Genomic DNA, 57,671 nt, shown 5'->3' on the forward strand with positions numbered 1-57,671 from the left:
CCAGAGACTCTGATAGTCGCTCGTAGCGGTAGTCCCCTGGTAATCGGTTGCGGTATTGGCGAGAATTTCGTGGCATCGGATCCACTGGCTCTAGGCCAGGTGACTGACAGATTCATCTATCTGGAAGAACACGATGTCGCTGAAATCAAACGCGACAGCATTAGAATATTCAGTGGGGACAAACCGATTGATCGAAAGGTCACCCGTATCAGAAGTGAAATCGATGAAATAGAAAAAGGTGAGTTCGGACATTTCATGCTCAAAGAAATTTACGAGCAACCGGCAGTCATCAAAAATACGCTGAGTGGCCGTATCAGTGACCGGCATGTGCTGGAGGAAGCCTTCGGCGTCAAGGCGCGGGAAATATTCGACCAGGTAGATAACGTTCAGATAGTTGCCTGTGGTACCAGCTCTCATGCCGGTCTAATTACAAAGTACTGGCTGGAAGAGATTGCCAAACTGCCCTGTCAGGTGGATATCGCCAGTGATTATCGCTATCGGCCTATAGTGGTTCGACCAGGAACGCTGTTTGTTACCATTTCGCAGTCAGGTGAAACAGCGGACACATTGGCCGCGCTGCGTTATGCCAAAGAGCTTCCTTACGTCGCCAGACTGGCCATTTGCAACGTTGCGACCAGTTCGCTGGTGCGCGAGTCCGATTTCTCATTGCTGACCATGGCTGGTCGAGAGATTGGGGTGGCATCAACAAAAGCCTTTACGACGCAGCTTGTGGCATTGTTCCTGCTTTCATTGGTGCTGGGTCGTCGTAATGGCCTAAGTGAGGCTGAAGAAGCCGACTATGTCAAAGATCTGAAAGAGCTGCCAGAGCTCATTAAAAATGTGTTGAAACAAGATAAAGCCATTCAGCAGCTTTCCATCAATTTTGCAGACAAACATCATGCTCTGTTCCTAGGACGCGGCGCGCAATACCCGGTTGCGAAAGAAGGGGCACTTAAACTGAAAGAAATCTCCTACATTCACGCCGAAGCCTACCCGGCAGGTGAGCTAAAACATGGACCACTGGCGTTGGTTGACGACAAGATGCCAGTGGTTGCCGTCGCCCCGAATGACGAGTTGCTCGGCAAACTTAAAGGCAACCTGGCAGAGGTCAGCGCGCGCGGCGGCAAGCTGTTTGTAATTGCGGATGAGTCCGCTGGCTTTGACGATGAACGCGAGTACAAGTTGATCAGATTGCCGGCCGTGCCTGATGCACTTGCTCCCATCGTATACACCGTCCCGCTGCAGCTGTTGTCCTATCATGTGGCCATCCTTAAAGGCACAGATGTGGATCACCCCCGAAATCTCGCCAAATCGGTGACAGTTGAATAATACATCTTTGCCTTCCTAGCCATTTGGCTAATTGTTTTTGTTTCGCTCTGAGACATCTCGGTATCTGGTGACAGTACTGGTAGAGCGAAACAAAAACATACCTTCCGAGGCATGGCTTTTGTGACGATCGTATCGTAACATCGGGAGTTCCTACCTGCTTTAACCAATTGTTATTGTTTGGATAAAGTAGGCTGATGGCCATAGCCATTGTACAACCACCTGGTGGACCGATACGTGCAATCTAACCGAGATAGCGCTGAAGAAATAGCCACGGCCATTAGCCGAGGAGACAGCCAGGCAGAAGCTCTGCTGGTTGAGCGGTATTATCGGATAGTGTTGTATATACTGAAAAAACGGGTTCAGGATGAAAACCAGGCGCGCGACCTTTGTCAGGAGACGTTTCGCATTACGCTTGAACGCTTGCGGGCAGAACCACTAGCGGAGCCTGATAAATTACCCGCATTTCTGCACAGTGTAGCTATAAAGCTATGCATCGCCGACGGACGAAAGGCGGCCAGAAGACAGACTTATGCGGACAGCGACTTTATTGACCAGTTTGCTGACCAGAATTCGGACCAGTTTGCACAGCTAGACCGTGAGAGAGCAGCGGCTGCCGTCAGGGCACTTCTCGACGAACTGGAAAACGAGCGCGATCAGAGGATACTGAAGCGCTATTACATAGATGAACTGGACAAACAGATTATCTGCGACGAACTGTCGTTGAGTCACCGTCACTTCGACAAGGTGATATCAAGGGCAAGAACTCGTTTCAAAGAGCTGATTGAGACCAGAGGCCAGATTAGTTAGCCGGCGTCAGTCAGTCCAGGAGGGTAGCGAGCATGCTTGATGAAAAAAGCAATGTTCGAGATGAGATGATTGACTCGTACCTGCGTGACACACTGCCCGATGAGGAGCGTGCAAAGGTAGAACTGTGGATGCTGGAAGATCCGCAGTTCCACGAGCAGGTCCGTCAGGCAGAGCTCATGCTGACCTCATTCAGTCAGCTGGAAAATTCCGCATCAGCATCAATTCACCCGATAAAATCCGAAACTCCGCATGAAACACGCACATCTTTTAAACAATGGATAGCGCAACCAATGTCGATGGCGGCAACGGTGCTACTCGCTGTAGCAACTACCCTGCTGATCCGCGGAGAGAGTCAGCTAACCGACGGCGTATCGCTATCCAATGGGCTCGCCTTGAACGCAGTAACCACACTGCAGTCAACCCGCAGCGCGGGTACTGAAATTCAACTAAGTGGCGACACGCAATTACTTCAGATTGATGTTGGCATTAGCCTTGACGATGCGCCGTACCAGGTAGTGCTTACTCATGAAGACGGCAATCCACGCTTTGAGTTTCAGCTGCATGCAGATGCCAACGGAATGGTCCGGCTCCTGACGCCCGCAGAGCTTGAAGGTCGTTATCTGCTGAGCGTGCAGCAATCAGGCAGTAGTGGCCAATCGGAACAAGCTTACCTGCTCGAATTCAACGGATAGTCCTAACTAACTCTCCCTACGGGCCAGGAGTGCTGCCATGGAACTAGTGCGAGGTCTTAATGAAAAAGGGCAATTCAAGACCTTACCTGATGGCGTAAAACTCTACACGCTGTTTAACAACAAAGTTCCGCAGGCAGACTTTGACGTCACTGATTTGCGCAAACTGGGTGCCGCGATGCGGGACCTGCAGGCCTCCAATGTGTCAGCAATGGCTGGCTATACCTATCTTGGACAGTTTCTGGCTCATGACCTGAGTCGACTACGAATTGAGGGCCACAATAAGACGGTCAAATCGTTCACCACCGACATCCTGCGCAGCGATGTCAGTTCCGTACTGGATCTCAGCAGTGTTTACGATGGTGCTATAGCTGGCAGTTTGATGAGGAAAACCGGCAGCGCCTTTATGGCCCTGGGCGATGCGCAGGTTTCTGATGGGCCCGACCTTATAGGTTACGACCTGCCTCGCAACGGCTTGCGTGCCTGTATCGGCGATGACCGTAATGACGAAAATCTAATCGTTTCCCAGCTGCACGTTCAGTTCCTGAAACTTCATAATTTCTTTGTCAGGGAAATCAGCCACGATAGCCCGGAGCTTGGTACTGAATTGCTTTTCGAGGCAGCCAGAGAACAGGTCATACTCCACTATCAAGAGGTTATTCTTCATGATTTCCTGTATGAAATTCTCCACCCGGCAGTTTGGAAAGCCATAATCCTTGAGAACAAACATATACTGTGGGACCCGGACCCTTCAGAGCCAGCAGTATTGCCGGTTGAATACAGCGCTGCTGCCGGCAGGTTTGGGCACGCCATGGTACAGAACAACTATAACCTTAATGCAGTGACCAGTGTCAGTGTGTCAGAACTTTTTGAGATGACCGGTGAGGGCCGCTTTGGTGGCAAGTACCAGCGGATGCCGGCAACCCACTTAGTAGACTGGCGGCTGTTCTTTGACTTCCCAAAACACAATACGCGGGGCTTGCCAACGAGAAACAAGGCATTACGAATCTCGCCACGAGTTCGCGTCGATCTGATCAATACACAGTCGTTGCCTGTACCAGAGGAGAGCAACCTGGCTACCCGAAATCTGCTCCGGGGATTGCAGATGCGACTCAGCTCTGGCCAGGCGACAGTTAATCACCTACTCAATAACTATCAAGCCCGGTTACTTGAGCTGGAAATTCCGATCTGTTTGCTTAATAGAGATCAACTTAACCTTAATAAGCCAGGTTTTTCGCAACATGTTCTGGATAGCTGCAGTCCGGCACTGAGTACTCATACACCACTTTGGTACTACGTGTTGGCCGAAGCGTGTGTGGAAACATTTGAAGGGATCGGCAAGCTGGGGCCGCTAGGAAGTCTGATTGTAGCAGAATCTATCCGTGGGCTACTGCAGCTGGACCGAGATTCAATAATGTATAAAACGCGCCGGCAAGAAATCACCCCCAGCAAAAATATTGCAAATCTCCCAGGGAGAAAGTTTTTGCAAATGAGTGATCTGTTACTTGCAGCCAACAACAGTATCTCAGATCCGACTAGTTTCATAACAAGGCAGTAGCTCCGTTTCAACGTAAAGAGGAATAAAAAATGTCAGCTAATGATTTCTGGATGGACATTCAAAATAGTGAGTGGCACTCGGTTGGAGGAAGCACTGTAAGAAACAAACAGTTCAACCCTTTTCCTGATGACGATTGGCGCGCGGGTCTGGTACGAGACAACGAACCTTATTACCCACCGAGTGGGGTACACATAAAAATAAAAAGCCAGGAAGAGACTCGCGGCGAATACTCCGTCGACCACCACGGTAAACCGGAGCAGGTACCGGCAACAAAGCTTAGAACCTTTACGCTGGAAATTTCCGGGGACGACTTTCTGGGGAAAGAAGCACTGAGTGCTGCGAGGTTTCTGGTTGTTGGTGATCATGCCATCTCCTCGCCGCTGACACTTAGCAGCACCAAGTCAGTTGTGGTGCTTGTGCGTTTGTATACTGCTTCAGACGGAAAGCAGGTCATGGTCAATGAGCTGATCTGGTCGGTGCAATACGATAAGACACCCGGAAGCACCAAGACTTTCTACGACATCCAGAAGTGGTTTTGCTGCAGGTATCCATGAAATCTGGTGCAATAAAATGCGCAGTTTGCGCACTGCTGTTCTTCAGTAGTCAGGCACAAGCACAGTGCCGATCTGAAGATGACAGATTTCGCGCGGAGCATCTGGTCGAGGTACCTGCAGGTGGATTGCTGCTCGGCATTGAGCCCGGCGCTGAATCACTATTGATAGAGCTGCAGGGGCCACAGCAGTCACTCAATTATGCAAGCCCTGCGGGACCTGCGTTAGAGCACTTTATTGTCCTGGGCAGTGAACTTCAAAACGAGTCTTATACGGTTTGTGTGTATGCGCGTTATCCTCACTCCAGCCCGAGTACACTGCACCTGTATGACATGCCCCTGCGCAGCATCCCTGCCAGTGAAATTGAGTTGCGCACAAGTATGTCCGAGGCCTATGGTTTTTGGGCAGATGATACCTTCCAGTCACGGGACGAAGCCGTGCAGATATTTGCCAATGTTGCAGCGGCAGCCAGGTCAGTCTCTGAAGATCTGATGAGAGATGCTTTGTTGATGATGGCAAAAGCGCAACTACGTCAGGCAGACTTTATAAATGCACTGGACACGCTGTCGGAAATCATCGCCGTACCTGGTGACCCAATAGAAGACTATAAAACCACGTGGGCAACGGGTGAGGCCAGGCTGCGCCTGAATGATCTGGCTGGCGCCATTGAATCGCTGCAAAGTGCTGCGGACAGTATCGTAAAGATCCCCGCAGAATTCTCAGACAGGTCGTCGCGCGATCTGGTTGATATTCGCATACTGCTTGCGGAGGCTCTGTTGGCAGCCAGACAAATCGAACTGGCGGAAGAGCAGATTAGCCTGGCGGCAGAGATGGCCGGCGAGGAGTCGCGCCTGATCGGACGCCTGCATGACGTTATGGGCTTCCTGGCAATCCGACGGAGTGAACAGCCCGGGTTGGCATTGGCTGAGCAGCGCCAACATCTGTCGGAGGCAATCGACATTATGCTGGCCGGTAGAATCTATTCTGGAGAAGCTGCTGATCCTGTGCCGATGGCAGCATTCGAAAACAATCTGGGATTCGTCTACGACCGGTTGGGGGAGTATCGCCGCGCGCTTATACACTATCGCAATATACTGGATACGGTTGATCCCGCCGAACATCCTCTCGTGTATCGTTTCGCGTATTCAAACCTGGGTCGGCTGTACCAGGTCACAGCCGACTACGATCGATCTGAAAGTTACTATCGTCAATCGATCGCTTTCTCCGAGAGCTCCAGCGGAGCTATTTCCACCACACGTTGTGCACTTGGTGCAACACTTCGATTGAGCGGCGATATAGATAGCGCATTGATCGAGCAGACTATGTGTCAGCGTCAGGCGGAGGCAACGGGAAATCAGAGAGCCATGATTCTCGCGCGGTATGAGCTCGCTGAAAGTTACCTGGCCCAGGGCGATCATGAGCGGGCCTGGCAAAATGTAGAATGGGCCTGGCAGCAACGGCAGACTGACATCAGCCCGGCTCTGCGCGCCCGCATAATGAGACTCTACGCCTGGTTATTACAGCGCAGAGGTAGTGGCGCTCAGGCATGGGCTACGATTAACGAGTTACTTGTCGAACAGGATGATGATCAGACACGTCTCGATATGGCTGACAGAATCGAAAACCTGGCCATGGCCATGAACCTCAGCCTGGAACAGGGAGACATGGCACGGGCTGAACCTTATGGATTAATGGCAATTGATCTGATCGAATCCCAATATGAGCAATTTGAGTCCGAACGACTCGGTCCTGCCTGGGGAGCGCGGACGCACAGGATATTTGTTCAGTTGGCAGAAGCGTATTTAAAGCAGTACCTTGAAAACGGTGAAGCGCAACTGCTGGAGAAAGCGTTCGCAATCACAGAGCGCTCACGGGCCGCGACCCTGCGTCAGCAGTTTGCAGGACATCAGCTACAGGGCAACAAGACTGGATCTGGCAGCAGCCAAGGGGATGATCCAATCAGTCGATCCGCAGAGAAAGCACAGATAAATGCCATTAGCCGAATTGCCAATGAGATTGCCAATACAAATGCGGCAGCCAGGATCGATAGCTCAAACATAAGTCTACCCGCCAACTACTATCATCATCAGGACGTGCTGAGTTTGCATCGATTGCAGGGAGTAATGGGCATGCCCCTGCCTCCTGCAATGACGCTTGCGGAGATACAGTCCAGAATCGAACCCAATCAGGCAGCTCTGTACTACCTGATAACCGACTCAGACAACTACGTATTCACGCTGACTGATGAAACACTGACAGTCACTCAATTGGAAAATCTTGAGTCGATCGGGCTGCTGGATACTGTGCGGGAACAACTGGCACATCCTGACGCGTCGCCCTACAGGGCGCTGGCAGACCTCTCCGGGCATTTGCTTGGAGGTATCTCACAACTGCAAGATAAAACAGAGCTGTTGATAGTGCCGCACGGTGCTTTACACCGAATGCCATTTGCTGCACTGCCGATACCAGGCAAGCCAGGGTACACGCCATTGATTTCCCAATACACGGTTCAAATTCTGCCATCATTAACCGCCTTCCTGATGGACAAGCCGCTTAACGCCAGCAACACGCAGCTTGATGTTGCTGTGTTTGCCGATCCGGTATTCGACAGGGATCAATTGACACAACTTGTCGCGACGCTCGATACCGCAGAGCCATCCGAACTGAGGGGTTGGTCTGACAGTCTGCAGAGGCTTCCGAACACGGCAACTGAGGCAAATAATCTCACAGCGCTTTTTGGCGATGACAGGACTCAGCTTTTTACTGGTCAACGTGCCTCGCGAGGCAACCTGGCACGTGACGATGTCCGGAATGCCAAAGTCCTGCACATAGCGACACATGGCTACTTTAATGCTGACAATGAGGACAATGTCGGTCTGGGGCTGTCAGTCATCGATGAGAACGGCAACCCGGACACTGGCTTTGTTACATTACCAGAACTGTTTTCATACAGGTTCAACAACGAACTTATTGTTGTCAGCGGTTGTGATACGGCCATGGGCCGGGAGCTGGCAGGCGAAGGCATGATGGGTCTGACACGTGGTTTTATCGCGCAGGGCGCCAGACACGTGATTTCGACCTTATGGCCAGTGTCAGACCGGGCGTCGGCGGAATTCATGGCCATTTTTTACCGCCATCTTCACCAGACTGGACATGTGGCCGATGCGCTAAAATCGGCACAATTGGGGCTTCAGCAGAATCCGAATTACCGCGCTCCATTCTACTGGGCTGCCTATGTTCTTACGTCAACACATCAAGACCCGCAGCTTCGATTTACGCCCACCACGCAATAAGTGCCAAGCCCCTCCTTTGGGTACCAGTGACACCCCAGAAATATCACGCAAAAAAGCAATTTCTTTTCGTTTTGACTGAGACATTTACTGCTGTCACGACAGAGACCTCCTGAGCAGACCCACAAAGTCTGCACGCAGCTTTTTGGACCCATCCACCGGGTCAATCCAAACACTGGATCGAATCAGATAAGTCGCCATTCAGAATCAGGAATCTGTGTCATGACAATAACAGCAGCCCTTCAATCAGCACAATTGCAGTCAGTTTCTGGTGAGGTCACGAACGACCGGCGCCGAAGTGATGACAAACGCATCTCTGCAATGGCGGTCCTGGCAATCAGCCTTTTTCTGGGCTTGGGCCAAATTGGTAACGCGGCTGCACAGTCTGACACACGGGCCGTCCTTGAGGCACTGTACAACGCCACCGGCGGCACCAACTGGACCAACAGCACGGGTTGGCTGGGGGAAGCAGGTACCGAGTGTGACTGGTTCGGTGTGCAGTGTGACCAGCAAGATGCCCTGACAGGTCTGAATCTGGCCAACAACAACCTGACCGGTGAGTTGCCGGCAGCGCTGTGGAGCGCCTCAACGCTGCAGTTCCTGAGCCTGCACAGCAACAATCTCTCCGGCGCACTGCCCGATGCGCAGACCTTTGCAGCCCTGACCCAACTGGGCAGCCTGGATCTGGGGGGCAATGATTACACTGGTTCTCTGCCGACCGGTGTCGGCAGTGCCAGCAACCTGCGTAATCTGTTCCTGTGGGGTAACCAGTTCAGCGGATCGATTCCGGCAGAGTGGGCCAACCTGACATTGTTGGAGAACCTGTCGGTGGGTGGCAACAACACCCTCAGTGGGTCAATCCCGACCTTCCTGGGCAGCCTGAGCAATCTGGTACAACTGGACCTGGCCTACAACGCCTTCACTGGCGCGGTCCCGGCCGAGCTGGCAAATCTGGGCAATGCGACCTCGATCAATCTTCGCAGTAACCAGCTCAGCGGCGCGGTGCCCCAGGCCATCCTGGATAAACTGGATGTGATCAATCTGTGGGCCAACCCTCAGCTGACCGGCCTGACGCTGGGCAGTGAGGCCGCCTGTGATAACCAGACGGCACTGACAGTAGGCGTGCGAGCAAATGGTGAGCTGACCCCGTTTACTGACTGCTACTTCGAAGAAGACAACATCGTGGCGGACTTCTTCAGTCTGGATCTGAGTGGCGAAACCGGCACGACCTTGCTCAACGTACAGGCCTATTCCGATCACTACTACCCACACGTAGGTGTGCTGGACAGCAACAGTTACGAAGGTCTGGATATCGTGGATACCCAGGTCCAGCAAAATGGCCTGTCATTTGAGGTAGCGCTGCCACCGGGGCAGTATGTGCTGTACATCCATGGTGGCACTTACCAGCCACAGAATGTAGCGGCAACTGGCACCTACTGGCTGGAGGCAACACTGACTAACGAGCTTCAGTCAGGATGTCTTGATTTCAACAACACCTGGGTGACCAAGGGTGTTGAGCTAGACGGGGCAATCAGCGGTGACGACTGTCTTGATGAATTCGGTGATCCGGATCGTCTGTTCGACTCCTACGCTATCTGGCTGGAGCAAGGCGACTCAGTAACCGTGACGCTGGAGGCTGAGATTGCCACCCAGCTCCTCAGCTTCAGTGACTCTGCGTTTATTGCGGGAACACCAAACACCGCCGCTGGCGTAAAACACGGGCTGACGGTCACCGCGACCGATCGCGGCTGGCACCGCTTTGCGCCATACACTACCAACAACAACCCACTAGAGACCGGGGCTTACACAATCCGCTTTGTTGAGACGCCAGTCTTCGGCGACACGCAGGCCTGTACACAGAACCTGCCGGGCATTGCACTGGGTGGTTCGGCCAACGGCTCACTGAACAGTGAGACCGACTGTTTGCACTTCAACCGGCTGAGTGACAGATATGTGCTGACGCTGAGTGAGTCGACACTGTTTCGGATGGATGTAACAACAGATGGTTTTAATCCTCTTTTGGGACTGTTTAAAGTAGGCAACGCTGATCTCCTGCTGGGCAATCGCTCCAGCGCGAGCACCAGTGTCAGTCTCGAACTCTTCCTTGCGCCGGGTCAGTACTGGCTGTTCGTCAGCAGTGCACAGCAGGTGCTAGACACCGCACCACAAGGCACCTATTCACTGAATGTTGGCGCTGCTCTGCCGTTGTCCCAGATGCAGACCACCGGCTGTGCGGGTGGCAATACCCGTCTCGTGATTGATGGTACCACTGCGCTGACCGGCGAGGTTGCAGCAGGCGACTGCCAGGACAGTAACTCTACTGTCGGTATTGAAGCAGGCAGTCCAGAATACGATGGTTACCAGCTGGTATTACCAGAAGGCGCACCCGAGATTCAAATGAATCTTGAGGCTGCTTTCCCCGCGCGATTGAGTGTCTGGCGCGCTGGCCAGTTTGTTCAGTTCTGGGACGTCGCAGCCGGACAGAGCACTCAGCAATCGTTGACTACCGCTGGCTCGTATCAGATCTACGTGCTTGGGCAGCAGGGGCCGAACTCTCAAAGTGGCGCTGACCGCGGCACATATTCACTGACGCTGACACCACAGGTGGGAGATGCGCAGGCATGCAGCACACTGTCCAGTATATCCCTGGACAGCAGCACGGATGGCTTGCTGGACCGAAACGATGATTGTTTCCAGAATGGTCGACTGATTGACCGCTATTCACTGACCTTGACTGAAACCACATTGTTCCGGGTCTCACAGATCAACAATCAGTTTGCACCGTTTACCGGTATTTACAATGCAGACGGCAGCCGTCTGTTGGGCAGTCGTTTGGCGCAGACCAATGTCTACACTGAATACCTGCTGCCGGCGGGCCAGTATCAGGTTTTTGCCAGCAGTCGATTTACCGATGCACTGATACCTCCGGCTGGCAGCTATACGTTGCAGATCAGTGCCGCGTTGCCAATGAGCGACCTGCAGACTAACTCATTGTACGGACCAACCAGGTTGATTCCTGAAGGGAGTGTCGAAGCGGCGCTTACTAACACAGACTCTGTCGACCCTGTTATTCAGGATGGTGTGACGCGCTACATTGATGGTTACAGTTTTGCAGTACCGGCGGGAGAAACCATTACGGCGACGCTTGACGCCAGTTTCCCTTACCGATTTGTAAAGTGGGCCGGTACGTCTTTCTCTGAATTAACACTGGACGAAACCGATATTCAGATAGATGCCGCGAATGTCTCTGCCAGCAAAGTGCTTACGGGCCCTGCCAACTATCTACTGTACATATTGGGTAATGCGGAGGCAGTGACAGGCTCATACACGCTGAGTTTTGCTTCAGGTGTAGGTACTACTGCGCAGTACGACGCTCTGCTTGCCCTGTACAATGCAACCGGTGGCGCCAACTGGACCAACAATGCTGGATGGCTCGGAGCTGCGGGTACCGAGTGTAGCTGGCATGGTATCAGTTGTCAGAACGGAGTCGTGACCCAGATCGATCTGGGCGGCAACAACCTGGTGGGAACACTGCCATCAGAGCTGGGCTCGTTAACCAGCCTGACAGGCCTTTGGTTATGGGATAACCGCCTTGAAGGCAGTGTTCCGGCTTCGCTGGGCAATCTGGTCAACCTGACCCACCTGGATCTGTCTTATAACCTGCTGACAGGACAGGTGCCGGCTTCGCTTGCCAATCTGACCAACGCGCAAAGCATCAATTTGCGCAATAACCTTTTCAGTGGCGATGTCCCTCAGGCGGTGCTGGATACGGGTATCGTCAATCTGTGGGGCAATATTGCGCTGAACCTGGCTAAAGGTGATCCGGCTGCTTGTGCGGTGGACGATCAGTTAGTGGTGGGCGGTTCGGTCGCTGGTGAGCTGTCTCCGTTCACTGACTGCTATGTGGAAAGCGAGAATGTGATGGCTGATTTCTATCAGCTTGACCTCAGTGCCGCGCAAGGCACCACGCTGGTTCGCATCGAAGGTGACTCGCAGTTCTTCTGGCCACACATGGGCATCATCGGGGCAGAAGGTCTGGGCGATCGTGATATTGTGGAACGTCAGGTCGGTGAGCCACCGTTTGCCTTTGAGGCTGCGCTGGCCCCGGGTGAGTACACTATCTACTTCCACGGTGGAGAGTATACCGGCGACAAGAATGCCAATGTTCCTGCAACCGGTTCGTACTCCTTAAGTGTCACGGCCATCAATGAGCTGCAGGTCGGCTGTCGTGAGTTCAACAACACCTGGGTGACCAAGGGTGTTGAGCTTGGTGGTTCAATCAGCAGCGACGACTGCCTGGATGACTTTAATGAGCCACACCGCCTGTTTGACTCCTATGCCATGTGGCTGGAGCAGGGCGAGTCAGTGACCGTAGCGCTGGAAGCCGACATCGATACCCAGATCCTCAGCTTCAATGAAGCTGGGTTTATCACGGCGTCCTTCGGCCCGGCTAACATCAAACACGGTGTGACGGTTACAGCGACCAGCAGTGGCTGGCACCGCTTCGCCCCGTACACCACCAACAACAACCCGACCGAGACCGGTGCCTACACCATCCGCTTTATTGAGCCACCGGTGTTTGGGAATGCTCAGGCCTGTTCGACAAACATTCCTGACCTGGCGCTGGGAGGTAATGTCAGTGGAGCTCTGAACAACGATACGGACTGTTTCGAGTTTGGTCGCCTGCGTGATTACTACCGCCTGAACATCAGTGAGCCGACGCTTTTGAGAGCGGAAGTGCAAACAGATGAAACTACCGGCTACATGCCGATGCTTGGCATCACTCGCGCATGGGACTCATCCATGCTGCTTGGCAGTCGAGTTTCTGTAAACAACACTGTAACTCTTGAGATGTTCCTGGCCCCTGGCCAGTACTGGCTGTTTGCCTCCAGTCGCTTCACGGCACTGGACACAGCAATCGAGGGTAACTACACCCTGAACCTCAGTCAGGCCTTGCCCATCGATCAGATGCAGACCGGCGGCTGTACGGCCGGTGATACCCGTCTGGTGCTAGGCGGCCCGCTGGTGATAGACGGCCAGGTGGGTGAGGGTGACTGTATCGACAGCAGCCAGTTCGGTGAACAGGCCGGCTTCCCCGAGAGAGACTCGTATCAACTGGTTGTGCCCGAAGGCGCTCTGCCGGTGCAGGTCGATCTGCAGGCGAGCTTCAATGCCCGTCTGGCGGTCTGGCGTAACGGTCAGCCTCTGGCTACCCCGACCGTCGATGAGCAGGGTCAGGCCAACTATACGATTAACGGAGCGGGCTCCTACCAGATCAACGTACTGGGCCAGCAGGGACCAAGCTCGCAGAACGGAGCGGATCGTGGCAGCTATCAGTTGGCCATTACACCGCTGATAGGTAATGAGGCAGCGTGTAGCAACGTCCCGACTATCAACCTGAGTGACAGCATTAACAGCACCCTGGATCGACTGACGGATTGCTACCGCAACGGTCGGATGGTTGACCGTTATCTGCTGGAACTGGAAGAGACCACACTGTTCCGTGTGCAGCAGAGCAGTCAGGGCTTTGCGCCGCTGACAGGTGTCATGGCGGCAGAGGATCAGTCGCGCATATTCGGCACGCGGCTAAACACCGCACCAGTGAATGGCGTATTCAATGTCTACACCGAGTACCTGTTGCCGGCCGGCCAGTACTGGGTATTCGCCAGCAGCGTCCAGGCCGATGGCCTGATGCCCCCGGTGGGCAGCTACACGCTGAACCTCAGCCTGGCGCTGCCGATCAGTGACATCCAGAGCAATCCGCAGTTCGGTCCGACCCGACTGGTGCCGCAGGGCACCATCGAGGGTACGCTGAGCAACACCGATGCGATGGATCTGTTTGCCGCCACAGCAGAGCAGCAACGCTACCTGGATGCCTACAGCTTTGCGGTAGCAGAGAACGAGCGCATCACGGTGACACTGCAGGCGGGTTATCCGATCCTGCTGTCGAAGTGGCAGGGTACCAACTTCTCCAACCTGCAGTATGTGGAGGCTCAGCCTGCGGCGGCCAACACAGCGGTCAGCTATGAGCTGGAAGGTCCCGCTAACTACATCATGTATGTGATCGGCAATGCCGATGGGGTGACCGGACCTTACACCATCAGCTTTGATGATGGCAGCACAACTGCGGCCGCGACTCGCGCGGTACTGCAGGCTGTTTATGACGCAACTAATGGCGCCACTTGGACCAACAATACCAACTGGCTGAGCACGGAGGTTGCCCCCTGCGACTGGTTCGGTGTGCACTGTAATCAGCAGGGTGTGCTGATCGGTCTGGAACTGCCCAACAACAATCTGACCGGTGAATTGCCCGGTGCGTTGTGGAATACGACATCACTACAGTTCCTCACACTGAGGGAAAATAACCTCAGCGGCTCCTTCCCTGATGCTGAGACTTTCGCGGCCCTGACTCAGCTGAGCGGGCTGGACCTGGGAGGTAACGACTACAGTGGTGGATTGCCCGCCAGCCTTGGCAGTGCAGGCAATCTGACCAACCTGTTTCTGTGGGGTAACCAGTTCAGCGGTTCGATCCCGACCGAGTGGGCAAATCTGATTGAGCTGCGGTACCTGAATCTGGGTAGCAACGGCTCGCTTAGTGGATCACTACCGGCCTTCCTCGGTGATTTGGTGAATCTGCAGGATCTGGATCTGTCCTATAACGCCTTCACTGGAGAGATTCCGGCGCAACTGGCTAATCTCAGTAATGCGACGTCGATTAACCTACGCAGCAACCAGCTCAGCGGCGCAGTACCGCCAGCTGTACTGGATCTGGGCGTCGTGAACCTGTGGGCGAATCCTGGGCTGACTGGTCTGGCGCTGGGTAGTCCTGCAGCCTGCGACAACCAGGCTGCGCTGACCGTAGGCCAGCGCGTCACGGGCGAACTGACCCCGTTCACCGACTGCTACTTTGAAGAAGACAACATCATGGCTGACTTCTTCAGTCTGGATCTGAGTGGGGAAACCGGCACCACGTTGCTGCGTGTTGATGCCTACTCTGATTACTTCTACCCGCACGTCGGTGTTCTGGACAGCGACAGCTATGAAGGGCTGGATATTGTTGATACCCAGATCCAGCAGAATGGACTGACGTTTGAAGTGGCCCTGCCACCGGGTGAGTATGTGCTGTACATGCACGGTGGTACCTACCAGCCACAGAACGTGCCGGCTACTGGGGCCTACTGGCTGCAGACCACACGGGTCAACGAGCTGCAGAGTGACTGCCGTGACTTCAACAACACCTGGGTGAGCAAGGGCGTTGAGCTCAGCGGTGCGATCGGCAGCGACGACTGCCTGGACGAGTTTGGAGATCCGGATCGTCTGTTTGACTCCTATGCATTGTGGCTGGAAGAAGGTGAATCGGTCACGGTTACCATGGAAGCGGAGATTGCCTCACAGATCCTCAGCTTCAACCAGTCTGGCTTTATTGCGAGCTCGCCGTTTACGCCGGCCAACACCAAACACGGTGTGACGGTTACAGCGACCAGCAGTGGCTGGCACCGCTTTGCCCCGTATACCACCAACAACAACCCGACCGAGACCGGCGCCTACACCATCCGCTTTGTTGAGACGCCAGTCTTTGGCGACGGGCAGGCCTGTACACAGAACCTGCCAGGTATCGCACTGGGTGGCTCGGCCAATGGCTCACTGAACAGCGACACCGACTGCTTCAACCTGAGTCGCCTCGCCGATCGTTATGTGTTGAACATAAGCGAGCCGACACTGTTGCGCGCTCAGATGCAGACCGATGGCTTTATGCCAATGATTGGTCTGTACCGCGCCTTTAATACAGACGTGATGCTCGGCAATCGCGTTGGTATCACCGATACAACCACCCTTGAGATGTTCCTGGCCCCTGGCCAGTACTGGCTGTTTGCCTCCAGTCGCTTCACGGCCCTGGATACAGCAATCGAAGGCAACTACAGTCTGAACCTGAGTCAGGCACTGCCGATCGATCAGATGCAGACCGGAGGATGTACGGCAGGCGACACCCGTCTGGTGCTCGGCGGCCCGCTGATGATTGAAGGTGAGGTGGGTGAGGGCGACTGTATCGACGGCAGCCAGTTTGGCGAGGCGAACGGCTTCCCCGAGCGAGACTCGTATCAACTGGTTGTGCCCGAAGGCGCTCTGCCGGTGCAGGTCGATCTGCAGGCGAGCTTCAATGCCCGTCTGGCAGTCTGGCGTAACGGTCAGATCCTGCAGGCCAATGAGGTCAGTGCCGGTGGCAATACCAGCTACACGATCAACGGAGCAGGCTCCTACCAGATCAACGTGCTGGGTCAGCTTGGACCAGATTCACAAAGCGGGGCGGATAGGGGCAGCTACCAGCTGGCCATCACACCGCTGGTCGGCAATGAAACCGCGTGCAGCAATGTGCCGACCATCTACCTCGGTGACAGCGTCAACGGCACCCTGGACCGATTGACGGACTGCTACCGCAACGGTCGGATGGTTGACCGTTATCTGCTGGAACTGGAAGAGACCACACTGTTCCGTGTGCAGCAGAGCAGTCAGGGCTTCGCACCACTGACTGGTGTCATGGCGGCGGCGGATCAATCCCGGATATTCGGCACGCGGCTAAACACCGCACCAGTGAATGGCGTATTCAATGTCTACACCGAGTATCTGTTGCCAGCGGGCCAGTACTGGGTATTCGCCAGCAGCGTGCAGGCTGATGGTCTGCTGCCACCGGTGGGCAGCTACACGCTGACTCTCAGCGCCGCGCTGCCGATCAGTGATATCCAGAGCAATCCGCAGTTCGGTCCGACCCGCCTGGTGCCGCAGGGCACCATCAATGGCGAGCTGAGCAACACCGATGCGATGGATCTGTTTGCCGCCACTGCAGAGCAGCAGCGCTATCTTGATGCTTACAGCTTTGCGGTAGCAGAGAACGAGCAAATCACGGTGACCCTGCAGGCGGGTTATCCGATCCTGTTGTCGAAGTGGCAGGGTACCAACTTCTCGAATCTGCAGTATGTGGAGGCACAGCCTGCGGCGGCCAACACAGCGGTCAGCTATGAGCTGGAAGGTCCCGCCAACTACATCATGTATGTGATCGGCAATGCCGATGGGGTGACCGGACCTTACACCATAAGCTTTGATACAGAGCTGATACTTCCCTACGTGGCGCCAGCTGGAACAGACGCAACGATCACCTTGAATGAGGATCAGGTGTATGCCTTCAGTTCGAATGACTTTGGATTCTCTGACGAGGATGAGAATGCCTTCATCTCTGTGCGGATCAGCAGCTTGCCCACCGCCGGCAATCTGACGCTGAACGGCACCGCCATCACAGAAGGCCAGGAAATTGATGTGACGAACTTGTCTCAACTGGCCTTCAGACCTGCGCCCAATGCGTCAGGTGATAGCTACGCGACGTTCACATTCCAGGTACGTGATAACGGACTGGATTTGATCACTGGCCGCGATGGCAGCATCGATCTTGATCCAAGCCCCAACACGATTCAAGTGAACGTAACCCCGGTTAACGATGCGCCGCTTGGTTCAGGAAACAATGTCACACTCAACGCAATCAGCGCAGTTACTTTCTCGGAGGCTGATTTCGGTTTCAGCGATCCTGATGACAGTCCTGCGAATACTCTGCTGGCAGTGAGAATTGTTGGGCTGCCAAACGCGGGATCACTGTTGCTGGCAGGCAATCCTGTCACGTCCGGGCAAGTCATCCCCGCGACCGAGTTAACGGATTTGAGCTACGAACCGCCAGCCGAACTTGTCAGCCCATTCCTGGTCGCCTTCACTTACCAGGTGCAGGACAACGGAGGGACTGCCAATGGTGGCGTTGATACTGATGCGACTGCGCGAAGCTTTAGTATCGCTGTAGTAATCGAGCCACCAGTAACGCCCCCGCCAACAACGGGTGGTGGCGGTACGCCTGCACCGACCCCTACGCCTGAGCAGGTTGCTGATGAGATCAATAATCTGGATAACGATCTGCAGGTTATCGAGTCTGTTGTCGTCCAGCCAGGCCAGCCGGTGAGCCAGGAAGTGGTCAGTCAGGTGGGTAGTGCACTTGAGCGTACTAATACGCTGGCACAGCAAGTAACAACGGCCCTGCCAGCTGGCACAGAAGGTGTAAATCTGGCGCTCAATGCCCTGAACACCATGTCTCGTACGTTGACTGCCTCTGCGACGGTGTCAGCGGGTGGTGGCACTGTATCCAACACGGCGGCAACCAGCTCGATCAATAGTGTTGCGACGGTACTGAATGCTCTTAGTACACGTACGCAGAGCATCACTGCTGAGCAGCGCGCAACAGTTCAGTCACTGGCTTCATCAACGGTAAGCAACTCCAGTAACCTGATTCGTGCTGGCAGCACCAACGACGAGCTGGTGTCGATGGTTGCAGCGACCAGTGCGGTCATCAATGCGGCATCGGCTGCTGGTGGTACCTTGACGACAGAATTGGTCGCTCAGGCGGAAGCTCTTGTCACCAAGGCTGTCAAAACAGGTATTTCGTCGATTGCTCCTGGAATCAACGTTGAAGATCCGGTGCAGGTTGGAAATCTCTTGCGCACCAATCCACAGGCCCTCGAATTCGCCATCGACGCGTCTGTGGCGGTCAAGTCGCGAATCCAGACAGACAACACAGCTGTTCAACAAGAGCTGGCAAGCAGGGGGCTGGATACAGCTGCCAGTGAGCGCCTGACCAATGTGCTGACGGCGGTATCCAACCCTGATGGGGTAACTGTAGCCGGCTCTACGGCCAGCGAAGTTCTGTTGTCGGCCCTCGTGCAGTTCCTGACGGGTGGTTCACAGGCACTGGTTACTGAGGATGGACGGATCGTCATGGCATTGAACACCGGTGGCATCGAGCTAACGGTTGATGCACTGACGGGTACTCTGATGATCAAGGCGCCTGGAGAAACTTACTCTGCCGCTGTGGTCAATACCCGCATCGTCTCATCCAGCGTGCCAGAGGGTCTGTCTTTCATGCGCGACGGTCGGGCATTGATCGTGGCCAATGGTGTCGCCATGGAACTGGCGCCGATTGCGGTCGATCTGGTCGGGTTTACAAGCCTTGTCGAAGGCGCTGGCTATGAGATGAATCTGCGCGAACGAGGAGCCGTTCATGTCACGCTGGGTGCAAATGATACCTTCGTTGGCGTGTTTGCGTACGACAATCTGGCCAATACTTCTGGAAGCTGTGGCGCCAGTACGCTGACAGATCCGGCCGGGGAACCCAACTCAGCCGGATACGCCTTCGGTGTGAAGTGCAGCAATGGCGTCACACAGAAAATTGTACCGTTTGTCCATGATCCTGTGTTCTATCGCTCTGTCACAGATTACGGATTGACGCTGACGACAGACCGTAACACCGGCATCATTACTATCCCGAATGTTGGGGTATACAAACCTGGTTACTTTGTCAGCAAGCTGAGCAGCGCGCAGCAGCAGTTCCTGGCAACGAACAAGGATGCACGCGGTGTTGCTTTCGAGTTCAGGGACTTGAACGGAGATGGACGTGGTGACGTCGTGTTCTACACGGCAGCCGGGGCTCAGCACCTCTACCATGTGGCGCCTTGAGTACCTTGAAATGAGTCTTGGCATGGATGCCAGATAGCAGGGAAATGCGGCAGGGATGAATAATGGGCCAGGGATGGCCCGCCTCCTGACGGTGCGATCTACAGCAGATCCGGCCCGCTACCGGCGCCCGGCTTCTGAGTTCGCAGCGCCTTCAGGCTCTTGTTGATGCGTTTCAGATAATCCTTCAACAGGTCTTTTCGTTGTCTGGCGACACCCATCGCCAACACATCAATCACCAGTAAGTGGGCTATCCTGGATGATACTGGCGTAAACACCTGCAGGTCCTCTTCCATATTCACAAAAATAGGGATGGTGCACAATTTGATCAGCGGTGTGTCCTGGGGCGCCAGGCCGATGACCGTGGCCCCTGCTTCCAGGGCTAATTCCACACTCTGAATCAGAGCTTTGGTTCGGCCAGACTGCGATATCGCGACGATCACATCGCTTTCGCTTAATGACAGAGCGGACATGTGCTGAATATGCGGGTCTGTGTACGCGGCACTTGACAGTTGCAGCCTGAAGAACTTGTGCTGCGCATCTGATGCCACTGAGCCGGAAGCGCCGAAGCCGTAGAATTCGACACGCTTGGCCTGATTGATGGCGACAATCGCAGCCTCCAGTGCCACGGGATCAAGTTCATCGCGTACAGCGATCAGCGATCCGATGGTCGAATCGAACACTTTGTGACTCAAGTCAGCAACGGTATCCGAATCATCAACCGAGAACTGCGAATAGCTGCTGTTCGCACCAAGATGCTGGGCCAGTTGTAACTTGAAGGACTGGAACCCATCAAAGTCCAGCGCCCGACAAAAGCGGACCACCGTCGGCTCGCTGACATCTGCGTGCGCGGCAACATCCATGATACGCATGGTCAGCACCGCGGCCGCATTATCCACGACAAAATCCGCCACCTTGCGTTCTGACTTGCGCAGAGATTCGCGTCTATCCTTGATTTTTGTGATCAGATTCTGGGCGTCCACCGCTGCCTTCCTGTTACACTGCAGTGAGAAACTATAGCAGGAAGGGGGTTGCCAAGACAGTGCGAGTTCGTCTGGGACAGCGCATGCAGGACATCAGCGCTACATCATGGAATGCATTGGCTGGGGGTGCTGGTCCATTCCTGAGGCATGAATTTCTGGCGGCGCTGGAGGCCAGTGACTCAGTGGCACGCTCTACCGGCTGGCAACCTTATCATGTCACGGTGCACGACCATGATGAATTGATTGCAGCGATGCCCCTGTACGTCAAGCACCACTCTTACGGCGAATATGTATTCGACTGGTCCTGGGCCGATGCCTATCGTCGTTACGGCAAGCCATACTACCCGAAACTGTTGACGGCAATCCCGTTCACACCCAGCCAGGGCTCACGCCTGCTGGTGAAGGATGCACAAGTACAAAGCAAAGTATTGCCGTTGCTTGTGGATACGATAAGAGGGTATACACAGCAAGGCGAGTTCAGTTCCTGGCATCTGCTGTTTCCACACCCTGATGATGCAGATGGGCTTGATCAGACCGGCCTCATCCGGCGTGAGGGTTGTCAGTACCATTGGCATAATCGAGGTTATGATTCATTTGACGATTTTCTCGCCCAGTTCAGTTCGCGCAAACGAAAGAATCTGCGCAAAGAGCGTCTGTCCATCAATGATCAGGGATTGAGTTTTCACCGAATTCACGGCGCCGATATTGATCAGCACACCTGGGATATTTTTTATCGCTTTTATCAGAATACCTACCAGATTCGGGGTCAGCACGGTTATCTGACGCGCGACTTCTTCTCTCGTCTTGCCAGTCAGATGCCCGAGAATGTCCTGCTCATTATGGTGAAACACCATGATCGATACGTCGCTGGCGCGCTATTCCTTTACGATGAGCACTCACTGTTTGGACGCTATTGGGGTTGTGAGGCAGATTTTCACAATCTGCATTTCGAAACATGTTACTACCAGGGCATTGAGTTCTGTATTGAAAAGGGGCTGACACTTTTCGACGCGGGAGCCCAGGGTGAACACAAACTACGCCGTGGGTTTGAACCGGTGCGCACGCTGTCATATCACTGGATAGAAGATCCGGCATTCAGACACGCAATCGCCGACTATTGTCAGCAAGATTCGCTCCACGTCACGGAGTTTATCGACTCTGCTGAAACGTATCTTCCGTTCAAAAAATCACTGACCGTCGACGATCAGTTCACCAAGTAATTTACGCTGCTCATTGTCCGGGTCAACAAAGCGCACAAGAAGATTGACGAACTCCGAGTCGGGCCTTTTTTCAACCGCTGCGCAACTGTGTACGTAGGCTTTTAGTCCGGTGATGCTGCCTGCTGCCTGATTGCCAGGAGACAGTGTCAGCGTCAGTGACTCAAACACACCTGGATGTACATCGGCTCGTTTGGTTACCATCAATGCTTCGTCGATACTGATAGCTTTTATCATGCATCGAAGCTCCTGGTCACGCCAGTGAATTATACTGGTACCCTTGATGCGAGGCTTCTCTGGTTTGCCACTGGTCAGCGCCGCCGCCGAGCCTCCGGCCAGCGGGTCTTTGCCGCTGAGAATCTCAACAGAACTGAAGGGGCCAGATTTACCACTTTGGCTGGGTTCGGCGTTTGGTTTTGGCAGCTTGCCTGAGCGAACCAGAGACTTGCGGACTTTCTGTAACAGCTCTTCGGGTGTGAAAGGCTTGCCAAGATAGTCTGAGACACCAGCCTGTACCGCGCGCATGATATTGTCTTTGCCGCCCAGGCTGGTGATCATTATGAAAGGAATAGATGCCAGCTTCTCCTCTGCACGTACCCATTGCAACAGCTCCTCACCACTCATGCCCGGCATTTCCCAGTCGCTGAGAATCAGGTCGACGGGTTGCCTCGCCAGAATGGATTGTGCTTTTCGCCCATCCGACGCTTCCATGATTTCGCATTGTGGAAGATATTTGCGAATGGTCCGCTTTATCAGGTCCCGGATGAAACTGGCGTCGTCGCAAAGCAGAATTCGGATCTTCATATCAGGCCTGCTTTCTCAAAAAGACGGGTGACTTTTCACTGGAGTCCTTTTCACTGTATCGGTAACCTGCCACATCAAAGTCCAGTAGCGCTGACCTGCTCCGTACCCGATTTTTTATTACCCATGAAGCCATCATGCCGCGAGCCTTCTTGGCGTAGAAGCTGATTATTTTGTACTGACCATTTTTGTAATCTTTAAAAACCGGGCCGACAACAGGAGCGCACAGCTTTTTGGGGCTGACCGACTTAAAGTATTCATTCGAGGCCAGATTGAGCAGGAACGGGTTTTTCTGTTCGGCCAGAAGAGAGTTCAGGTGCTCTGTCAGCGTGTCACCCCAGAATTGATACAAAGACTCGAATTTTCCATGCTTGAGCGCGGTACCCATTTCCAGACGATAAGGCTGCATCAGATCAAGCGGCCGGAGCAGGCCGTAAAGACCTGACAGGATACGGACATGATTCTGCGCGAATGTCAGATCGCGTTTGTTGAGTGACTGTACGTCCAGCCCAATGTACACATCACCCGTGAAGGCGAAAATGGCCGGTCGTGCGTTGTCTTCGTTAAACGGAAGTTGCCAGTTAAGATTGCGCTGAAAATTCAGTTCGCCCAGCTTTGGGCTGATGTGCATCAATTTTGACAGATCATCAGGTGAATACTTGCGCAGCGTTTTCACCAGTTTGGCCGACGCATCCAGAAACTCGGGTTGAGTCACCGTCAGTTTAGGTGTGGTTGACTCAAAATCGAGAGATTTTGCTGGTGATAAAACCAATAACATATAAAGCCTCTATTGCGACCACTACACTGAGCTGGCGAGATCCTGCCACCAGTTCAGTGGCGTCTGGCCATCCTCAGGGTCGTAAACATTGCCATAGTACCAGACACTTTCCGGAAAGCGCTTCAGCACGGCTGTAATGACTTCTTCAATCTTCTTGAAGCCAATCGACACATGCACACTGTAAATCAGCACGCCCGGACTGCAGACGTCGCGGGTACCATCAATGAGCTCAATCTCAGGTGTCAGGGCCTGATCCAGCTCCGCTATGTTATGCTTACTGAAAACACGGATACTCAGATTACCGCTGTGTTCAAGTAATTCGTATCCACCGGTGTTATCGGCCGGATAACGGATTAGATCACCGGAAGCGAGTCCGCGAACGAAAACAGGCGACTTCTCCAGCCGGAACTGATCGGGGTGTCCCTCGACAGCAATAGCTGAGACCTGTTCCACCACAGGGTCATTATTATCGTTATAGCCTGCGATTACCGGGAGCTGTTGCGTCTGGCTCATGTTATGCCCTGGTACCTGAAATATGTCTGAACAAAAACGCCATTGTAACGCGTGAGCTACCATGCTGGTACTGTTTGAAAGGATCGTACAGCGCAGTCGCTGGTTTAAAGGCCCCGCCTTTGTGGCGCTGGCCGCGATGTTGGCAGTATGCGCCTGGGTGCTGGTATGGGCTCCGATGCCGGTGCAGGATCAGTGGCTGATACCGATCATTGTCCTGACACTCTGGCTGCTGCTCTGTGCCTCGACGATAACTGTATTTACCAATGTTCCCCTGAATGACTATCAAAATCTGGGCTGGACAGGCAAAATACGCCGCAAACTGGCCAGGTTCCTTTTTCATTTGCTTGCCTGGTTCATGCTAATAATCAGTCTGGCCTTGCTGGTAGTCAGTTTTCAGCTGCTGATGGCCTGGTTTAGAGGGCCCTGAACAAAACCAATAACAGGAGTACAACGTGGGCCTGATCGACGACGATATGGATAAAGATCCCGTTCCGGCAGGGGAACTTGCCCTGCAGACCCTGGCCATGCCGAGGGATACCAACGCCAATGGCGACATATTCGGTGGCTGGCTGGTCTCGCAGATGGACCTTGCCGCGGGGATTGCCACCAAACAGGTGACCCGTGGCCGATCTGCTACGGTTGCGATCAAAAATGTGGAGTTTCTGGCGCCTGTCAGCGTCGGTTCGGTGGTCAGCTGTTATGCCGAGGTGCTGGAGATTGGCCGTAGCTCGATGCACATCAACATTGAAGTGTGGATATCGAACTCGCTGACTCAGGAAGCACAGCGCAAGGTGGCAGAGGGATTGTTCATTTTTGTGGCCATCGATGACAACGGGCGCACACGCCGCATTACGCCGCCCAACCAGTAGTTGGTAAAGGGCCCAGAGGTATTTACCTTCGTAAATCCTTCAGGCCCTTTGGGTCCCCCGTCGCCTTTACCGTAGGCTTAAACGCCTTCCTTGATAAATGTGCTGGTGATTTTACCGCTGGTCATGGCGCCACTGACATTCAGTGCAGTGCGGCCCATATCTATCAGCGGTTCAATTGAAATCAGCAGTGCGGCAAGCTCAACCGGCAGACCCATGGCTGGCAACACGATCAGTGCGGCAAATGTTGCACCGCCACCAACACCGGCGACACCAAACGAACTGATAGTGATAATGCCGATCAGTGACAGAATAAAGCCAATGTCCATCGGGTTGATGCCGACCGTCGGAGCGGCCATCACAGCAAGCATGGCCGGGTAGATGCCGGCACAGCCATTCTGGCCAATGGTGGCGCCAAACGATGCGGACAGACTGGCAATCGACGGTGGTACCTTCAGCTCATCTACCTGCGTGCGGATATTCAACGGAATGGTAGCTGCGGAACTGCGCGTGGCGAATGCAAAGGTCAGCACCGGCCAGATCTTGCGGTAGAACTCGGCAGGATTATTACCCGTCAGGCTGAGCAGCAATCCATGCACGCCGAACATGATGCCCAGTGCAATGTAAGACGCCACAACAAAACCAATCAGATTCAGGATGTCGCTGCCATTGGAGCCCGCTACCACATAGGTCACCAGCGACAGGATGCCATAAGGTGTCAGACCCATGATCATCTTCACCAGACGCATCACAATGGCCTGAATGGTTTCCGTACCACCCTTGATGCGATCGCTGTATTCGGGCTTCTCGCGGCTGACCAGAAGTGCCGCCAGACCAAACAGCATGCCGAAGATAACTACGGCAATAATGGATGTACTGCGTGCTTCGGTCAGGTCACGGAAGATGTTGGTAGGGATGAAATTGACGATGACCTGGGCGAAAGTCAGGCCTTCCACCATGGGGGCCCGTGACTCCAGGAATTCCACCCGCGCCGCCTCGCGCGCACCACCGACCATGCCCTCAGCGGTCAGTCCGAACAGGTTGGTGACCACGATACCGACAATCGCGGCAATCATCGTGGTGAAGACCAGAATACCAATGACTGAACCGCCAATTTTACCCAGTGCGGCTACCTCATGCAGACGCACCACTGCCGCAATCATGGTGACAAGCACCAGCGGGATAATAATCATGCGCAGCAATGCGACATATATATCGCCAGGCAGATCCGTCCAGGTGAGTGTGGGACGGATTTCATCGATATTGCCGCCATGAATGATCTGCAGGAACAGACCAAACACCACACCCATGGCAAGCGCTATGAAGACCTGTTTGGCAAGACTGGTATCGGGTCGGCGCAGTTTGTACAGGGCGTACAGCAGGGCCACGAAGATGATGATACCGAGCACGTTTAACATGGACATGGAGGATCTCCCGTTATTATTGTCCCACTTGTTTTTGTTCCACTCTTATAGCGCGTAAGCTACTGCCCTAGCAAACATTTTGCCAGAGACGAAGGCAACTGAGTGCGTTGCCATCATCAAATAGGTTCAAGACGCGCGTAGGCAAGTACCAGCCACTTGCTGCCTACTTCGGTGAAATTCACCTGGACGCGTGCATTATTGCCACTGCCCTCGTAATTCAGGACCACGCCTTCGCCAAACTTGCCGTGACGCACACGCTGGCCCAGGGTGATGTTGGTCTGAGGCACCGCGGCACCGCCGTAAAGACTGCTCGATGAGGCCCGTGGCGCGACTGCCGGGCGCTGGATGGTGGTTTTCATCCGTACCGGCTCAATCAACTCCTGCGGCAATTCGCGGATAAACCGGGATGGCCGGCAGATGTTGACATCCCCGTGCATTCGCCGCGATTCAGCGCAGGTCAGATACAGCTTTTCCATGGCGCGGGTGATGCCGACGTAGCAGAGCCGGCGTTCTTCCTCCACGCCGGTCAGGTTTTCCATCGACATTTTGTGCGGGAACAGGCCTTCTTCCATACCGGCGAGAAACACCAGCGGGAACTCCAGGCCTTTAGCGCTGTGCAGAGTCATCATCTGCACGGCATCGTCTGATTCTGAAGCCTGCGCCTCGCCAGCGTCCAGCGCCGCCTGATCCAGGAACGAGGCAAGTACGTCGCTGGTCAGCGCCAGTGGGTCATCACTCTCGTCGAGGCCGGAACTCTGCGCCTGCCAGTCTTCGGCAAAACTGCGTGTGGCACTGATCAGTTCGTCCAGGTTTTCCAGTCGACCCTGGGCTTTATCACCGCCTTCTTTCTGGTGATGTTCAATCAGGCCGCTCTGCTTGATGACATGAGCGACTTTTTCGCCCAGTTCCAGCGGATGACAGTTTTCATCCATGTCATCAATCAAACGCATGAATGCCTGCACGGCTGCCGCCGCACGAGCAGGCAACAGTTTATGGTCGAGACTGCGCTGACAGGCCTGCCACAGGGACGACCCGTCATTGCGCGCCAGTTCCCGCAGGCTGTCCAGCGTACGCGCACCAATGCCGCGCGTCGGTACATTGATGACACGCTCCATGGCAGTATCGTCATGACGATTAACCGTCAGGCGCAGATAGGCCAGCGCGTTGCGGATTTCCAGCCGGTCGTAAAAGCGCTGGCCGCCATAGATGCGATAGGGCATGGATACCCGCAGCAGGGCTTCTTCCAGCTCGCGGGACTGGGCGTTGGAGCGGTACAGGACTGCTGCATCACTGAGGCGATGTCCGGTGTTCAGCCAGTCCTGCAGCCGATCCACAATGAATCTGGCTTCGTCCTGCTCGTTAAACGCCTCGTAAAGCGAAATGGCTTCGCCTTCGCGGTCCTCCGTCCACAGCTCTTTGCCCAGCCGGCCCTGGTTGTTGGCAATCAGGTGGTTGGCTGCCTTGAGGATGGTGGAAGTCGAGCGGTAGTTGCGCTCCAGCCGGATGATGTCAGCGCCGGTAAAATCCTTGTTGAACTGCTGGATGTTTTCGATGCGGGCACCGCGCCAGCCGTAAATCGACTGATCATCGTCGCCAACCACCATCAGGTGATTATTGCCGCCGGCCAGCACTCGCAGCCAGGCGTACTGCACGGCGTTAGTGTCCTGGAACTCATCGACCAGAATATGGCTGAAGCGGCGCTGATAGTGGTCCAGCAGGCCGGGATTGTTCAGCCACAGCTCGTGGGCGCGAAGCAGGATTTCAGCAAAGTCCACCATGCCTCCGCGCTGACAGGCCTCTTCATAGGCGGTATAAACCGTGAGCATGGTGCGGGTGAACTCGTCACCATAGTGTTCTATGTTGGCGGCGCGCAGACCTTCGTCTTTCTGCGCGTTGATGTACCACTGCACCTGGCGCGGGGGCCATTTGTCCTCGTTAATGCCCAGCGCCTTGCTCAGACGCTTTATCAGCCGAAGCTGGTCATCACTGTCCAGGATCTGGAAGTTCTCAGGCAGATTGGCTTCACGCCAGTGTTGGCGCAGCAGCCGGTGCGCCAGGCCATGGAAAGTGCCGACCCACATGCCGCCGATCGGGCGCTCCAACAGCTCTTCGATACGGCTGCGCATTTCGCGGGCGGCCTTGTTGGTAAATGTAACGGCGAGAATGCCAAAAGGCGATACGCCCTCCACCTGCATCAGCCAGGCGATGCGATGGACCAGCACGCGGGTCTTGCCGCTGCCGGCGCCAGCCAGTACCAGCATACTGCCAGGGGGCGCAGAGACAGCCCGGCGTTGCTCGTCGTTCAAGGAATCTAGTAAGTGGGATACGTCCATAACCGCTTATTGTAGCAGCCTGATTAAAGCATGGCTGTGATATTTATCCTTTTGCCCACTACGCCTTGCTGATAAAATACCGATCCTTTGCTCGATAAAAGACACCCATTTAGCTAGCTGAATCAGGAGTAGATTATGTCTGCAAAATCAGACAACGCACCGTTTGACTGGAAAGATCCGTTTTTGCTGGAACAGATGCTGACCGAAGAAGAGCGCATGATTCGTGATACCGCGCGTCAGTACTGTCAGGAAAAACTGCTGCCGAGGGTGCGTGACGCGTATCGCAATGAGCAGACTGATCCTGAAATTTTCCGCGAGATGGGCGCACTGGGCCTGCTGGGCCCAGCACTGGACGGCTACGGTTGCACCGGCACCAACTATGTGAGCTATGGTCTGGTGGCTCGTGAAGTGGAGCGCGTCGACTCAGGCTACCGCTCAATGTTCAGCGTACAGTCCTCGCTGGTCATGCACCCGATCCACGCTTTCGGCAGCGAAGAGCAGAAGCAGAAGTATCTGCCCAAACTGGCAAGCGGCGAGTTCATCGGCTGTTTTGGTCTGACCGAGCCGGACCACGGATCCGATCCGGGTGGCATGGTGACTCGCGCCCGCACAGTCGAGGGTGGCTACAAACTCAGTGGCGCCAAAAACTGGATTTCCAACTCCCCCATCGCCGATGTGTTCATCGTCTGGGCCAAGAATGATGATGGCGTGATCAAGGGTTTCATCCTGGACAAGGGCATGGCCGGCCTGTCAGCACCCAAGATTGAAGGCAAGCTGGCGCTGCGTGCGTCCATCACCGGTGAAATCGTCATGGACGAAGTGTTTGTGCCGGAAGAGAACATGCTGCCTCACGTTGAAGGCCTGAAAGGTCCGTTCAGCTGTCTGAACTCTGCGCGTCTGGGTATCGCCTGGGGTGCCCTGGGTGCTGCAGAGACCTGCTGGCACGCGGCTCATGACTACGTCATGGATCGCAAGCAGTTCGGTCGACCATTGGCTGCCAATCAGCTGATCCAGAAAAAGCTGGCTGTAATGCAGACGGAGATTTCGCTGGCACTGCTGGGCTGCCTGCAGGCCACTCGTCTGAAGGACGAAGGCAAACTGGGTATTCCGCTGATTTCTCTGCTTAAGCGCAATTCATGTCTGAAGGCGCTGGACGTGGCACGAGAAGCGCGCGACATGCTGGGCGGCAATGGTATCTCTGATGAATATCCGGTCATGCGCCACATGCAGAACCTGGAAGTGGTCAACACCTACGAAGGCACTCAGGATATCCACGCCCTGATTCTGGGTCGCGCCCAGACAGGCATCCAGGCGTTCTTCTAAGCTTGAATGAGTCGGAGGGATTTGGCCTGCTGAATCCCTCCGGGCTCACTAAGCAACACCCTCATTGCTGCCTTGCTGAGCCAGCTTTGCCAGCAGACCGAATAACGCAGTGTCGTTAAGCAGCGCCATTTTTTCCCGGCGATTCATCCAAGCCAGAACCTCCGATACATCCGCAGCATCACTGAGTTTGAGCCTGGCGCCGGCTGCATCCATGTCCGGATCTCCGCGGCGTTTGACCGGGCGCTCTCCGGCCAGATTGAAATGGCGGGACGCCTTTTCGCTGTCCGTTAACAGCAGCGGAACGTCCACGGCATCCACGACAACCTGGAACTCTTCGCGGTAGCGATCACGGTCGTTAATCTCCGGCGCAGAGGACACCTCTTCAGGAATCCGCAGCAGGCCCAGCCAGGCCAGCATTCGCGCAAAGCTTTTGCTGCCGCTGAGCGCTGACAGAGGGATCGACAGTACCAGGCCAGTAATAATTGGCAGCATCCAGTAAAGTAGCGGGTTTTGCAGCAACACCAGGCCTGCCAGCACGCTAATGCCGACCAGGGTGTGAAACCAGTGGTGCTTGAACAGCAGGCCCCAGTCGGTGCCATGGGTATCGCGCTGCTGAGTTGACCAGCCCGAATCCTTGCCACGAATTATTTCCCAGACCTGGCGGCTGTGAATCATCATAAATATGGGCGCAAAAAGTATCGAAAAGAACAGCTCAAGTGCCGCACTCAGTGTCAGCCGGATGGGCCCCATGGCACTGCGAACATCGCGCCGGAACAGGCCAGCCAGGTATCCCAGTAACTTGGGTAACAGCAGCACCGACATGGTGAACACAAACAGCATGATCATGCGCTGTGAGTCAAATACTGGCCAGTGGGGGAATAGCTGAAAGTCGTCAGTGAAGTATTCAAAGCCCTGGGTTGCAATCTGTGCACTGATCAATAGGCCCACCGTCATCATGGCCAGCCATAGCGGCGATGCGATATAGCTCATCACGCCGATCAACATGTGCATTCGATTGGGCCAGCGCATGCCTCGTGTAGGGATCACGCCGAGATGCTGAATATTGCCCTGAGCCCAGCGTCTGTCCCGCACCGCAGAATCCAGCAGGGTAGGAGGGCTTTCCTCCCAGGAACCTGTCTGTGCCGGCATCATGCGAACTGACCAGCCCGCCCGGCGAATCAGCGCTGCCTCCACGAAATCGTGTGACATGATATGACCACCAAATGGTCGTGGCCCGGACATGACGGGCAGTCCTGCCGCACTGGCGAAGGCAGAGACACGAATAATGGCATTGTGGCCCCAGTAATTACCGTCATCACCCTGCCAGGCGGTCATACCATGCGCGACGACGGGTCCGTACAGCGTGCCAGCAAATTGCTGCAGACGGGCGAACAGCGTCTTGCCGGCATAGAGTCGTGGCAAGGTCTGCAAAATCCCACAGCCAGGATCCGCATCCATTTCCCTGACCATGAAAGTCAGGGTGTCGGCTGCAATCAGGCTGTCTGCGTCAAGCACGATCATATAGTCGTACCGAGCCCCCCAGCGGGTCACAAAATCCTGCACATTACCGGCCTTGCGCGCTGTGTTCATGTAGCGGCGCCGGTACCAGACCGAAATGCGCCCTTGAAGGCGCTCGCGCAGCATGTCCACCGCAGCCGTTTCCTTGACCCACACATCCGGGTCGGTGGAATCAGAAATAATGAAAATCTCAAACCAGTGTTGTTGCTGTCTGGTGATCAATGCTTCAGCCATGGCCAGTAATGCGGAGCAGGTGGCGGCAGGATCTTCGTTGTAGACTGGCATCAGCAAAGCGGTCTTGCCACGCGGCTGGGCGCCTGAACTGGCGGCGGCCTTGGGATGACCGAAAAACAGGCCTGCGATGGCGCTGGTAGCAGCCAATGCGATCCAGCCAAAGGTCAGCAGGTACAGGACCAGTAACAACCACTGCAGTCGGGTGACATCACTGACCGAGATAATCAGATACATCTGGTAGCCAGCGTAGGCGGTTAGCGCCAACGCTCCAGGAAACGTAATCAGCCTGGCCAGAAAGGTTGCCAGGGACTGCCAGCGAAATTGAACCTGCGGAGCAACCTTCAGATTCTGCGCTGGCATGTCCAGCGGCGCCGGCTGGGGTGTGGCGCCAACAATTTCCCTTATTGAGTCCATCTATATATCCAGGTTTCGCCCCACTGTTTATCATTGACGTGCAGAGTCACGCGTAATTCCATCAGATCGGCACGGCCCGGGTCGATCCTGATAAAGGCGCGATACTGACCCGTCGCCTGGACCAGCGTACCACTTGTGTCGATCAGGGTACCGGCGCTATTCGTGACACGTATCTCGACGGCGTCGGAATCCGTGATGACATTGGGAATCTTGTCACCACCTGCGTAGTCGATTACAAATACCATGTCATCGCCATTTATCGACTGACCGCGGCTGGTGTCGGTAATCCGCCCCACCTCCAGCTCATACGGGCCAACCGGGCCCCAGTGCATGCGATACCGGTAATCATACTGGTTGCCGGGTTGCAGACTGTCTTCGGGCTGCCAGTAAGCCACGATGTTGTCGTGAACTTCCTGCGGTGTGGGAATCTCAACCAGAACCACCTCACCAACGCCCCAGTTTTCCAATGGCTCTATCCACAGCGAGGTGCGCTTGTCATAGCGAGCTTCGCTGTCGTTAAAATCTTCGAACTGATTGTGACGCTGCATCAATCCAAAGCCTTTGAGAGAGGACGATGCGGAGGATACAAACGATGAAGACTGCAGGCGCCGCGGGTTGGCCAGCGGGCGCCATATCTGCTCGCCGTTCTGCATCATGATCTGCAGCCCGTCGGAATCATGCACCGCCCGGCGGTAATCGTCATAGCGACTGCGGTTGGTGTCGTCAAACATGAACATGGAGGTCAGCGGTGCGATGCCGTAGTGCGTCATTTCCTCACGGGGGAAGAGAGAGGCCTCTACGTCCATGACGGTCGAATCGCCCGGCCGTATATCAAATCGGAAAGCACCGGTGGTTGATGGGCTGTCGAGCAGAGCGTGGATCACAATCTTCTCAGCACCCACCTCCGGCCTTTCTATCCAGAAATCCGTGAAATAAGGAAACTCCTCACCTTCCGGGCGGGCGGTATTGATCGCCATGCCGCGCGCTGAAAGCCCATAGAACTGGTCTTTGGCAGTACCCCGAAAGTAGCTGGCACCCTGGAAAACCAGGAACTCCTCGAAGCGATCGAGTGTATTGATCGGGTGATATACGCGGAAACCCGAGTAACCCTGAGCGTCAAAGTTCTGTACGTCGCTGATGCCTTCCTCATACCGGAATATGTCGGTGGTGTAGAGCACCTGCCGCGAGACACCGCCTACCACCAGATTGATGTTGACGGGCGTGGTGTACAGGAATCCAGGATGGAAAAGATCCAGCGTAAAATTGCGATCCTGTCTGGCCCAGATGGCGGCATACGGATCGAAAGAAATGCGTCGATACTCGTCATAGTCGAGTTCGTTAAGTGGATTGTCCTCATCAAGTGCCGGCAGTTCGAAAGGCTGCTCAGCCAGTGATCGTGCGTGTTCAAGCAGCCACTGGCGACTGAATCGATGTGTAAGACGCTCTGGTTCTGCCGAGGCGGTGCTGGCGGCAGTGCCGGTCGGGCTGGTGGCTCCTGACGGCTGTGACTGCGTCAGTACCGGCGCTGCAAAAACCAGAACGACCGTACAAATGAGCGCGGTCAATATGGCGTAAGCGGGGGACTTTCTGATAACCATTTACTTTCCTCAAAATTTCCCTGAATCCTCAAGACAGACCAGTACTGTAGATACTGTTTAAATCGCTATCGGGATCATTGGATGTTTGGAAGGCAGGCGTATACACCGGGGCTGGGAGCGATCGATCAGTACTGATCGACATCATCCATGCACAACTGCAGGGCACACCGCATACCTTTCGGCAACGATCCTTTGACCAATTCAGTCCCAGCCATGGTGGCTGGATCAGTCATTGTGTACCTTTTAACCCACAGTCATAGTTGCGACCATCATACAGCCGGGAAGTTCCGCGCGTAAGTCCCGCGCAAAAATATTTTTTCTATCGATCGCTCCGAAAACCCTGCTATTGTTGAGTCTGACGTCGGCAATCGGTCCAGGCTGGGCTGCACTGCGTATACCAACACGAGCTCTTACTTCTCTTTTATCTAGCGACAGGCCCGGATTCGATCTTGCGTTTTACTCTTCGCACTTCCCCATTTGCTCATTACGCGATGACGATCTCGGCGTTCGCTGTGCTGTTCCTCGCACTGGTTCTACCCAATCGCCTGGACTGGATATCACCAGCAGCTTTCACGATGTTTCCGCTGGAGCTGATCCTCATCGGGATACTCCTGCTTGCTCCCGGGCGTAGCGGCACCGTGCTTCGAATCCTGCTGTCAGTTCTGCTGGGCCTGAGTCTGGTACTCAGAGGGGCTGACCTGGCGACTCACGAGATGTTCGCCCGGCCGTTTAATCTTATTTTTGATGGGCATCTGCTGGCCGATGGCAGTCGCTTGTTGACTGGAGTGCTGGGAAGCGTCGCTGCTGTTGCTGTCGGTATTTTGCTGGCATTGATGGTCGCCCTGCTTTGTGTGCTGGCATTTCTGGTGCTTGGTCGCATACAGCAGACCTTGCGAATAAAACCCAGGCTGTCCGGCGTGACTCTGCTAGTGCTGCTGACTGCCTGGTGCGCGCTTGACACATTCAGGTGGGTGGAGCGGCCACGAACCGACGCCTACGCCTGGCATCAGCTAAGACTGCACGCCGAAGATACCTGGCGAAGCTGGCAGGACATTCAGGAATTTGCGGCCACCGTCGGTGTCGATGAGTGGTCTGACCGTCTCGGTGATCAGCTGTTTGATCGCTTACGTGGTAAAGATGTGCTGGTGATTTTTGCTGAGTCCTACGGGCGCATGCTGCTTGAACGAGAGCCGTTTGCCGACCAGATGCGTGATGCATTGTTGCAATCCGAAACGGTGCTGCGTGCCGATGGATTTGAAATGCAGAGCGCATTTCTGACGGCACCTACCGTCGGTGGCCTTAGCTGGCTGGCGCATGCGTCCGCACTCGCAGGCACCTGGATCGACAGCGAGACTCGTTACAAAAGTCTGGTCATGAGCGAGCGTGCCACGCTAAACCGCTTGTTCAGAGACGCAGGCTGGCGAACCGTCGCCGCGATGCCGGCAATCAGCATGGCCTGGCCTGAGGGTCAGTACTATGGCTACGATCACATTTATGATGCGCACAATTTTGGTTATCAGGGCCTGCCCTTCAATTGGGTGACCATGCCCGATCAGTACGTTCTGTCGGCACTCCATGCGCGTGAACTCAGCGAGCAGGTACGCCCGCCTGTCATGGCCGAGATCGCACTGATCTCCTCACATGCGCCATGGACTCCGGTGGCGCAGCTGGTGCCCTGGACTAAGGTTGGCGATGGGCGAATTTTTGACGAGCAGGCCCAGGCCGGTCCGACACCAGAGGAAGTCTGGCAGAATGTTGAATCAATCCGCGATCACTATCGACGCTCGATTGAGTACATGCTTGCATCGGTAGTTTCATACGTAGAGCATTATGGAAACGACAATCTCGTGATTCTCCTGCTGGGAGATCATCCACCAGCACCTCTGGTATCAGGTGACCCGGAAGGGCGTGATGTTCCCGTGCATCTGATCGCTCGTGATCCGGCCGTATTCGAGGCCGTATCGCAGTGGCGCTGGCAGCCAGGAATGCTGCCGGACGAGAACGCGCCGGTATGGCGTATGGATCAACTGCGAGATAGATTTGTAGACGCCTTCTCCAGCACCCGTTTGCCTCTGGAAAAAACGGGCTCTGGCGGATCAACAGCAACAGGAGCCAGGTAATGCAGACGCAAGCTAATACGACTTCCCTTGCGACCCGGCTGCGCGAGCGATGGGGGCTGACAAGATCTTTACTGATGTACTACGGCATTCCGGGACGTCAGGCACGGATGCGAAACTTCTACAGGCAGTTCATATCACCGGGCGATCTGTGTTTCGACATCGGGGCGCATGTTGGCAATCGGCTTAAGGCGTGGCAGGCACTGGGTGCACGCTCCGTTGCCGTGGAGCCACAGCCGTTGCTGATGCAGACCCTACAAAGCCGCTACGCCAGCGCAGAGGACATTGATCTCGTGGCCCAGGCGATTGGTGCGCAGCCAGGTGAGGCAACGCTGCACATCAGCACTCAGACGCCGACTGTGACAACCATGTCCCAGGAATGGATAACACAGGTAAAACAGGACGCCTCATTCGAGCGTGTTAAATGGGATCGTCAGCTTGTGGTGCCGGTAATCACGCTGGACCAGCTGATTGCCGCAAAAGGCGAGCCGGTGTTCTGCAAAATTGACGTGGAAGGATTTGAGCTGCAGGTCCTGCAGGGATTATCGCGCCCGCTTCGCAGCCTGTCGTTTGAGTACATCCCTGCAGCAATATCGATGGCGACCGATTGCATTAATCGCCTCGAAGAGCTCGGCAACTATGAGTACAACCTGGCACCTGGTGAGTCACATCGACTACGCTATGATCAGTGGCTTGCGGCTGACGATATGCGACAGCAGCTGAAGAACATTAGCCAGGGCAGTGGCGATGTTTACGCCAGGCTGCGCACTCGCTGATTGCCGACCTGTACACGGCTACCTTCTACCTACTCGCGCGCTGCGGAAGCGCCAACAGATCCATGTGTCCCACACTGCAGCTGCCGGTATGTACATTGGCCAGGCGAAAGTTTATCCATTCCTGCAGTTCTGCCTGCTCAATTGACGACTGCACCGCATTGGCGATGCCATGTATCAGCTCGGTCATCAGTTGAGTGTCACCAGCAGTCCCATGATTGCCGCGCAGCAGCCACGGACTGCTTGCCGATAACACAGTGTAGCCGGCAGCGGTCAACACCTGAGTGAGGCAGGCGGAGGCATGTGGGCCGAGTGCCGGACCAAAGCCTTTATCCCGGCGCTGGTCCTGGTTGAATGCCTGCAACACAGTCATGTCCAGCTTGTGAGCCGGCGTCCAGCGAGTAATGCCGTCATAGTTCAGTGCTGTATAAACGGCGATCGGATGAGTCTGGCTGGCAATGGAGGCGACCAGGGATTCAATAAACTCAGCGGACACAAGGTCAAACAGTGCGGACGCGGTTAACAGATTTATATCGCTGAGGGAGAGATGCTCTGGTTGAGCCAGATCTGCCACCCGGGTTTCCAGGCTGTGCCCGGCTCCGTAACGTTCAGACGCCACGCTCAGCAGGTCGGCATCGTGGTCAATCAGACGCCAGGCATATCGACCGGTTTCAACACCGCCTGCGGCGAATGCGCGCAGCGTGGATCCGGTACCCGAACCGAGGTCTGCAATCATGGGCTGCTGCCTGTCGCGAGACTGCTCAGACGACGACTGATCCAGCCACTGCTGGGCACGTGCCAGCAGTGCAACATCACGCGCACGCAGGTCTGCAGCCTCACGTAAATCGAGCCAGTCGACACTGAACCCGGCCATTAGTAATCACTCCTGTTTGCCAACTCTTCAGTTAAGTTCAGCACCAGCATTGCGCTGTCCCTCCAGCCAGGCAGTGCCAGGGCTGCCTGCCTCGCGCCGCGCTGTAAGGCCTGTCGCCGCGAGCTGTCGGTAAGCACCTCGCGCAAGGCGGCGGCAAGCGCCTCTGCGTCATCGGCAGGTACCAGAATGCCAGCAGACGCTGGCACAACATCGGGGACAGCTCCGGCGCGCGCTGCGATGACCGGTAAACCCGCTGCCAGCGCCTCAGCAAAGACCATTCCATAGCCCTCAAATCTTGATGGCAGCACAAACAGATCAGCCTGCTGATATTCGGGCTGCAGATTTTCCACTGATCCGACGAAATCAATACGCCGGGCCAGCTGCTCTTGGTTCACTTGTGCTTTCAATTGCTGGGCCCACTCCCGGTCGAAATGGTCGCCGCCGACGAAACGTGCCTGCCACGGCAGATCCTTCAGTACGCCGAGTGACTCAATCAGCACATCATGCGCTTTACGGCGAGTCAGTGAGGCAACCGTCAATAGGCGGGGAGGATTACCAGTACAGGGGGCGAATTCGCTTCGATCAGTGCCGGGGCAGGCCACCAGGATGCTGTTTGTGTCGAGATCGAACTGATTGCGCAATATTTCTGCGGTATGAGGACTGGTGACAACTGTCGCACGAGCGCAATGCAGAGAGCGCTTTTCGGAGTGATGCAGGGCGTCCTGCTGCGCAGCACTCAGACCCGCCTCAAGTGATAATGGATGATGACACAGGGCAATCAGGCTCAGCCGCCTGGCGTGGCGACTGACAATCTGATCCATGACGCCCATTGCCAGGCCATCAATCATGACCTGGGCGCCATCGGGGATAGCCGAAAGTTTCTGCTCAGCATCAACAAGCGCGTCTTTATCTGGTGTCGGAAAGCGGTCCGACAGCGCAATCGGAATGACCTGTTTGCCAAGCGTACGCAGCTCACTGATCAATCGCCGATCATAGTGATAGCCGCCAGTGGGTGTGCCGAGATCTCCAGGGAAAACAAAGTAGAGGGGCAGGGTGCTCACAGCTGATTTGATCCGTTCCAATGCAACAGTCGTAATCTAATTAACAGTCAGACCACCTTACCACGGCGCTGACCCGGAAACTGCAAGTTTCAGTCAAAACAGTCAATCTAGAAGAGCGTGCCATGAGCAAACAATCGCTATCCGTCACCCGCAAAGTCTGCGCCAGAATTCCTACCGACCACGGCGACTTTCAATTGTGTCACTTCGCCAACACCCTGGACGATAAAGAGCACCTTGCCCTCTACATGGGCAATCCGGCTTCGGTCGATCCGGTGCTGGTCCGTGTCCACTCTGAGTGTTTCACCGGTGATGTGCTGGGGTCGCGGCGATGTGACTGTGGTGAACAACTCGACCGGGCGATGGCCATGATTGCTGAGGCTGGCACCGGCGTGATTCTCTATCTGCGACAGGAAGGCCGCGGCATCGGTTTGCCAGATAAACTGCGCGCCTACAATCTGCAGGATCAGGGGTACGATACAGTTGATGCCAACCTGATGCTGGGTCATGTGGCAGATGGACGCGATTACTCACTGGCGGCCTTGATGCTGCAGGATCTGGGAGTGCGTTCAGTGCAATTGATGACCAATAACCCCGCCAAGATCGATGCACTGACTACGGCTGGCGTTAACATAGCCGAGCGCGTGTCGCTGCAGATACCCGCCAACAACGACAATTTCGATTACCTGTTGACCAAAGCCCAGCGAATGGCTCATCTTTTGCCACTGAGTTCCCTAAACAGTCAGTGACTTCATGAATTTCAATCAACGCCTCGAGCAATGGTTGGTCGACGCACAGCAGGCTTTTCACCAGAGCACGGGGCGCATTGAACAGCGCCCGCATGTCACCCTGAGCTATGCGCAGAGCTGGGATGGCAGTATCACGACCGGGCCTGGCGAAACGCTCGCCTTGAGCAGCCCTGAAGGGCTGCGTATGACACACCAGCTTCGCAGTCTGCACGATGGTATCCTGGTGGGTATCGGCACCGTTCTGGCCGACAACCCGCGTCTTAATGTCCGTGAATGGACCGGCAATGACCCGCAACCAATTGTGCTCGACAGTCAGCTGAGGCTGCCGCCAAGCAGCAGGCTTTGCCAGAATGGCAGTAATGGAAAACGTCGTTGCTGGGTGCTGACCACACAGCAGGAGGCAGCCGCGCGGGAGGGCTGTGATCTGATTGTGACTCCGGGTGACGGTGAAGGGCACGTTGATCTTGCACAAGCCATGCAGGCACTCTATCAGCGCGGAATCAGAACGCTGATGGTTGAAGGCGGTGCTGCTGTCATTACGGCATTTTTGCGCACGCGTCTGGCAGACGCCGTGGTATTGACCGTGGCGCCGGTGCTTGTTGGCGGTTACAACGCGATAGGCAGACTGGCTGATCCGGCCAAGGTGAACTTTCCGCATATCACACCGCTACAAAGCGAACAGCTCGGAGATGAAATGATAGTCTGGGGCAAATTGAAGTATCGCGCGGAGGCAGCATGAGCGCGGGCATCGCAAGCACAACCCAGCTCTGGTTCACTGCGCCAAAACAGATAGAGCTGCGCAAGGTGAGTCTGCCAGCACCCACGGCAAATCAGGTGCTGGTCAAGACACTGTATTCCGCCATCAGCGCTGGCACCGAGCTGCTGGCCTATCGTGGACAGCTGCCGGCAGATATGGCGCTGGACAGCACGCTGGAATCCCTGCAGCAGCACGCCAGCTATCCAATGCAGTACGGTTATGCCTGCGTTGGAGAAATTGTAAACGTGGGTTCCGGGCTAGATGCAGATTGGATAGGGCGCCAGGTGTTTTCATTTCAGCCTCACGCCAGTCACTTTCTGACCGACACACAAAATCTGCAGCTGGTGCCCGACGATATATCGGCCAGGGCTGCCGCTTTTCTGCCCAACACCGAAACCGCCGTCAATCTGGTTCACGATGGTGCGCCCGTGATGGGGGAGCGCGTAGTTGTTCTTGGACAGGGTGTTGTCGGACTGTTACTGACGGCTCTGCTGGCCAAGCATCCACTGGCTGAGTTGATAGTTGTAGAGGGTCGCGCTGAGCGGCAGGCCCTTGCCAAACAGCTGGGTGCGCATCGGGTCGTGCACCCGGATGAGGCTGCTGCTCAGATCAGTGATGCAGATCTGATCTATGAAGTCAGTGGGCAGCCCGCTGCACTGGATACAGCTGTCGCTGTCAGTGGCTACAGCAGCCGCATCGTGATTGGCAGCTGGTACGGCAACAAAGAAGCGTCCATCAATCTGGGCGGCGCCGCGCACCGCAACCGGCTGCAATTGATTACCAGTCAGGTCAGCACGGTGGCGCCTGCTCTGACTGGTCGCTGGGACAAGCAGCGACGTTTCGAACTGGCCTGGCAGATGATTCGAGAGTGCGACCCGCAGCGACTGATCAGCCATGTCGAGCCGATACAGGATGCCGGGTCTGTGTATCAGCAATTGGATGAAGAAAAACTGAGTGTGGTCCAGGCACTGTTCGAGTACCCGGATTCATAAGCAGGAATGCCCGCCAGCTAAAGGCGCGCCAACTAACAGCAACAGGAATTACTATGTATACCGTAGCCGTAACACGTGATTTTATCGCCAACCATTACTTGATCGGGGGCGACTGGGGATCCGAAAACAGTCCGCACGCACATCACTATGTCGCCGAAGTCCGCATCGAAAGCGACACGCTGAATCAGCATGGATACCTGGTGGACATCGTCGAAATTGAAGCGGCACTCGATGATATTGTCACCTACTTTCGCGACAGCATGCTGAATGACAAACCGGAGTTCGCCGGACTGAATCCCAGTATTGAACATTTCAGCCGAATACTGGTTGAGAAGCTGATGCCGGAAATAACGCCGCCGGGCAAAGGTGTTCTGACCGTTAAACTCTGGGAAAACGAAACCTGCTGGGCCGCGTACCGTCAGTCCTTTGCCTGACGGCGACCACCCAGGCTGCCCAGGCACAGCAGACCGATAATCAGTACCACGGCGTCGCGAAGTCGTATTAGCGCAATCAGTGTGGCTGCCGCGGCAATGGGCAGCCCCAGCAGACTGAATGACCAAAGCAGCGATGCTTCGATGGTACCAATGCCACCTGGCACTGGCAGTAGCATGGCAAGTCGCATGCCCACCATGATCATGACGAGATTTAGAAAGTCGGGTTGAACACCCAGCATTCGCAGCAGCACAAAAAGCTCCAGCAGCAGCATGGCCCAGCCGAACAGTGATAGCAGCAGTGCGACCCAGAGTTTCAGGCGTTGCTCTTTGAGAGCGCCGCGTAATAAATTCACCATCGCAGACCAGCCACCGGAGCTGGTCTGAGCCTGCGGGTCTTCGGGCCGCGCCTGAAGATCCGCAGTCGGATGAACATCATCGCTGTTGCGAGCCTGACGCCAGCGCTGTGCCAGTGGTCTGAATCGATCCGCCAGCCATTGTGGATGTCGTATGATCACTGCCGCGGCCAGCAACATGCCACTTAGTACAAACACCAGTACCAGAGATATCTGCAGCCATTCTCCGGCGGGCAAAAGCGTTGTTCCCAGCAGCACCAATACACCGGCGAGCAGCACGGCAAAATTGCTACCCATCTCTACAAAGCGATCCATTCCCAGCATGGCCACTGCTTTGTGTAGCGGTAAGTCGAATCTTGTTTTGAGCCAGTAGAGCTGCAAGGGCTCGCCACCAAAGTGTGGACCGGGTGTAATAAAGCTGACTGCACTGCCGGCCTGCCGTAGACGAAACAGGTCCGGCAACCACATGGGTGCCGAAAGCGCACGGCCCAGAATCTGCCAGCGCTTGACTGCCAGATAGAGAATGACAACATTAATGGATACCCACAGCAGCCAGTCACGCCAGCGCAGTCTGCTGATCCCGTCGCCAATGTCACGCAGTGGCAGCTGCCATAATGCATACCCGGCCAGCGTCAGCGCCAGGACCCAAAGCAGCACGGTCAGATATCGCCACTGAGCTTTTGTCATGAGGCATTCTCAACTGAGGTGCCGCGTCGCCCACTCACGGCCAGCCAGTCACGCCAGAAACCAATCAACAGTGGGATCATGAAGAGCACACCAAGCACCTGCGTAACACCGCCAGGAATCGGCGGCCACAGCGCGGTCGCCACCAGGCCCATCTGCCAGCCTGCCAGTTGGCGGCGCAGTTGACTGGGTGGCAGCGGGTATACAGCTTTGCCGTGCTGACGACGCCAGCGCAGGCCCCAGACAAACAGATAATAGGCAATGCTGACCAGCAGATAGCTGACATGCAGCTTGCCGGTGATCACCGCCAGCACTGGCGCGACCAGCAAGCCCAGCGCATCCAGTGTGGTATCCAGCTCGGCACCCAGCCTCGACACCTGCTGCTGGCGCCGGGCCAGCACACCGTCCAGTGCATCTCCAATGGCGGCTGCGGTATAGGCGACAGCGGGAATGTACAGCAGCGCGGTCGGTAGTGACAGGAGCAGGGCGGGCATCAGAAAGCCTGCTGTCACAGAGATCAAGAGTCCGCGTATCAGGGTCACACAGCTGCCGTGTCCGAGTGACGCATAAAGTACGTCGCTGTTTGCCGGGTGATTTAAATGCAATCGCTGCTGGCCTTGTCGCCACACATAAAACCAGACTGGCAGAGCAAGCGTCAGCCACATCAGCGCGAGCTCACTTGAAAGCGGCAATGCCAGGCTGAGTGCGCATAAGGCAATCAGCACAAAACCCAGGACGGCAATGTAGCGCAGCTGGCGTACCAGAGATTGCGGTAAGTCACGGGTGGTTGCAGAATTTTTCGGGTTGGCAGCCAACAGAGCACGTCCAGTTTGTCAGTTTGTCAGTTTGTCAGTTTGTGTAGTCAGTATACGCTGCCGGTATTGCAAGGGACCACCAAATGACGCAGTGGTCAGACCAACGTAAAAACGATAGTTTCAGCCAAATTTGGCGTCTTTCGCATACAAAGTCTGTATATTGAGGTCGTTAGCAATGCCAAAAGCCACAACCAATGGGTAATTGAAAATAAGGAACAAATCCAGAATAGTATTAAAACTCAATAAAAATGAGATCAGTATAAGGAGCGTCAATCATGCACAGGACCGCGCGACACGCTTTACTCGCAGCCATCACCAGCCTGCTGTTCACCACGCAGGCCGCCTCCCAGGAAATAGAAGGTGACATACCCGCCGACCTCGCCAGAGCATTGCTGGGCGAGAATCAGCCGTTTGAAATTCGCTTTTTCGAAGGCCTGCCTGAGCAATTTCCGGAGATAGAATTGCCAGCGGATTCAGCGCTGCTGGGTTCAGTCGACATGGTCAATTCCCAGCGTGTGGTATTGCAGGTGACCGGGGACGGCATAGCGCAACGGACGCAGCTCATAAACGAGCTGGAAGCGCTCGGTTATCTGATGATCACGCAACCCCACCGGATGCCGCCGCAACAGCGTGGGTTTGTGGCCCAGATGCCAATACCGCCCGGTATGCCGATTCAGCTTTGCCATAACGATCTCGGCATGCTGACACTTCGCATAGGCAATATGGGCGCTGTTGTGACGGCCAGTTCGAGAGGCGACACATGGATCGCGGATGCTGGGCGCACATCCTACACGCCTTTCGTAGTCGCCGAGCGCAATCTTCGTATGGCTTCGAACGCATCGCCAGCAGGTGCCATGGACAGCCTTCTATACATTACTCAAACGAATACGCCGTTTCGACCATTTGCTTCCACGCAGGGTGGTCAGAGCTGTGAGCAGTATCAGGCGCAGATGCAGGCACGCGGCGTGCCGGGCGGCTTTCCATCCATCAATATACAGGAGCATATGCCGCGCATAGAGCTGCCCGCCGAGGCCACCACGGAGGGCCCAGGTGGTCCATCAATGCAAAGCTTTGGTGGTTCTGCCTATACCACTGAATCGCGCATTCAGGTCAGCCTTGTTTGGCCATTGGACGAGCTGCTGGAACATCTTGCTGAGCAGATCGATGAACAGGGCTGGCAACGCGATCATCAAGCCACAGGCGCTGTCTCAGGATCGGTGGTGTGGACACGCGAGGTCGACGAGCTGAATCTGCTTGGCACCCTGCGAGCCCTGCGGCTGGTCGACGACGAATTTGAACTGGTGTTCAGTCTGCAGAGCATGCCGCGGGATTAAACACCCAGCACCACCCCAACAAACACGGCCAGCCCGACCCAGTGATTGTTCAGGAAGGCCTTGAAACAGGCATCGGCCTGCCGGTCGCGAATCAGCCAGTGCTGGTAGACCAGTAATGCGGCAGCGACCAGCAGGCTCAGGTAGTACCAGAAGGACAGCGCAAACTGCTGGCCGGCCAAAACCAGCGCCAGCATGAACATGCCCTGCAGCATGCCGATCATGACGCGGTCGGCGTCGCCAAACAGGATGGCAGTCGATTTGACGCCGATCTTGAGGTCGTACTCTCTGTCCACCATGGCGTACTCGGTATCGTAGGCAACCGTCCAAAGGCAGTTGGCAACGTACAGCAGCCAGGCAGTTGGTGGTGGCAGCTCACCGGTCTGGGCCGTGAATGCCATCAGAATGCCCCAGGAAAATGCCATGCCCAGTACGACCTGCGGCAGGTGGGTGTAACGCTTCATGAAGGGGTAGATGGTCGTCAGCACAACGGCGCCAATGGACATCATGATGGTGAGTGAATTGAGCGTCAGCAACAGCAGAAACGCCAGCAGGCAAAGGCCGACAAAGCAATAAAGCGCCTCTTTGCGGGTGATCTGGCCCGTTACAATCGCCCGGTTCTCGGTGCGCAATACGTCGCCGTCTATATTCGCATCGGCATAATCATTGATGCAGCAGCCAGCCGAACGCATGATCCAGGTGCCCAGCGTGAACACGATAATCAGTTTCCAGTCTGGCCAGCCATCGGCGGCCAGCCACAAGGCGCCAAGTGTCGGCCATAACAGCAGGTAGGTGCCAATCGGACGATTCAGGCGGGTCAGCAGAACAAAGGCCGGCCAGCGTGCGTGCAGACGTGGGGCATGGCGGCGCGCGAGCTGGTCAATAAACTGGAAAACGGACTGTCGGGCATTCTTTAGCAAAACGGAGACATCTCCTTTCACAGCGGCGGCTGTTGTTGGGTGCTCACAGAGTCATCTGCTCGGCAATCAGAGCAATGTCTTCTGAGGCCACCAGCTTGGCAACAAGCTCCCGACAGCGCTCGGGATTCAGTTCGCGGCGGTCGAACATCTCATCCGGAATCGGGTCAGTTGGTGCATCACCAATGCTATGTTCGCGCAACAGGCGCGTCGCGATAAACACCAGATTGGCATATTCAGCATGCTCTCCCTGATAGTCGGCATCCTGCTGATGACGAAGCGCGGTGCAGACTTCTTCCGGCATGTTCCAGGCCTGCATCAGCCAGGCACTGATCTGCTCGCGGCAGATACCTACCAGATGCTTTTCGATAGCGACGTGACTGATGTTGGGATTGGCTTCGGTGTAGCGACAGATACGGCTGAAATGCGGTGGGAACGTATGTGCCAGTACCAGGTAACCAAAATTGTGCAACAGCCCGGCCAGGTATATCAGGCCCTGGCGTGGGCGGACTCGCGCTGGCATCAGACGTGACAGTGCCTCTACTGTGGTGGCGCAATAGGCTGCCTGCAGCCAGTAAGGTGTCAGGCCATCAGAGCCGTCCTTGGGTAGACTGACCGTTCTTCCCAGGATCAGGCCTACCGCCAGATTACTGACCAGATCAAATCCCAGTACGCGCACGATGGCATCCTGGACGGAGCGGATCTTGCCCGGTGCGGCATAATAGGGTGACGAGGCCCAGCTCACAACCTGCGCGGCCAGGCTGGGATCTGATTCGACAATATTGGTCAGATCGGTCACCGAGGCGTTGGGGTTGGCACGCAGCTGCATGATGCGGTCAGCAGTGGGCGACAGCGGCGGGATTTCCAGGGTGTCATCAAGTCGCTGACGAATACGCAGTGACGTAAAATTGCGCAACGAGTCATTGATCTGCTCTGGATCCTGGTCAGCGTCTGGGAGCGAGTGGTCAAGTTCAGCGGCAGCTATGGTGATATCAACATGGCGAATGCTCATGCGTTGCTCCAGCAGACCATCGCGAACCTGCTGCAAGGTCATGCCATCAGCGTCTACCACCAGGTCACCACATGCTGCCAGGGATTGATCGACCCAGGTGGGCAGAGCAAAGAACTGCCGTGACTTGTCCAGAGGTACCAATTGGCGCATTTTGCTGGCGCGCAGGATTTGTGCACTTGGCATAGGATTCAGATCGCGGCCGCTGTTGGTCTGCAACCTGCCCAGCTCCAGCATTGAGTCGGTGGGCACCAGGCACTGCGCAATGACACCCTGTTCGTCGTGCACAAGCACACATCGCACGGGTAGTGAGTTTTTCATCGATCCAGATTCAGACATTACCGTACAGTTCCCTGTCCCCCAGCCAGCGATCAACCAGCGGGGCGATATGTGATGGATAGGCGACTTCAATTTGGTCAGCCGCCAATTTTACCGGATCAAGCAATTGAGCGTCACGTGACAAATCGGCAACGCGAAAGCTCATCAGGCCTGTCTGCTGCGTCCCCAGGACCTGTCCGGGGCCGCGTAATGCCAGGTCCTGCTCGGCGATGTAAAAGCCATCGTTACTGTCGCGCATAATGCCCAGACGCTGCTTGCCTTGCAAGGACAGTGGTGGCTGATAGAGCAACAGGCAGTGGCTGGCCTTTGCACCACGCCCGACACGGCCGCGCAACTGATGCAATTGGGCCAGCCCCAGGCGCTCGGGATTTTCTATGATCATCAGGCTGGCATTAGGCACGTCAACACCCACTTCGATAACGGTCGTCGCCACCAACAGGTGAGTGTCTCCGCGTTTGAAGGCATCCATCACCTCACTCTTTTCCGAGGGCTTCATGCGACCGTGCACCAGCCCGACTTTGAGGTCCGGCAGTTGCTCCTGCAGTGTCTGCCAGGTAGCCTCGGCTGCCTGACACTGCAGCGCCTCCGACTCTTCGATCAGCGTGCAGACCCAGTAGGCCTGGCTGCCAGCACGACAGGCATCGTGGATACGTTCGATAACGTCATCGCGACGGCTGTTGGCGATGACCACCGTATTGACGGGCGTACGACCGGGCGGTAGCTCGTCAATGATGCTGCATTCAAGGTCAGCATAGGCGCTCATGGCCAGCGTGCGAGGGATGGGCGTTGCCGTCATCACCAGTTGGTGAGGCAGCGTCTGCCCGTCATTGCCTTTTTCACGCAGTGCCAGGCGCTGGTGAACACCAAAGCGATGCTGTTCATCTATGATAACCAACCCCAGTCGCTGGAAGCGCACTTCATCCTGAAACAGGGCGTGGGTTCCGACAATGACCCGCGCATTGCCGTCAGCAAGCTGCTGCAGTACCTGCTGGCGCTGCCTGCCTTTGACTTTGCCACTGAGCCAGCCAACCTGAATGCCCAGTGGCGCCAGCCAGGCGGAAAAGTTTGCGTAGTGCTGCTCGGCCAGAATCTCGGTAGGAGCCATGATGGCTGCCTGGTAACCACTGTCCACGGCCTGCAATGCTGCCAGCGCGGCGACAACCGTCTTGCCGGAGCCCACATCGCCCTGCAACAGACGCAGCATTGGCTCTGTCTGACAAAGATCGGCATTGATCTCGTCACTGACGCGCTGCTGGGCATGGGTCAGTCTGAACGGCAGGCGCTTGGTGAACTGTGCTCGCAAAACCGGCTTGCCGGTCAGATCCGGTGCCAATTGATGGCTGCTTTGCTGCCGCAGTCGTCGCAGGCAAAGCCGGTGACTGAGCAGTTCTTCGAAGGCCAGTCGCTGTTGTGCCGGGTGGGTGCCCTCCAGCAGAGCAGCAACAGGGGCCGAGGTCGGAGGATGATGCAGATACTGCAGGGCTGCCGGGAGTGACGGGTACTTGAATACTGCCAGTATGTCTGCGGGAACCCAGTCGACCAGCGCGTCGGACTCATTGAGCATGGCCAGCGCCTGATCGATCAATGCCCGCAGGCGAACCTGCTGTAAACCCTCAGTAGCTGGATAAATCGGCGTCAACCTGTCCGCGACCGGTATTGTCTCGCCAGCTTTCAGAACCTGATATTCCGGGTGGTATAGTTCCGGGCCGCGCTTGCCGGCGCGGACTTCGCCGTAGCAGCGGATGCGATTGCCGGTGGCGAGCATGTTTTTCTGAGCGGCGCTGAAGTGGAAGAAGCGCAGACTGATCAGGCCGGTGTCGTCTTTGATGCGACACACCAGGCTTCGCCGGCGGCCGAATTCAACATCGCTGCCAACAATCTCGGCCTCCAGCATGACATCCTGGCCCAGTCGAATCTGACCGATGGAAGCTATGCGTGTCCGATCCTGATAGCGAAGCGGCAGATGGAATAACAGGTCCTGCACACTGCTGATGTGCAGGGCTGCCAGGCGCTCCACCAGACGCGGCCCAACGCCTTTCAGGCAGTTGACCGGTCGTTCGCTGAGCGGCGTTGCTGGCGGCATCGTCCGTGATTCCAGATGTCAGCCCACTTGCATGATGGCTTCGATTTCAACCAGTGCGCCGCGAGGCAGAGCGGAAACCTGTATGGTGGCGCGCGCCGGATAGGGTTTCTGAAAATACTGCTCCATGGTGGCATTAACAACGCCAAACTCGGCCAGATCAATCATGTAGATGGTCAGCTTTACGCAGTCGTCGAGGCTGCCGCCAGCTTCCGAAGCCACGGCCGAGAGATTTTTCAGTACTTGATGGGCCTGGGCTTCAACCCCACCCTGGACGATCTCCATGGTCGCCGGATCCAGGGGTATCTGGCCAGACATGAACACCAGGTTGCCGCTACGGATGGCCTGGGAGTAGGGACCAATGGCAGCTGGCGCGCGAGGAGAGGTAATGGCTTCTTTCTGAGTCATGTTGGTGTCCGTTATCTAAAAAGGAGTAAGTAGTTACTCTCCGGCTTTCCTGAGTAAAGATTCAGGTGCGATGCTGCTCTTGATGGGCCTGACAAGTTTTTTGCTCTTGACCCTGGCGACCTTGCTGACGGGTTTTATCAGGCGAATGTGCTTCATGACGCGGGCCAGGTGGACCCGATTTTTCACGGTCAGCAGCAGATTGACGATACTGAATCGCGCATCACGTTCGACCGTGCTGATACGTTCGATATTTGCCTCTTTACTGGTGATGGCGGTGGCAAGTTTGGCAATAATACCGCGCTCATTTTCCAGTTCCACGCGAATCTCGACCGAAAACTCGCCCTCAACATCGGGATCCCAGCGTACCGGTACAACTTTATCGGGCTGCTGACGGATCTCGGCAATATTGTTGCAGCTGTCCATGTGAATCACCATGCCGCGCCCGGAGCTGATATGAGCAACGATGGGGTCGCCCGGGATCGGGTAACAGCACTTGGCGTAACTCATCACCATGCCTTCGGAGCCGCGAATGGCCAGCGAGGCCTGGCGGGCCTCCTTCTTGTTCTTGTGGCCGGGCGTCGCGACTACTGGCTGCTCTGGCAGCAGCTTCTGCGCGACGATATGGGCCATGCGGTTGCCCAGGCCTATGTCACTGAGGAGGTCATCCAGCGATTCGAGATTGAATTCCTGCAGCGCAGTCTGAATACGTTCGGGCGTCAGCTTGTCCAGCTGGGCGCCATGACCAGCCAGGATCTTGTTGAGCAGCCGCCGGCCCAGCGCAATAGACTCGGATTGTCGCTGGTTTTTCAGAAAGTGGCGGATGTTGCTGCGTGCCTTGCCCGTGACAACAAAACTCAGCCAGGCCGGGTTGGGCTGGGCACCTGGTGTGGTGATGATTTCCACGGTCTGGCCACTTTCCAGCGGCTCACTCAAGGGCGCGAGACGACGGCTGATGCGGCAGGCCACGCAGGAGTTGCCGACGTCGGTATGGACAGCATAGGCAAAGTCCACGGCGGTTGAACCGGCCGGTAACTCCATGATGCGCCCTTTGGGCGTAAATACATAAATCTCGTCCGGGAACAGGTCAATCTTGACGTTCTCGATAAATTCCAGCGAGTTGCCCGCATTCTTCTGCATCTCAAGCAGGCCGTTGATCCACTGTCGGGCGCGGATATGCGCATTGCTGGGAGTGTCATCGGATGACTTGTACAGCCAGTGCGCCGCGATGCCGTTGTTGGCCATCGCTTCCATCTCCTCGGTGCGGATCTGTATCTCGATCGGCACGCCATGCATTCCAAACAGTGTGGTGTGCAGGGACTGGTAGCCATTGGCTTTGGGAATGGCAATATAATCTTTGAACCGGCCTGGAACAGGTTTGAACAGGTTGTGAACAGCGCCTAAAACTCGATAACACGTGTCAACTGAGTCAACCACTATACGAAACGCGTAGACGTCCATGATTTCCGAGAAGGATTTACGCTTGGTGCGCATTTTCTCGTAGATGCTGTACAGGTGCTTCTCGCGGCCGAACACGCGGGCCGACATGCCCTCGCGCTCGAGGCAGGCCTCAACAGCACTCTGAATCTGTTTGACGATTTCTTTACGGTTGCCGCGAATGGATTTGACGGCGGCCTCGATGCGGCGCGCGCGCATCGGGTACAGTGCCTCAAAACCCAGCTCCTCAAATTCGACGCGCACTGCGTTCATACCCAGGCGATTGGCGATCGGCGCGTAGATATCCAGCGTTTCCTTGGCGATACGGCGGCGCTTTTCAGGGCTCAGCACTTCCAGGGTACGCATGTTGTGCAGGCGGTCTGCCAGTTTGACCAGGATGACACGCAGGTCTCGGGCCATGGCCAGCGCCATTTTCTGGAAGTTTTCGGCCTGCGCCTCGGCGTGGCTGCTGAAATGAATCTTGTTGAGCTTGGATACCCCATCCACCATGTCGGCGACAGTTTCACCGAACTGGCTCTTGATAGCCGTCTTGCTGATGCCGGTATCTTCGATCACGTCATGCAGCATGGCGGCCATCAGGCTTTGATGGTCCATATGCATGTCGCTGAGGATGCCGGCTACGGCCAGAGGATGTGTAACGTAGGGTTCGCCGCTGCGGCGGAACTGACCATCGTGCGCCTGTTCAGCATAGAAATATGCCCGGCGCACGTGGTTGACCTGTTCGGAGGCCAGATAACCTGAGAGGTTGCTGGCCAGTGAGTCGATTGTAGTAAGGGACACTAGCCGACTCCTTGACGCCTTACTCGTCGTCGTTCAGTGACTCGTCGGCAGCCTGCTCAGCTTCTGGTTCAGCCACAATCGCGCCCATCATGGCGGCAGTGGCATCCAGCTCGGCTTCGGGAACTTCACGGGCAGGTGCGGGACGAGAGTGAAGAATGCTCGAATCAACGTGACCTTCAGCGATTTCGCGCAGTGCGATCACAGTTGGTTTGTCGTTGTCTTCCGGTACCATTGGATCTTTGCCGCCAGTTTGCAGCTGACGAGCGCGTTTGCTGGAGATCATTACCAGTTGGAAGCGATTGTCGACTTTATCCAGACAATCTTCGACAGTAATTCGGGCCATAGCGATCAACCTGTTTCAAAAAATATTTGGGAAATTTGGCGGCTGTTATTCAACCAGACCAGATATGATACTGAAAACCTTCAGACAATGCATGTGTCAGCGCATAAAAAAGACGCAAACAACCCACTTCTTGTCGCTATCAGGTCAGCAAATCTGCCAGAAGTTGGCGATTGTTGTGCTGCTGGCGAGTCTGTTCCAGGCGCACCGCGCGGAAAACGGCACGTAAATCGTCAAGTGCCCGGTCAAAGTCTTCGTTGATAATCAGATAGTCAGCATCGCCATAGTGCGATATTTCGTCGCGGGCCTGCTGCATTCTGCCAGCGATAGTTGCCTCATCGTCCTGCGCGCGTGACGTCAGCCGTTGCTCCAGCGTCGCCAGAGATGGCGGCAGGATAAAAATGCTTTTCAGCGGGCTGATTCGTTCACGCACTTGAGCCGCGCCCTGCCAGTCGATCTCGAGAATCACATCACGGCCAGCGTCAAGCTGCTCCTGCACCCAGTGTTCAGAGGTACCGTAGAGGTTACCGAACACTTCCGCAGACTCCAGGAATACGCCACGCTCACGCATCGCGATAAAGGTATCGCGATCCACAAAGTGGTAGTTGACCCCATCCTGTTCGCCCGGGCGGCGGGCTCGGGTGGTATGGGAGACAGACACACAGATGCGTGGGTCGTTGTCTTTAAGAAGCGCGTTGACCAGGCTGGTCTTGCCGGCGCCGGAGGGTGCAGAAATTGTAAACAGGGTACCGTGGGCCATGGATTGGTGTCAGAGTGAAAAGATGACTGGGATGCCGCGAACTATAGTCAAACCGCTGCAGGGTGTCCACTTCCTGACCTGACGAGATCTCCTTCCTGTTCGGATGCCGGACCAGCAGCGTCAGGCTCATTAAGCTTGCGTACCATGTCGCCAAAGAGTCGAAACTCCGAGGCCCGCGGCGATTTGTGTCGCCACATGAGACCTATGGAGCGATGAACATTGGTGTCATTCAGCCGGCGAACACAAATATTGGTGCCGCTCAGGATCTGTTTGTCCACCGCCATCTTGGGAATCAGCGTGATCCCGATTCGGCTGGCGACCATTTGCACAATGGTATTAAGGCTGGTGGCGTGATAGGGAACACTGACATCCTTCAGGCTGAGACGGCATGCCTCCAGCGCGTGGTCGCGTAAACAGTGACCATCCTCGAGTAGTAATAACTCACTCCCCGCCAGATCCTGCGTGCAGATACTTGGGCGTTCCGTCAGGGGGTGAGAGGGGTCACAGGCCAACAGAAATTCGTCGTAGAAAAGGTGTTCGGTTTCTACCCGCTCAGCCCGGTAGGGCAGCGCCAGCAAGAGCAGATCCAGCTCACCCGTCTCCAGGGCGCGAGTCAGGTGTTCGCTGAGATCCTCCCGGATGAACAGCTTGAAATCAGGATACCGGTCGCGCAGCTCGCCCAGCAAATCGGGTAGTACATAAGGTGCAATGGTCGGTATAACCCCTATGCGCATCTCTCCGGAAAAGGGTGTACGGGAGGCATCGGCCGCTGCCATCAGATCCTCGACATCGCTCAGAATCCGCTCGCCGCGGGCAATGATTTCTTCGCCGATGCGGGTAATGATGATGGATTTGTGTGTACGTTCTACCAGGCTGACGCCCAGATTGGACTCCAGCTCCTGCAGCGCCGTGCTGAGAGTGGACTGCGATACATGGCAGGCCTGTGCTGCTTTGCCAAAGTGCAGGTGTTCGCCGATGGCGCATAGATAACGTAACTGTCGGAGGGTGGGCTGATGTGACATTGGTTTCTGTCCTTGATGACCGGTTGCTTTGCAGAATGGACGATCGCGGTGAAAGTGTAAGTGCATCTGGTTTCGCGACTCGATCAATTTTTCCGATCAACCCTGCGAACACAATCAATTATACAGATCATAATCGATTTTTCTAATATTGTCGGGCTAATCAGCACGTGGCGAGTTATCGCCTGGCTTTATGCGGTTAGCCGCATACACAGTGCTGTCCCAACAAGCTGAACATCATATGTCACACAAGGGGGTTTTATGATCAAGAAAACATTGCCGTACGCGATTGCAGCGGTTATTGCGTCGGCTACCATGCTGCCAGTATCTGCCCAGGACGTCCCGGCTGCCAACGAGACGGCGCCAAGTCAAATGGGCACCCAGCGCACCATCCACGACTGGTGGCCGGAGATGCTGGATCTGCGACCGCTGCGTCAGCACGACCCGGCATCCAATCCACTCGGTGAAGATTTTGACTACGCTGACGCCTTCGCTCAGATCGACCTCGACACACTCAAGCAGGAAATTGAAGAGGTGATGACCACCTCGCAGGACTGGTGGCCAGCAGACTACGGTCACTATGGCCCTTTTTTCATCCGCATGGCATGGCACAGCGCCGGTACCTACCGTGAAGCCGACGGTCGTGGCGGTGCAGGTGGCGGACAGCAGCGCTTTGAACCACTGAACAGCTGGCCGGATAACGCCAACCTGGATAAGGCCCGTCGCCTGTTATGGCCAATCAAGCAGAAATACGGTGCCAGCCTGTCCTGGGCAGACCTGATGGTCCTGACCGGTAATGTTGCTCTGGAATCAATGGGCTTTGAGACTTTCGGATTTGCCGGTGGTCGTGAAGACGACTGGGAGCCCGACATGGTGTACTGGGGCCCGGAGACCGAATGGCTGGCCGATGAACGCCACAGCGGCGATCGTGATCTGGCCAACCCTCTGGCAGCCGTTCAGATGGGTCTGATTTACGTAAACCCTGAAGGCCCGGGTGGAAACCCTGATCCGCTGCTGGCTGCGCAGGATATCCGCCAGACCTTCGGTCGCATGGCGATGAACGACGAAGAGACAGTTGCGCTTATCGCAGGCGGTCACACTTTCGGTAAGGCACACGGCGCCGTTTCCGCAGACTGTGTTGGAGTGGAGCCAGCAGCTGCAGATATGGAAGAGCAGGGCTTCGGCTGGACTAACGAATGTGGCGCCGGTAACGGTGAAGACACTTTTACCAGTGGTCTGGAAGGTGCATGGACAGTTACGCCAGCACAATGGTCGCAAAACTTCTTCCAGAACCTGTTCGGTTACGAGTGGGAACAGACGCGCAGCCCCGCCGGTGCCATCCAGTGGCAGCCCGCAGGTGGTGCGGCAGCCAATCTGGTGCCTGATGCCCACAATCCTAATGAGCGCCATGCGCCGATGATGCTTACCACTGACCTGGCCCTGAAAGAAGATCCGGCATACCGAGAAATCTCAATGCGTTTCATGGAAGATCCGCAGGCATTTGAGGATGCATTTGCACGCGCCTGGTTCAAACTGACGCATCGTGACATGGGTCCGCGAGCCCGCTATGTCGGCAGCGATGTACCGGAAGAAGTACTGTCATGGCAGGATCCCATCCCTGAGGTCGACTACCAGACCATCAACGATCGCGATATCCGTGCGCTCAAGTCAGATATTCTCGATTCAGGTCTGACCGTGCCGGAACTGGTTCGTACCGCCTGGGCAGCTGCTGCCAGCTATCGCGGTTCTGACATGCGTGGTGGTGCCAATGGTGGCCGCCTGCGTCTGGCACCGCAGAACAGCTGGGAAGTGAATAACCCTGCCGAGCTGAACCGCGTGCTGGATACGCTGGCCGGCATTCAGGCCGAGTTCAACGAGTCACAGCGTCGACGTCAGGTATCCATGGCGGACCTGATTGTGCTGGGCGGTGCAGCTGCAATCGAGAAAGCCGCTGCTGATGCCGGTTACGAGGTGCAGGTGCCGTTTGTGCCAGGTCGGGCTGATGCCAGCCAGGAAATGACAGATGTGCAGTCCTTTGCCGTACTGGAGCCGACCGCTGATGGTTTCCGTAACTACTTTGGCCCGAATGCCTATCGCTCGCCCGCAGAAATGCTGGTGGACAAGGCCAATCTGCTGACCCTGACAGTGCCGGAAATGACGGTTCTGGTGGGTGGCATGCGTGCCCTGGATGCAAACACAGGTGGTATCGGTCATGGCGTGTTTACCGATCAGCCCGGGACGCTGAGCAATGACTTCTTTGTAAATCTGCTGGATATGTCTACGGCATGGCAGAAGTCTTCGACTGAAGGGCTGTACGAAGGTCGCGACCGCGCCACCGGCGAGCTGAAGTGGACTGCCACTCCGGTTGACCTGGCATTCGGTTCCAACACCGAACTGCGGGCTCTGGCAGAGTTCTACGCCGCAGCTGATGGCGAAGAGCGATTCGTAAACGACTTTGTAGACGCGTGGACCAAGGTGATGACCCTGGACCGCTTCGATCTGCAGTAATCTGACAGGCTGCATCGCTACAGTGACCGACGGTTACTGATCGGTTAGCGATGCAACTGTTTGGGGGGGAAAGCCCCGGGGTAACACCCGGGGCTTTTTTTTGCCTGCTATAATGCTGCCGCACAAACAGATCATGTTCACCAAGGAGTTCCTGATGGCTGACCGCAGCGTCCGCTTGACTGCCTACAGCCACGGCGCCGGATGTGGCTGCAAAATTGCGCCAGCTGTGCTGGATCGTATTCTGGCCACACAACGTCAATTTATGACAGACCCCGCGCTGCTGGTTGGTAACAGCTCAAAAGATGATGCAGCCGCCTACGATCTGGGTGACGGGCAGGTCATTCTCAGCACCACCGATTTCTTCATGCCAATTGTTGACGACCCATTCGACTTTGGGCGGATCGCTGCTACCAATGCCATCAGCGATATCTATGCGATGGGCGGACGGCCTCTGATGGCGATTGCCATTCTGGGCTGGCCACTGGACAAGCTGGCACCAGAAATAGCCGGGGAAGTCGTCGATGGTGGACGGCAGGCATGTTCTGATGCGGGCATGGTGCTGGCTGGGGGGCACAGTATTGATTGCCCGGAGCCGGTATTCGGGCTGGCAGTGACGGGTCTGGTCAGTCGAGAGCATTTGAAGCAGAACAATACGGCTCAGGCCGGCGATGTTCTCTACCTGACGAAACGGCTGGGCATTGGTGTGCTGACGACCGCCCAGAAGCAGGGAAAACTGCGACCTGAGCACGCCACACTGGCTCGCGACACTATGTGCCAGATGAATTCAGCTGGTCAGCATCTGGCGCAGCTGCCCGGAATCACAGCCATGACCGACGTCACCGGGTTCGGATTGATGGGGCATTTGCTGGAAATGTGTGAGGGCAGCGGTGTGGACGCCCTGATTGATGTCGCGCAGGTTTCGGCACTGGAACCGGTGGCCGAGTACATCAGCCTGGGATGCATACCCGGTGGTACACAGCGAAATTTTGCCAGCTATGGCCAGCGGCTCGGCCCGATGACTGACGCTCAACGAGCGCTGCTGTGCGATCCGCAAACCAGTGGCGGTCTGCTGCTCGCGGTCAGGCCCGAGCATACAGCAAATGTCGAGCAGGTACTGCGCGAACAGGGCATTGAGGATTCATTGATCAGACCAATAGGCGAGCTCGTCAGCTCTCGCGAAGAGGCGATCCGTGTCCGGTTGCGTTGATGCACGTCCAGACACTGACGACTATCGGTCACTTTTTCTGGGTGACCTGCCCCTGATTGATACACGAGCCCCAGTTGAGTTCGAGCACGGGGCGTTTCCTTCAGCCGTAAACCTGCCGCTGATGACAAATGACGAGCGTGCCCAGGTC

40 protein-coding genes and 1 pseudogene (2 of these 41 running past the window's edge) are annotated in these 57,671 nt (G+C 55.7%); 21 read left to right on the forward strand and 20 right to left on the reverse strand.

Features of this window, described 5'->3' with window-relative positions; translation table 11 throughout:
- The 7 genes from glmS to QGM61_RS10715 all read left to right on the forward strand — a co-directional run.
- Positions 1-1,329: the 3' portion of a glutamine--fructose-6-phosphate transaminase (isomerizing) gene (gene glmS / locus QGM61_RS10685; RefSeq protein WP_237132576.1), read on the forward strand. It extends 507 nt beyond the left edge of the window; only the last 1,329 of its 1,836 coding nucleotides appear in the window; the start codon falls outside the window, past its left edge; the stop codon is at positions 1,327-1,329.
- 234 nt (positions 1,330-1,563) lie between these two features.
- Positions 1,564-2,136 carry an RNA polymerase sigma factor gene (locus QGM61_RS10690; RefSeq protein ID WP_237132577.1) on the forward strand — a complete coding sequence of 191 codons (573 nt, stop codon included), beginning with the start codon at positions 1,564-1,566 and terminating at the stop codon, positions 2,134-2,136.
- A 32-nt stretch (positions 2,137-2,168) separates the two neighbouring features.
- Complete coding sequence (locus QGM61_RS10695; protein ID WP_237132578.1) at positions 2,169-2,828, forward strand: hypothetical protein; 660 nt, start codon at positions 2,169-2,171, stop codon at positions 2,826-2,828.
- A 37-nt stretch (positions 2,829-2,865) separates the two neighbouring features.
- Positions 2,866-4,383 (forward strand): peroxidase family protein, encoded by a 1,518-nt coding sequence (locus QGM61_RS10700; protein ID WP_281132932.1) that lies wholly within the window; start codon positions 2,866-2,868, stop codon positions 4,381-4,383.
- Between the two features lie 29 nt (positions 4,384-4,412).
- The gene (locus QGM61_RS10705; RefSeq protein WP_281132934.1) at positions 4,413-4,937 is read left to right on the forward strand and encodes a hypothetical protein; all 525 of its coding nucleotides are present in this window, start codon (positions 4,413-4,415) and stop codon (positions 4,935-4,937) included.
- Entirely contained in the window at positions 4,934-8,227 is a 3,294-nt protein-coding gene (locus QGM61_RS10710) for a CHAT domain-containing tetratricopeptide repeat protein (RefSeq protein WP_281132936.1), read from the forward strand. Before QGM61_RS10705 ends, QGM61_RS10710 begins: the two co-directional genes overlap by 4 nt.
- A 219-nt stretch (positions 8,228-8,446) precedes the next feature.
- Positions 8,447-19,765, forward strand: coding sequence for a hypothetical protein (locus QGM61_RS10715; protein ID WP_281132938.1), 11,319 nt, complete (start codon positions 8,447-8,449; stop codon positions 19,763-19,765).
- A 98-nt stretch (positions 19,766-19,863) separates the two neighbouring features.
- Here the strand turns inward: QGM61_RS10715 and QGM61_RS10720 are convergent, their stop codons facing one another.
- Positions 19,864-20,745 carry an SIS domain-containing protein gene (locus tag QGM61_RS10720; protein ID WP_281132940.1) on the reverse strand — a complete coding sequence of 294 codons (882 nt, stop codon included), beginning with the start codon at positions 20,743-20,745 and terminating at the stop codon, positions 19,864-19,866.
- A gap of 59 nt (positions 20,746-20,804) precedes the next feature.
- On the opposite strand from QGM61_RS10720, the gene QGM61_RS10725 reads away from it, so the two are divergent.
- Positions 20,805-21,965 (forward strand): GNAT family N-acetyltransferase, encoded by a 1,161-nt coding sequence (locus tag QGM61_RS10725; protein ID WP_281132942.1) that lies wholly within the window; start codon positions 20,805-20,807, stop codon positions 21,963-21,965.
- On the opposite strand, the gene QGM61_RS10730 is transcribed toward QGM61_RS10725, so the two are convergent.
- The 3 genes from QGM61_RS10730 to QGM61_RS10740 are packed head-to-tail and all read right to left on the reverse strand — an operon-like array spanning position 21,933 to position 24,054.
- Complete coding sequence (locus QGM61_RS10730) at positions 21,933-22,766, reverse strand: response regulator (RefSeq protein ID WP_281132943.1); 834 nt, start codon at positions 22,764-22,766, stop codon at positions 21,933-21,935. The two genes, QGM61_RS10725 and QGM61_RS10730, sit on opposite strands and share 33 nt — an antisense overlap.
- 1 nt (position 22,767) lies before the next feature.
- Positions 22,768-23,541, reverse strand: a complete 774-nt coding sequence (gene yaaA / locus QGM61_RS10735; RefSeq protein WP_281132945.1) for a peroxide stress protein YaaA — start codon at positions 23,539-23,541, stop codon at positions 22,768-22,770.
- 21 nt (positions 23,542-23,562) lie between these two features.
- Complete coding sequence (locus tag QGM61_RS10740) at positions 23,563-24,054, reverse strand: DUF4265 domain-containing protein (RefSeq protein ID WP_237132587.1); 492 nt, start codon at positions 24,052-24,054, stop codon at positions 23,563-23,565.
- Between the two features lie 61 nt (positions 24,055-24,115).
- Between QGM61_RS10740 and QGM61_RS10745 the strand changes: the two genes are divergently transcribed.
- Both QGM61_RS10745 and QGM61_RS10750 read left to right on the forward strand, forming a co-directional pair.
- On the forward strand, positions 24,116-24,481 hold the full coding sequence (locus QGM61_RS10745) for a hypothetical protein (RefSeq protein ID WP_237132588.1): 366 nt from the start codon (positions 24,116-24,118) through the stop codon (positions 24,479-24,481).
- Between the two features lie 46 nt (positions 24,482-24,527).
- The gene (locus QGM61_RS10750) at positions 24,528-24,923 is read left to right on the forward strand and encodes an acyl-CoA thioesterase (protein ID WP_237133405.1); all 396 of its coding nucleotides are present in this window, start codon (positions 24,528-24,530) and stop codon (positions 24,921-24,923) included.
- A gap of 77 nt (positions 24,924-25,000) precedes the next feature.
- Here QGM61_RS10750 and QGM61_RS10755 read toward each other — a convergent pair whose 3' ends face one another.
- Together QGM61_RS10755 and uvrD are read right to left on the reverse strand one after the other, a co-directional pair.
- Positions 25,001-26,344: an L-cystine transporter gene (locus tag QGM61_RS10755; RefSeq protein WP_237132589.1), complete on the reverse strand. Its 1,344-nt coding sequence runs from the start codon at positions 26,342-26,344 to the stop codon at positions 25,001-25,003.
- A gap of 116 nt (positions 26,345-26,460) precedes the next feature.
- A complete protein-coding gene (gene uvrD / locus QGM61_RS10760) occupies positions 26,461-28,677 on the reverse strand; it encodes a DNA helicase II (RefSeq protein WP_237132590.1) in 2,217 nt (738 codons plus the stop codon).
- A gap of 135 nt (positions 28,678-28,812) precedes the next feature.
- On the opposite strand from uvrD, the gene QGM61_RS10765 reads away from it, so the two are divergent.
- Positions 28,813-30,000 carry an acyl-CoA dehydrogenase gene (locus tag QGM61_RS10765; RefSeq protein ID WP_237132591.1) on the forward strand — a complete coding sequence of 396 codons (1,188 nt, stop codon included), beginning with the start codon at positions 28,813-28,815 and terminating at the stop codon, positions 29,998-30,000.
- Positions 30,001-30,048: 48 nt separating this feature from the next.
- Here QGM61_RS10765 and mdoH read toward each other — a convergent pair whose 3' ends face one another.
- On the reverse strand, positions 30,049-32,166 hold the full coding sequence (gene mdoH / locus QGM61_RS10770; RefSeq protein ID WP_281132950.1) for a glucans biosynthesis glucosyltransferase MdoH: 2,118 nt from the start codon (positions 32,164-32,166) through the stop codon (positions 30,049-30,051).
- The gene (locus tag QGM61_RS10775) at positions 32,154-33,764 is read right to left on the reverse strand and encodes a glucan biosynthesis protein (protein WP_281132952.1); all 1,611 of its coding nucleotides are present in this window, start codon (positions 33,762-33,764) and stop codon (positions 32,154-32,156) included. Before QGM61_RS10775 ends, mdoH begins: the two co-directional genes overlap by 13 nt.
- Positions 33,765-34,213: 449 nt before the next feature.
- On the opposite strand from QGM61_RS10775, the gene QGM61_RS10780 reads away from it, so the two are divergent.
- Entirely contained in the window at positions 34,214-35,884 is a 1,671-nt protein-coding gene (locus tag QGM61_RS10780) for a hypothetical protein (RefSeq protein ID WP_281132954.1), read from the forward strand.
- Positions 35,884-36,657 (forward strand): FkbM family methyltransferase, encoded by a 774-nt coding sequence (locus QGM61_RS10785; protein WP_237132595.1) that lies wholly within the window; start codon positions 35,884-35,886, stop codon positions 36,655-36,657. Before QGM61_RS10780 ends, QGM61_RS10785 begins: the two co-directional genes overlap by 1 nt.
- A 25-nt stretch (positions 36,658-36,682) precedes the next feature.
- Here QGM61_RS10785 and QGM61_RS10790 read toward each other — a convergent pair whose 3' ends face one another.
- Together QGM61_RS10790 and QGM61_RS10795 are read right to left on the reverse strand one after the other, a co-directional pair.
- Positions 36,683-37,528: a class I SAM-dependent methyltransferase gene (locus tag QGM61_RS10790; RefSeq protein ID WP_281132956.1), complete on the reverse strand. Its 846-nt coding sequence runs from the start codon at positions 37,526-37,528 to the stop codon at positions 36,683-36,685.
- A complete protein-coding gene (locus tag QGM61_RS10795; protein WP_281132958.1) occupies positions 37,528-38,589 on the reverse strand; it encodes a glycosyltransferase family 4 protein in 1,062 nt (353 codons plus the stop codon). The genes QGM61_RS10790 and QGM61_RS10795 overlap by 1 nt, the downstream gene beginning before the upstream one ends.
- Positions 38,590-38,711: 122 nt before the next feature.
- Here QGM61_RS10795 and ribA point away from each other — a divergent pair, with 122 nt between their 5' ends.
- The 4 genes from ribA to QGM61_RS10815 are packed head-to-tail and all read left to right on the forward strand — an operon-like array spanning position 38,712 to position 41,518.
- A complete protein-coding gene (ribA, locus tag QGM61_RS10800; protein ID WP_281132960.1) occupies positions 38,712-39,335 on the forward strand; it encodes a GTP cyclohydrolase II in 624 nt (207 codons plus the stop codon).
- Between the two features lie 4 nt (positions 39,336-39,339).
- Positions 39,340-40,074 (forward strand): RibD family protein, encoded by a 735-nt coding sequence (locus QGM61_RS10805; protein ID WP_281132961.1) that lies wholly within the window; start codon positions 39,340-39,342, stop codon positions 40,072-40,074.
- Entirely contained in the window at positions 40,071-41,084 is a 1,014-nt protein-coding gene (locus QGM61_RS10810) for a zinc-dependent alcohol dehydrogenase (protein ID WP_281132963.1), read from the forward strand. Before QGM61_RS10805 ends, QGM61_RS10810 begins: the two co-directional genes overlap by 4 nt.
- 53 nt (positions 41,085-41,137) lie before the next feature.
- Positions 41,138-41,518, forward strand: coding sequence for a 6-pyruvoyl trahydropterin synthase family protein (locus QGM61_RS10815; RefSeq protein ID WP_237132601.1), 381 nt, complete (start codon positions 41,138-41,140; stop codon positions 41,516-41,518).
- Here the strand turns inward: QGM61_RS10815 and QGM61_RS10820 are convergent.
- Both QGM61_RS10820 and QGM61_RS10825 read right to left on the reverse strand, forming a co-directional pair.
- A complete protein-coding gene (locus tag QGM61_RS10820) occupies positions 41,503-42,558 on the reverse strand; it encodes a lysylphosphatidylglycerol synthase transmembrane domain-containing protein (protein ID WP_281132965.1) in 1,056 nt (351 codons plus the stop codon). The two genes, QGM61_RS10815 and QGM61_RS10820, sit on opposite strands and share 16 nt — an antisense overlap.
- Positions 42,555-43,370, reverse strand: coding sequence for a CDP-alcohol phosphatidyltransferase family protein (locus QGM61_RS10825; RefSeq protein ID WP_281132967.1), 816 nt, complete (start codon positions 43,368-43,370; stop codon positions 42,555-42,557). Before QGM61_RS10825 ends, QGM61_RS10820 begins: the two co-directional genes overlap by 4 nt.
- 275 nt (positions 43,371-43,645) lie before the next feature.
- Here QGM61_RS10825 and QGM61_RS10830 point away from each other — a divergent pair, with 275 nt between their 5' ends.
- Positions 43,646-44,704, forward strand: coding sequence for a hypothetical protein (locus QGM61_RS10830; protein ID WP_281132969.1), 1,059 nt, complete (start codon positions 43,646-43,648; stop codon positions 44,702-44,704).
- Here the strand turns inward: QGM61_RS10830 and ubiA are convergent.
- From ubiA to QGM61_RS10870, 8 genes and pseudogenes are all read right to left on the reverse strand, one after another.
- Positions 44,701-45,585: a 4-hydroxybenzoate octaprenyltransferase gene (ubiA, locus tag QGM61_RS10835; protein ID WP_281133069.1), complete on the reverse strand. Its 885-nt coding sequence runs from the start codon at positions 45,583-45,585 to the stop codon at positions 44,701-44,703. The genes QGM61_RS10830 and ubiA overlap by 4 nt on opposite strands.
- Before the next feature lie 79 nt (positions 45,586-45,664).
- The gene (locus QGM61_RS10840; protein ID WP_237132605.1) at positions 45,665-46,966 is read right to left on the reverse strand and encodes an HDOD domain-containing protein; all 1,302 of its coding nucleotides are present in this window, start codon (positions 46,964-46,966) and stop codon (positions 45,665-45,667) included.
- Positions 46,959-49,049 (reverse strand): ATP-dependent DNA helicase RecG, encoded by a 2,091-nt coding sequence (gene recG / locus QGM61_RS10845; RefSeq protein WP_237132606.1) that lies wholly within the window; start codon positions 49,047-49,049, stop codon positions 46,959-46,961. The genes QGM61_RS10840 and recG overlap by 8 nt, the downstream gene beginning before the upstream one ends.
- Before the next feature lie 18 nt (positions 49,050-49,067).
- Positions 49,068-49,454 carry a RidA family protein gene (locus QGM61_RS10850; RefSeq protein WP_237132607.1) on the reverse strand — a complete coding sequence of 129 codons (387 nt, stop codon included), beginning with the start codon at positions 49,452-49,454 and terminating at the stop codon, positions 49,068-49,070.
- 102 nt (positions 49,455-49,556) lie between these two features.
- A pseudogene (gene spoT, locus QGM61_RS10855) lies at positions 49,557-51,689 on the reverse strand (bifunctional GTP diphosphokinase/guanosine-3',5'-bis pyrophosphate 3'-pyrophosphohydrolase); the annotation flags it as partial.
- A gap of 19 nt (positions 51,690-51,708) precedes the next feature.
- Positions 51,709-52,032: a DNA-directed RNA polymerase subunit omega gene (gene rpoZ, locus QGM61_RS10860; RefSeq protein WP_237132608.1), complete on the reverse strand. Its 324-nt coding sequence runs from the start codon at positions 52,030-52,032 to the stop codon at positions 51,709-51,711.
- Positions 52,033-52,171: 139 nt separating this feature from the next.
- Positions 52,172-52,789 (reverse strand): guanylate kinase, encoded by a 618-nt coding sequence (gmk, locus tag QGM61_RS10865; protein WP_281132972.1) that lies wholly within the window; start codon positions 52,787-52,789, stop codon positions 52,172-52,174.
- Between the two features lie 47 nt (positions 52,790-52,836).
- Positions 52,837-53,811: a hydrogen peroxide-inducible genes activator gene (locus QGM61_RS10870; RefSeq protein WP_281132974.1), complete on the reverse strand. Its 975-nt coding sequence runs from the start codon at positions 53,809-53,811 to the stop codon at positions 52,837-52,839.
- Between the two features lie 369 nt (positions 53,812-54,180).
- Here QGM61_RS10870 and katG point away from each other — a divergent pair, with 369 nt between their 5' ends.
- The 3 genes from katG to mnmH form a co-directional block, all read left to right on the forward strand.
- A complete protein-coding gene (gene katG, locus QGM61_RS10875; protein ID WP_317622185.1) occupies positions 54,181-56,316 on the forward strand; it encodes a catalase/peroxidase HPI in 2,136 nt (711 codons plus the stop codon).
- A 154-nt stretch (positions 56,317-56,470) separates the two neighbouring features.
- Positions 56,471-57,523 carry a selenide, water dikinase SelD gene (selD, locus tag QGM61_RS10880; RefSeq protein ID WP_237132612.1) on the forward strand — a complete coding sequence of 351 codons (1,053 nt, stop codon included), beginning with the start codon at positions 56,471-56,473 and terminating at the stop codon, positions 57,521-57,523.
- Positions 57,507-57,671, forward strand: the start of a protein-coding gene (gene mnmH, locus QGM61_RS10885) for a tRNA 2-selenouridine(34) synthase MnmH (RefSeq protein WP_237132613.1). It continues 936 nt past the right edge of the window; 165 of the gene's 1,101 nt are visible here — the first part of the coding sequence; its start codon is at positions 57,507-57,509; the stop codon falls past the right edge of the window. The genes selD and mnmH overlap by 17 nt, the downstream gene beginning before the upstream one ends.

It is taken from the genome of Pseudohongiella sp. SYSU M77423, assembly GCF_029911965.1.
Classification (GTDB): Bacteria; Pseudomonadota; Gammaproteobacteria; order Pseudomonadales; family Pseudohongiellaceae; genus Pseudohongiella.

Coding starts and splice junctions, on each gene's coding strand:
- QGM61_RS10695 (WP_237132578.1), top strand. CDS start 2,169: ATGCTTGATGAAAAAAGCAATGTTCGAGATGAGATGATTGACTCGTAC.
- QGM61_RS10700 (WP_281132932.1), top strand. CDS start 2,866: ATGGAACTAGTGCGAGGTCTTAATGAAAAAGGGCAATTCAAGACCTTA.
- QGM61_RS10705 (WP_281132934.1), top strand. CDS start 4,413: ATGTCAGCTAATGATTTCTGGATGGACATTCAAAATAGTGAGTGGCAC.
- QGM61_RS10710 (WP_281132936.1), top strand. CDS start 4,934: ATGAAATCTGGTGCAATAAAATGCGCAGTTTGCGCACTGCTGTTCTTC.
- QGM61_RS10715 (WP_281132938.1), top strand. CDS start 8,447: ATGACAATAACAGCAGCCCTTCAATCAGCACAATTGCAGTCAGTTTCT.
- QGM61_RS10730 (WP_281132943.1), bottom strand. CDS start 22,766: ATGAAGATCCGAATTCTGCTTTGCGACGACGCCAGTTTCATCCGGGAC.
- yaaA (WP_281132945.1), bottom strand. CDS start 23,541: ATGTTATTGGTTTTATCACCAGCAAAATCTCTCGATTTTGAGTCAACC.
- QGM61_RS10740 (WP_237132587.1), bottom strand. CDS start 24,054: ATGAGCCAGACGCAACAGCTCCCGGTAATCGCAGGCTATAACGATAAT.
- QGM61_RS10745 (WP_237132588.1), top strand. CDS start 24,116: ATGCTGGTACTGTTTGAAAGGATCGTACAGCGCAGTCGCTGGTTTAAA.
- QGM61_RS10750 (WP_237133405.1), top strand. CDS start 24,528: ATGGATAAAGATCCCGTTCCGGCAGGGGAACTTGCCCTGCAGACCCTG.
- QGM61_RS10755 (WP_237132589.1), bottom strand. CDS start 26,344: ATGTCCATGTTAAACGTGCTCGGTATCATCATCTTCGTGGCCCTGCTG.
- uvrD (WP_237132590.1), bottom strand. CDS start 28,677: ATGGACGTATCCCACTTACTAGATTCCTTGAACGACGAGCAACGCCGG.
- QGM61_RS10765 (WP_237132591.1), top strand. CDS start 28,813: ATGTCTGCAAAATCAGACAACGCACCGTTTGACTGGAAAGATCCGTTT.
- mdoH (WP_281132950.1), bottom strand. CDS start 32,166: ATGGACTCAATAAGGGAAATTGTTGGCGCCACACCCCAGCCGGCGCCG.
- QGM61_RS10775 (WP_281132952.1), bottom strand. CDS start 33,764: ATGGTTATCAGAAAGTCCCCCGCTTACGCCATATTGACCGCGCTCATT.
- QGM61_RS10785 (WP_237132595.1), top strand. CDS start 35,884: ATGCAGACGCAAGCTAATACGACTTCCCTTGCGACCCGGCTGCGCGAG.
- QGM61_RS10790 (WP_281132956.1), bottom strand. CDS start 37,528: ATGGCCGGGTTCAGTGTCGACTGGCTCGATTTACGTGAGGCTGCAGAC.
- ribA (WP_281132960.1), top strand. CDS start 38,712: ATGAGCAAACAATCGCTATCCGTCACCCGCAAAGTCTGCGCCAGAATT.
- QGM61_RS10805 (WP_281132961.1), top strand. CDS start 39,340: ATGAATTTCAATCAACGCCTCGAGCAATGGTTGGTCGACGCACAGCAG.
- QGM61_RS10810 (WP_281132963.1), top strand. CDS start 40,071: ATGAGCGCGGGCATCGCAAGCACAACCCAGCTCTGGTTCACTGCGCCA.
- QGM61_RS10815 (WP_237132601.1), top strand. CDS start 41,138: ATGTATACCGTAGCCGTAACACGTGATTTTATCGCCAACCATTACTTG.
- QGM61_RS10820 (WP_281132965.1), bottom strand. CDS start 42,558: ATGACAAAAGCTCAGTGGCGATATCTGACCGTGCTGCTTTGGGTCCTG.
- QGM61_RS10830 (WP_281132969.1), top strand. CDS start 43,646: ATGCACAGGACCGCGCGACACGCTTTACTCGCAGCCATCACCAGCCTG.
- QGM61_RS10840 (WP_237132605.1), bottom strand. CDS start 46,966: ATGTCTGAATCTGGATCGATGAAAAACTCACTACCCGTGCGATGTGTG.
- recG (WP_237132606.1), bottom strand. CDS start 49,049: ATGCCGCCAGCAACGCCGCTCAGCGAACGACCGGTCAACTGCCTGAAA.
- QGM61_RS10850 (WP_237132607.1), bottom strand. CDS start 49,454: ATGACTCAGAAAGAAGCCATTACCTCTCCTCGCGCGCCAGCTGCCATT.
- rpoZ (WP_237132608.1), bottom strand. CDS start 52,032: ATGGCCCGAATTACTGTCGAAGATTGTCTGGATAAAGTCGACAATCGC.
- gmk (WP_281132972.1), bottom strand. CDS start 52,789: ATGGCCCACGGTACCCTGTTTACAATTTCTGCACCCTCCGGCGCCGGC.
- QGM61_RS10870 (WP_281132974.1), bottom strand. CDS start 53,811: ATGTCACATCAGCCCACCCTCCGACAGTTACGTTATCTATGCGCCATC.
- katG (WP_317622185.1), top strand. CDS start 54,181: ATGGGCACCCAGCGCACCATCCACGACTGGTGGCCGGAGATGCTGGAT.
- selD (WP_237132612.1), top strand. CDS start 56,471: ATGGCTGACCGCAGCGTCCGCTTGACTGCCTACAGCCACGGCGCCGGA.